A 55392-nucleotide genomic window follows, 5' to 3' on the forward strand; every position below is an offset into this window, starting at 1 on the left:
CGATGTAGTGCCGGTCGGGGTTGAGGCGCCGTTCCAGCGTGCGGCCGTCCTTCTCGACCGAGGCCGTCAGAGTGCCCTTCATCAGGCCGAGCCAGTTGCGGTAGACGACGACCTTGTCCTCGGCATCGACGGTCGCCACGGAATCCTCGAGATCCATGATCGTCGAGACAGCCGATTCCAGCAGGATGTCGGCGACGCCGGACGCATCGAAGCGGCCGATCCGATGCGTCCGGTCGAGGACGACCTCGACGTGCAGCCCGTTGTGCCGCAGGAGCAGGGAGGCGGGCATGCTGGCCCGGCCGCGGTAGCCCACGAACAGGTCCGGTCGCGCGAGCGGCACGGTCTCGCCGGTGTTCATGTTGCCGACCAGCCCCCCGTGCTCCACCGCATAAGTGACCACGTCGGCATGGCGGCCACCGGCCAGAGGCACGAAGCGATCGAGATAGCTGCGGGCGCGGGTGACGACCCGGGCGCCGCGGGTGCGGTTGTAGCCGCCGCTGCGGATCGCGCCGCCTTCCTCCGAGATCACGTCGGTGCCGTAGAGGGCATCGTAGAGCGAGCCCCAGCGGGCATTGGCGGCATTGAGGGCGTAGCGGGCGTTCGAGACCGGCACGACGAGCTGCGGCCCGGCGATGCGGGCGATCTCGTCATCGACGTTCTCCGTCCGCACCGCCACCGGGCCCGGATCGGGCAGGAGATACCCGATCTCCCGCAGGTACGCCTTGTAGGCCGCGGGATCGTACGGCTTGCCGGCGCGCTCCCGGTGCCAGGCGTCGAGCTGCCCCTGGAACGCATCGCGCTTGGCGAGCAGGGCCCGGTTCCTCGGCGTCAGGTCGCGCACGATCGCACCGAGGCCGCCCCAGAACACCTCGGGCGAAATGCCGGTGCCGGGCAGCGCCTCGTCGGCAACGAAGTCGTAGAGCACGCGGGCGACCGCGAGGCCGCCGATATCCATTCGATCCATCTTCAATCCATTCCAGGAAGGCGTGCGGCGGAATACCATCTGGGGTGCTCATGCCAACCGCCGATGGCGATCAACCGGTCCGAGGACAAAACGCGCGGTCGCGCGCTGCACGGGAGCCGCCCAAGCAACGGCAGGACCACCGTCTCACCGAGAGCCGCGAGACACCGAGGCCCCGCGAAGATCTACCTAGGGCGGACGATGCCGTCTGGCCCGTGCGTCGAGCCCTCCAGCACCCGAGCGAAAGGCATCACCCCGGCTGTCGTATCCGTATCGACCAGGGCGTCTCGAACGTGAATTCCTCCAGATTCGTGCCGGGGCCTCCGCGATCGACCACGAGGAAGTCCTGGGGGGCGCCGAACGGGGTCAGCACGCCGTGCCACGTCCCGATCGCGTAGCAGATTCCCTGCCCCGGTGCGGTGACGAAGGCGCGCGGCCGGCCGGGGCGGCCGTCCGCGTCGGGGCAGACCACCACGAGGAACGGCGCGGCGTTCAGGGGCAGGAAGGCCTGCGCGCCCAGCGGATGGCGCTCCACGAGGCTCACCGCGAGGGGCAGGCCATAGGGCTCGGCCTCGACGTAGCCGATCACCACGTGCCCGTCCTCGCCCGCCACCCGCACCTGCGCGAGGTCGTGAAAGCGGCGGGCTTTGCCGGCATTCATCGGGCGCGGCGCGACGGCGTCCTTGTCGATCACCGTGCCGAACGGGGCGAAGGCCTCCGGCGTCAGCGGCTCGGCGACGATCAGGCGCTCGCTCATCGGGCGGCCCGGAACGGCGCGAGCGCGGCGTGCCGATTGACGTCCTTGTAGAGCAGGTAGCGGAAGGGGCCGGGGCCGCCGGCGTAGCAGGCCTGCGGGCAGTAGGCGCGCAGCCACATGAAGTCGCCGGCCTCCACCTCGACCCAGTCGCGGTTGAGCCGGTAGACCGCCTTGCCCTCCAGCACGAACAGGCCGTGCTCCATCACATGCGTCTCCTCGAACGGGATCGAGGCGCCCGGGCGCATGGCGACGATGTTGACGTGCATGTCGTGGCGCACGTCGTCGGAGGCGACGAAGCGGGTCGTGGCCCAGGCTCCGTCGGTGCCGGGCATCGGCGTCGGCGTGACCGCGGATTCATGGGTGACGAAGGCCGGCGGCAGCTCGATGCCCGGCACCCGCGCGTAGGCCTTGCGGATCCAGTGGAAGCGGGCGGGGCCCGTCCCGTCGTTGCGAAGGCTCCAGGCGGTGCCCGGCGGCAGATAGGCGTAGCTGCCGGGGACGAGGTCGTGCGCCCGACCGTCGAGGACGAGGCGGACCTGTCCCTCCACCACGAACAGCACGCCCTCCGCCTCCGGATCGGGCTCCGGCCGGTCGCTGCCGCCGCCGGGCGCGACCGCCATCAGGGATTGCGCGAAGGTCTCGGAGAAGCCCGAGAGGGGCCGCGCCAGCATCCAGGCCTGCGTGCCTTCCCAGAACGGCAGCACGGAGGTGACGATGTCGCTCATCACGCCCCTGGGGATGACCGCATAGGCCTCGGTGAACACGGCTCGGCCGGTCATCAGCGCGGTCTGGGGCGGCAGGCCGCCGCAGGGCGGGTTGTAGGGCGATGAGGTCATCGAGCGTCTCCGGTGATCCGGCTTGTACCGCGGAACCCGGGCGGGGCAGCCGCGGAACCGCATCGGTCAGGTTTCGAGTGCAGAGTTCGGGGGCAGGTTTCGGGCCAGATGCCGGTCCGTGTGGCGAAGCGCCCCCGTCAGGCGGAGCGCGGTGCCGCGATCGGCCCTTCGAGGATCGCGGCCGTATCCGTCGTGACCTCGCCATCGAGGACGCGCCGAGCCTGCGCGTGATCGATGTCGCCTTCCCAGGTCGCGATCACCACCGTCGCCACGCAGTTGCCGATCAGGTTGCCGAGGGCACGGGCGATGCCGACGAACCAATCGATCGACAGCACCAGCACGAGGCCGATCACCGGGATTTCGGGGACGGCCGACAGGGTGGCGGCCAGCACGACGATGGCCGAGCCGGGCACGCCGTGCGCGCCCTTCGAGGTCAGGAGCGCGATGCCGAGGATCAGCATCAGGTGCCCGAAGGAGAGATCCGTGTTGGTGGCCTGGGCGATGAAGACCGTGGCGAGGGTCAGGTACAGCGAGAAGGCATCGAGGTTGAACGAGTATCCGGTCGGGATCACGAGGCCGACGGTCGAGTCCTTGATGCCGAGCCGCTCCAGCTTGCGCATGACCTGCGGCAGCACGCAGTCCGAGGAGGCGGTGCCGGCCACGACGGTCAATTCCTCGCGCAGGTAGGCGAGCAGCTTGAAGATGCTGAAGCCGGCCAGCCTCAGGATGCCGCCGAGCACCACGAAGACGAAGAACGCGACGCCCGCGTAGAAAAGCACCACCAGCATGCCGAGCTGCTTCAGCGAGCCGACGCCGTACTTGCCCACCGTGAAGGCGACGGCGCCGAGGACGCCGAGCGGCGCGAGCCTGACGATGAAGCCGATGATCTTGAACAGGACCTCGGTGATGCGCCCGATGCTGTCGGCCAGGGGCTTGCCGCTCTCGCCCAGGAGCGAGAGACCGGCGCCGAACAGGATCGCGATGATGAGGACCTGAAGGATTTCACCCTTGGCGAAGGCGTCCACCAGCGTGGTCGGGATGAGCTTCATCAGGAAGTCGACCGTCCCGGTGACCTGACCGACCCGGTCGGTGTAGCCGGCGATCGATTTCGCGTCCAAGCTCGCCACGTCGACGTTCATGCCGTGGCCCGGTGCGAAGACGTAGGCCAGAACCAGACCGAGCACGAGGGCGAGGGTCGTGACCGCCTCGAAGTAGATCAGGGACTTGAGGCCGACGCGACCGACCTTTCGCAGATCGCCGGCGCCGACGATGCCATGGACGACGACGCCGAAGACGAGCGGCGCGATCGCCATCTTGATGAGCTTGATGAACCCGTCGCCCAGCGGCTTCAGCATCACCGCCACGTTCGGCCAGAGCATGCCCACGACGATGCCGAGGACGAGGGCGGCGACCACCTGCCCGAACAACGAACCGAAGAACCGCTTCATCACACACCCGTCCGTCGTTGCGCCGTTCCGTGCCGGGATCAGCCGGTTCACCGCGGGCAGGACCCGCGCCGCAGGCGCCGCGCAGGGGCGGCGTTATCCTGCAGGTCGTCGCATGCCTTCAACACGCGGTGGCACCATGTTGCGTGACAATCTAGACGTCAAATATTTCATATATCTCGTTTGAGACGTTTTCGATATTAGTTGGTCTATGGAACTCCGACATCTCCGCTATTTCGTGGCTGTCGCCCGGCATCTCAGCTTCACCGCGGCCGCCGAGAGCCTCGGTGTCGCCCAACCCCCACTGAGCCAGCAGATCCGCGATCTCGAGATTAAGGTCGGGACTGCGTTGTTCGAACGGACGACGCGTCGGGTGTCGTTGACGCGGGCGGGGGTCGACTTCCTGGCGCAGGCGCTCGACATCCTGGAAAAGTCCGGCGAGGCCGTCGCGCGGGCGCGCGCCATCGGCGCCGGTGCGGCCGGGATCGTGAATGTCGGCCTGACGGGATCGATGCTGGCCGGACCTCTCGGAAGTGCCATCCGGAACTTCTCGATCACCTATCCGGGTGTCGATCTGCGCATCCACGAGATGTCGCCGGATCGCCAGATCTCGATGCTGAAGGCCGGACAGACCGACATCAGCTTCCTGCGCAGCCCACCACAGGATCTCGATCTCGTCAGCGAACGTGCCTGGTGCGAGACCGTCACCCTCGTTTTGCCGAAAGGCCATCGCCTGTCGCGAATGGCGGCGATCGACCTCGCCGATCTGAGCCAGGAACGGTTCGTGTTCCTGCGGCTCTCCGATTCGCTGTTCGCCAAATACCTGTGGGATTGCTGCGTCGGTGCCGGGTTCGTCCCGACCATCACGCATCAGGTCGTGGAGGCCGCGTCGTTGACGAGCCTCGTCGCGGCGGGGCTCGGGATCGCCATCATTCCGGAATTCGTTGCCCGGCTGGCGCATGCGGATGTGGTCTACAAGCCCCTTAAGGGGAAACCGATCCACGCCGACGTCTATGCTCTGTGGTCCAAAGAGAAGGCCGGGCCGTTGATCGGCAACTTCCTGACCTTTTTCGCCCCGGGAGAAGCGCGGACGCAGCACGGCTTCTAACCGGGATCTGGCCATCGGCCGGCTTCGCAGGAGGCATCAATCCGAGCAACGCGTTGGACCGTTCGCGCGCGCTGCCTGGGGCGATTTGGCGAATATCCGCTCGATGTACCCTGTAGTTGTACGCGACGCAGCAAAAGAAATTTTGCATGCCAGCGAAGTCCGCTTAACGTTTTTCTGCGATCTTCAGTCCGACGCCGGCTCTATCTGCTTGCATGACCGGACTGAGGACTCATCGTGTCGACGCGAAACCTATCCATCCGCGCAAGGCTCGTCGCGGCTTTCTCGATCCTGACGCTCCTCGCCCTCGGATTAGGCCTGCTGGGCCTCATCGGAACACAGCGGATGCGGGACCAGGCTCTCAACATCGAGACCAACTGGCTGCCGAGCATGCGTGTTCTCGGCGAGATCGATACGCTGACCGCACGGACGAGCGCCCTCGTCCTCCGGCACACACAGGCCACCGATCCGGCGCTCGTCGCCAGCATCGAGAAGGACATGGGTCGCTTCGGTCAAACGCTCGCGGCGAAGAAGACGACCTACGAACCGATGATTGCCTCTCCGGAGGAGCGCACGCTCTACGAGACGTTCACGCGTGAAGCCGGGAACTTCGAAACGGTACGCCAATCCATTCTCGAACTCTCGCGCGCCGGTCAGAAAACCCAGGCCTACGAGCTTTATGAGCAGAAGGGTATCGTCCCGCGCCGTGCGGCCTCTGCGGCCCTCGATAAGCTCATTGCCATGAACAACGACGGGGCTGCAGAGGCGCAGGCCCGCAGCAAGGCCGTCTTCGAGGACACCCGCACGTGGGACCTAGCTGCCATGGGCTTCGCGGTCGCCCTGTCGGCGATCTCCGCGATCCTCATCATTCGCGGCATCACGCAGGGCATCGGCGCCGTCGTGCAACCCATGCAGGCACTAGCCGGGGGCGACCTCTCCGTGACCATCCCGCATCAGGGCGCCCGCACCGAGATCGGCACCATCGCGGACGCCGTGCAGGTGTTCAAGGACAGCCTGATCCGGATGAAGGGGCTGGAAGAGGAGACCGTGCTGGCGCGGGCGGGTGCCGAGACGCAGCGCAAGGCCGCGATGCGGGCCATGGCCGACAGCTTCGAGGACGCGGTGGGCGGCATCATCAGCATGGTGACGAGCTCGGCCACCGAGCTGCAGGCCACGGCCCAGAGCATGGCCGGAACCGCGACCCAGACCGCCAACCAGACCGCCAGCGTTGCGGCGGCCGCTGAAGAAGCCGCTTGCAACGTCAACACCGTCGCGGCGGCCGCCGAGGAACTCGGCTCCTCCGTGCAGGAGATCGGCCGCCAGGTGAGCACGTCGGCCACGATGGCGCACGGCGCCGTCCAGGAAGCGGCCGAGACGGCTGAGTTGGTGCAGCAGCTGAGCACGGCGGTCGCCCGCATCGACGACGTGGTCGCGATGATCACCTCGATCGCCGGCCAGACCAACCTCCTGGCGCTCAACGCCACCATCGAGGCGGCGCGCGCCGGCGAAGCCGGACGCGGCTTCGCCGTGGTCGCCGCGGAGGTCAAGGAACTCGCCAACCAGACCGCCCGGGCCACGCAGGAGATCGGGGGGCACATCAGCCAGATCCAGGGCTCCACCGCCCGCGCCGTCTCATCGATCGGAAGCATCACCGCGCGTATCCAGGACATCAGCGGTGTGGCGACGACGATCGCGGCCGCCGTCGAGCAACAAGGGGCGGCCACCCAGGAGATCGTCCGCAACGTGGCTCAGGCCGCGACGGGGACGAGCGAGGTCACGAGCAACATCTCGGGCGTGGCGGGAGCGGCCGAAGAGACCGGCGCCGCAGCGAGCCAGGTGCTCGGCGCGGCCTCGGAACTGTCGCGGCAATCGGAGCACCTCAACGCCGAAGTGGACCGTTTCCTGGCGACGGTTCGTGCGGCCTGAAACCGCCAGAGTGTGCGGGCGGGGCTCATCCCCTGGGCTCCCGCGACCGTTCAGACCCGCGCCGTCTCCCCTCTTCGCGATGGATCGCTCGGCCGGGAGACGGTAGGATCGGGTGACCGGGCCGGGTTCGTCGGCCCGGGTGCCGAGCGGGTCTTTTTCGGTCCATGACCATGATGTCCGTCGATCTGAACTCCGACCTCGGCGAAGGATACGGCAGCTATCGCATCGGGGACGACGACGGCATGCTGGCCCTCGTCACCTCCGCGAACGTCGCCTGCGGCTTCCATGCGGGCGACCCGGAGATCATGGCGCGGACCTTCGCCGCCGCGCGCGGACGCGGCGTCGCCGTCGGCGCACATCCAGGGTATCCGGATCTCTGGGGCTTCGGCCGCCGGCGGATCCCGTACCGGGCCGACGAGATCGAGCGGATCGTCGCCTATCAGGTCGGCGCGGCCCAGGCGCTCGCGCGCTATGCCGGGCACCCCATCACCTACGTCAAGCCACACGGCGCGCTGGCCAACGTGGCCTGCCGGGAAGCCGATGTCGCGGATGCGATCGCGCGGGCCGTGCGGGCGGTCGATCCCGACCTGTCCCTCCTCGCCATCGCCCGGACGGAGCAGGTCCGCGCCGGCGAGCGCTGCGGGCTGCGGGTCTACCAGGAGGTCTTCGCCGATCGCGGCTACGACGACGAGGGACTGCTCATCGAGCGCGGTCTTCCCGGTGCCCTGCTGGAGGATGCGGAGGAGGCCGCCCGTCGCGCCGTCGCCATGGTCGGCGAGGGGGCCATCCTGTGCGCCTCGGGGCGGCGGCTGCGCACGCCGATCCACTCCCTCTGCGTGCACGGCGATACCCCCCATGCCGTCGACCTCGCCCGACGCGTGCGGGCCGGGCTCGAACGGGCCGGGATCGCGCTGTCGTCCTTCGGGGCGGGGGCATGAACCCGCCGCCGACGCGTGCCCCGCGCCTGCTCGACGTCGGCGAAGCCGCCCTCGTGGTGGAGTTCGGGAGCACGGTCGACCCGGCTACGAACGACCGGGTCGTGGCCCTCGACACCGCCCTCCGTGACGCCGGGGTCGCCGGTCTGCGGGAATGCGTCCCGACCTACCGCTCGCTGATGATCCACTACGATCCCCTGGTCATCGACCGGGCGCGACTCGGTGACGTCGTCACGGATCTCCTGGCCCGGGTGGGACCCTGCGCGCGGGCCGGGCGGCTCTGGACGCTGCCCTGCTGCTACGATCCGGCCCTGGCCGAGGATCTCGCGGCCGTCGCCGCCTGGGCCGGTGTTCCGGCGGCGGAAGTGGCCGCCCGTCACGCCGGATCGGATTACCGCGTCTACATGTACGGCTTCGCGCCGGGCTTTGCCTATCTCGGCGGTCTCGCCGCCGATCTCGGCATCCCGCGACGCGACAGCCCGCGCGCGCCGCATCCGGCCAATGCCCTCCTGATCGGCGGTGGCTTGGCCGCCGTGGCGACCGTCCCGATGCCGACGGGCTGGTACGTGATCGGCCGGACTCCCGAGCGGCTCTATTCCGCGAGCCGCGAGCGGACCTTCCTGGTCGAGACCGGGGACACCCTGCGCTTCGAGGCGATCGACGCCGCGACCTTCGCGGCCCTCGACGGGCGGGCCGCCGGCGGCGAGACCGTCGCGCGGGTGGACGGCTGATGGCGGGGGCGACGCTGCGCATCCACGCCGCCGGTGCGGGCAGCACGCTCCAGGATGCCGGGCGCCACGGCTACCTGCGCTACGGCATCACGCCGGCGGGCCCGATGGACCCGCACGCCTTCGCCGCCGCCAACCGGGCCCTGGACAATCCGGACGGTGCGACCGCGATCGAGGTCTCACTGGGAGGCCTCTCGCTGAGCGTGGCGGAGGCCGCCGTCGATGTCAGCCTGGTCGGCGGCGGCTTTCGCATCGATTGCGACGGCCGGCCGCTGCCCGCTGCGACGGCCCTGACCCTGAGACCCGAGGCGCGCCTGACGATCCGGGCCGGCTCCGCCGGCGCCTGGTGCTACCTCGCGGTCGCGGGCCACATCGACGTGGCGCCAGTCCTCGGTTCGACCGCGACCCATACCCGCTCCGGGCTCGGCGGCCTCGACGGGCGCGCCCTCCGAGCCGGGGACACCCTGCCGATCGCACGGCCCCGCGCCACGATCGGTGAACCCTTGGCCCTGTCCATGCCCTGTCTCGACCGCGCGTCGGATCCGATCCGCGTCGTCCTCGGCCCGCAGGACGATGCCTTCGATGTGGCGGCCCTCGCCGCCTTCCTCGCGCAGTCCTGGCGCATCGGGGCCCGGGGCGACCGCATGGCCTGCTTCCTGGACGGGGAGCCGATCCGTGCGCGCAGCCACGACATCGTCTCCGACGGCATCGCCATGGGTGCGATCCAGGTGCCGGGCACGGGCCTGCCCCTCGTCCTGATGGCCGACCGGCAGCCGACCGGGGGATACCCGAAGATCGCCACCGTGATCGGCGCCGATCTCGGCCGCCTCGCTCAAGCTCGGGCCGGGGACAGCGTGCGCTTCGCCGCCGTCTCCGTCACGGAGGCCGTCGCCGCGCGGCGCAACGCCCACGCGGCGCTGATCGGACCCATCGCGCGCCAGCCCCTGGTACGGACCGACTTCACCTCGGAGTTCCTGCTGTCGCGAAACCTCGTCGGGGGGGTCGTAGGGTAGGCCTGCCACCGCGATCGTGCCCGTCCCGTGAAGGGTGCGCCAATCGGGTGGCCGGAGCGCCAACGCTTCGTGATCCGCCGTGAGCGCGTCTCCCGGGCCAGAATCACGGCGACGCGCGCCGTCGCTCCCGCGTCAGGTGTTGGAGGCGGGAATCGCCAGGGGCGGGGTCTGCTGATGCTGGATCACGCGCCAGACCTCGTGCGAGAGGCGCCGGTAGGTCGAGGTGCAGTTCGCTTCGTAGGATTCGTCCTCGCGCGCGGCCTTCGCATGGTAGGCGATCACGATCAGACCCTCCTGAGGGCGCGAGATCTGCTCCTGCGAGATCTCGACGCTCGACCAGCGCGGCGTGCCGGCAACGGCTTCGATCGCCTGCGTACCGCTCAGGACGAACGGCGGAAGCGGCAGGACCATCAGGCATTCCTCGTCCACCAACTCGCGGTAGTGGTCGGCATCGCCGGTCCATAGGCTCTTCTCGAACGACCAAACGCGCTCATCGTCCATCGGTGTCTCCCGGGTTGCATCAGGCTCGATGGATGACGCTTTCCGGAGCGGCTTCGTTCCGCCCCCCGTCGCGCCCGCCAAGTCCGGGGACCAGCGACGCCGACGCCCTCGGTCACGTCCGGGCGCGGCGGTTGCCGCCGTGCCCGTCGCGGAGGCCCGCCGCGGTCGCGACCGGGCGGGCAGGGGCGGCTACTTCTTCGGGGTGAGCACCTCGTAGCCCATCCGCTTCTCGCCGTTGAAGGCCCAGACGCTCTTGTAGCCGCCCGCGTCGTCCTCCACGATCAAGGCGGTTCCGCTGGAGCCATCGCTGGTGAAGCTCGCGGCCATGATGCGGGCATCGCCGACGGCGTACCCGGTGTACTTGTCGCCTCCGATGTTCCAGCTCAGCTTGAACGTGTCCTTGCTGGTCTGAACGATCGACAGGGAGCCGGTATAGTTCGTGCCCGGCTCACCGTTGCTGCCCTGCACGTTGTAAGTCCCCGCGCCTCCCGCGAGAACGGCCGTGTTCAGGCATAGGCCCAGTCCGAAAAGCCCAGCTGCGAACGCTTTCACCATCGTCATCCCCCCAAAACTGATTGATTCAACGCATCCGAAAGATCGGATACGGCGTCGTACAGCAATCCTGCTAACGAACGTTTGCGCTGTGCAGAACTGGCGCGCGGCGGCCGCAGGATCGGCGATCTGGGCGTCCGGGGGGCTACGGACCATCGAGCCCGCGATCCCACGCCCAAAAGAACGGGGAAAGCGTCGCGGAGCGGGCGATCGATGCCGAGGGTGCATCGATCCATTCACGAATTGAGTTGGACCCCGCTCGGAGGCGACCCGTAGGTTCGATCCTGCAATGGGCCACCACGGTTTCGCTCAGGAACCAGAGAATGGCCCATGTTCGCCACGGTCAGAGCCGGGCGGTACGCCATCAGGGAGAGACGCCATGAGCGCCGGTCTGGTCATGACCGCGGCGAAGCGGAGTCGTGTTCGGCTCCTCATCGTCACGATGCTGTTTTTTGCCACCACCATCAACTATGCCGACCGCGCGACGCTCTCCATCGCCGGTCCGTCGCTCGCCAAGGATCTCGGTCTCGACGCCGTCTCCATGGGCTACGTGTTCTCGGCCTTCGCCTGGTCCTACGTCCTGGCGCAGCTGCCGGGCGGATGGCTGCTCGATCGCTACGGGGCGAAATGGGTCTACGCCGCCGCGATCTTCCTGTGGTCGGCCTTCACGCTGCTGCAGGGGGCGGTCGGCTTCTTCACCGGGTTCACGGCGGTCGCCGTCCTCTTCAGCCTCCGGCTCCTGGTGGGGCTCTCCGAAGCCCCGGTCTTCCCGGCCAATGCGCGCATCACCGCCGCCTGGTTCCCGACCTCCGAGCGCGGCACCGCCTCGGCCTTCTTCAACTCCTCGCAATACTTCGCCACGGTGCTGTTCACCCCGATCATGGGCTACGTCGTGCACCATTACGGCTGGCACCACGTCTTCACCCTGATGGGCGTGCTCGGCATCGCCTTCGCGCTCCTCTGGACGCAGGTGATGTACGGACCCAAGGAGCACCCGGCGATCAACAAGGCCGAGCGGGACTACATCGAGGAAGGCGGCGCCCTCCTCGACATGGACGGGCGGGGCGCGGCGGCGCCGGTGAATGCCGGCCGCACGATCCGCCAGCTTCTGTCGAACCGCATGCTGCTCGGCATCTATATCGGGCAGTACTGCATCACGACGCTGACCTACTTCTTCCTGACCTGGTTTCCGGTCTACCTCGTCAAGGAGCGGGGCCTGTCGATCCTGCAGGCCGGCTTCGCGGCGGTGCTGCCGGCGCTCTGCGGTTTCATCGGCGGCATCCTCGGCGGCTGGATCTCGGACATGCTGCTCAAGCGCGGCTACTCGCTGACGGCCTCGCGAAAGATCCCGATCGTGGGCGGCATGCTGCTCTCGATGAGCATCATCGGCTGCAACTACGTCCAGGCCGATGCCCTCGTGGTCGGGCTGATGGCGCTGGCCTTCTTCGGCAAGGGCATCGGGGCGCTGGGCTGGGCCGTCGTTTCCGACACCTCGCCCCGCGCCACCGGCGGGCTGAACGGCGGCCTGTTCAACACCTTCGGCAACACCGCCGGCATCACCACCCCGATCGTGATCGGCTACATCGTCCAGCAGACCGGCTCCTTCAACGGCGCCCTCGTCTTCGTCGGCCTCAACGCGCTGGTGGCGGTGTTCTGCTATCTCGTCATCGTCGGTGAGATCAAACGGGTGGAGCTGCACTGATCGCGGCGCACGCCCGCTGGACCGTGGCCGTGGGCATCCGCCCGCGGCCATCGCTGTGCGAGGCGTGATGCTCGATTTCGGTCAACTCCGCTGCTTTGCCGCCGTCGCGGAGGAACTGCATTTCGGGCGTGCCGCCGCCCGGCTGAACATGACGCAGCCGCCGCTCTCGCGGCAGATCCAGGTGCTGGAACGCGTCCTCGACGTCCAGCTCCTCGACCGGACCAGCCGCTCGGTCCGCCTCACCGCCGCCGGGCGCAGTTTCCTGCCCGAGGCCCTGCGAATCCTGCGGCTGGCGGAGACCGCCACCCATGTCACCCGTCAGGTCGCGGCCGGGCGTGCGGGGGTACTGAAGCTCGGCTTCACGGCCGCCTCCGCCTATGACTTCCTGCCCCGCCTCGTCATCGCCTGCCGGACCGCGATGCCGGACGTGACCCTGTCCCTGCGCGAGATGGTGACGCGGGACCAGGTGGAGGCGATCCTTTCGGGCCAGATCGATGCCGGGTTCATCCGGCTCCCGGTGAACTACCCCGAACTGCAGACCGAGCGGGCCCTGGCCGAGCCCCTGGTGGTCGCGCTGCCCGAGGCGCATCCCCTGGTCGCGCGCAGTGTCCTGCGTCTCGCGGACCTGAACGACGAAGCGGTCATCGGCTACGCCCCGCACGAGGCGAGCTACTTCCACGACCTGATGATCGGGTTGTTCTCCGGCGCCGGAGCCCGGCCCCGCATCGTCCAGCAACTCACGCAGATCCACTCGATCCTGGCGCTGGTGCGGGCCGGCATCGGCCTCGCGCTGGTTCCGGCGGCGGCCGAGAGCCTGCGCTTCGTGGGGGTCGCGTTCCGCCCCCTCGACCTGGCGCAACCGCGTCCGGCGGAACTGCACCTGGCCTGGCGGCGCGGGAGCGACGTGCCGCTCCTGGCCAGCCTGCGCGGGCTTCTGCGGGAAATGCCCTGACGTCCGCAGCGATCGATGCGCGGCGCGCATCGATCAATCCAGCCTTTGGCTTGGACCGGCATCGGCGTGGTTTCTAGAAAGGGGGCAAGCAAGACGGCGCGCCAGACGCCGCTGCCCTCGATCCGGGAGAACGCCCATGGCCTTCGATACCACCACCCCGCCGCGCGGTGCGTCGCGGACCCCCACCGTCACGGCCCTGAAGGTCGTCCCCGTCGCGGGGCGCGACAGCATGCTGCTCAACCTCAGCGGCGCCCACGGCCCCTTCTTCACCCGCAACCTCGTGATCCTCACCGATTCCACCGGCGCCACCGGCCTCGGTGAAGTCCCCGGCGGCGAGCGCATCCGCGCCACCCTGGAGGAGGCCGGCGACCTCGTCATCGGCCGTCCCATCGGGGACTGGCAGGCAGTGCTCAACGCCATGCGCACGCGCTTCGCCGACCGCGATGCCGGGGGGCGGGGCCTCCAGACCTTCGACCTGCGGGTGACCATCCATGCCGTCACGGCGATGGAATCCGCCTTCCTCGACCTGCTCGGCCAGTTCCTCGACGTGCCGGTGGCGGCCCTCCTCGGCGAGGGCCAGCAACGCGACGCCGTCGAGATGCTCGGCTACCTGTTCTATGTGGGCGACCGCCGCCGCACCGATCTGCCCTACCGCGCACCGGAGGCCCGCGACGGCTGGTTCCGCCTGCGCGACGAGGAAGCCCTGACGCCCGACGCGGTCGCCCGCCTGGCGGAAGCGGCCTACGAGACCTACGGCTTCAACGACTTCAAGCTGAAGGGCGGCGTCCTCGCCGGCGAGGACGAGATCGCGGCGGTCACCGCGATCCACGCGCGCTTCCCCGATGCCCGCGTCACCCTCGACCCGAACGGGGCGTGGTCGTTGCAGGAGGCGATCCGCCTCTGCAAGGGCCGGGGCGACGTGCTGGCCTATGCGGAGGATCCGTGCGGGGCCGAAGACGGCTTCTCCGGCCGCGAGATCATGGCCGAGTTCCGCCGCGCCACCGGCCTGCCCACCGCCACCAACATGATCGCCACCGATTGGCGCCAGATGAACCACGCGATCCAGCTCGGTTCGGTCGATATCCCGCTCGCCGATCCGCATTTCTGGACGATGGCCGGCTCGGTGCGGGTGGCGCAGCTCTGCCGCGATCACGGCCTGACCTGGGGCTCGCATTCCAACAACCACTTCGACGTCTCGCTGGCGATGTTCACCCACGTGGCCGCCGCCGCGCCGGGCCGCGTCACCGCCATCGACACGCACTGGATCTGGCAGGACGGCCAGCGCCTGACGCGCGAGCCCCTGCGGATCCGGGGCGGACTCGTGGCGGTGCCCGAGCGTCCCGGCCTCGGCATCGAGCTCGACTGGGCCGAAGTCGAGGCGGCCCACGCCCTCTACCGAAGCCACGGCCTCGGTGCCCGCGACGACGCCTCCGCCATGCAGTTCCTGATCCCGGACTGGACCTTCGACAACAAGCGCCCGTGCCTGGTGCGCTGAACCCGACAGCCTCGGAGACGCGACGATGACCGACATCCTCACCAACCGCTTCAAGGCGGCCCTGAACGCCGGCCAGCAGCAGATCGGCCTGTGGTGCAGCCTCGCCAGCCCGATCTCCACCGAGGTCGTGGCCGGCTCCGGCTTCGACTGGCTGCTCCTCGACATGGAGCACTCCGCCAACGACCTGCGCGACGTCTACGCCCAGGTCCAGTCCATGATGGAAGGCAGCGCCAACGCGATGGTGCGGATGCCGAGCGACGAGCCGATCGCCATCAAGCGCATCCTCGACACCGGCGTGCAGTCGCTGATGATCCCGAACATCGACGATGCCGACCAGGCCAGCCGCGCGGTTGCGGCGACCCGCTACGCCCCGCGCGGGGTGCGCGGCTTCTCGCAGGCGCCCCGCGCCGCCCGCTTCGGCCGCATCCCGAACTATCACGCCCGCTGCGAGGCGGAGATCTTCGTGGCGGTCCAGATCGAATCGCGCCGCGCCCTGGACAACCTGGAGGAGATCGCCGGCGTCGAGGGCGTCGACGGCGTCTTCATCGGACCCGGCGACCTCTCCACCAGCCTCGGCTTCCTCGGCCAGCAGAACCACCCGGACGTGGTCAAGGTCGTCGAGGAGACGATTGCCCGCATCCGCCGCACCGGCAAGCACGCGGGCATCCTCACGGCCAACGAGGAACTCGCCCATCGCTACATCGAGGCGGGCACCCGCTTCACGGCGGTCGGCTCCGACATGGGCCTCCTCGCGCGCACCTCCGAGGCGCTCGCCGCCCGCTTCCGCTGACGCCGCGATAAGACCCGGGAGACAGACATGAACGTTGGATTCGTCGGCCTCGGCATCATGGGCGCCCCCATGGCCGGACATCTCATCGCGGGCGGACACAGCCTCGCCCTCAAGACCCGCCGGCAGGTGCCGGAGAGTCTCGTCGCGGCGGGTGGGCGTGCCTGCGCCACCGCCGCCGCGGTGGCGGAGTGCTCGGACGTCATCATCCTGATGCTGCCCGATACGCCGGACGTCGAGGCCGTGCTGTTCGGCGCCGACGGCGTCGCGGAGGGCGCCCGGCGCGGTGCGGTGGTGGTCGACATGAGCTCGATCTCGCCCATCGCCACCCGCGACTTCGCCGCCCGCCTGAGCGAGCGCGGCGTGGACTACCTCGATGCGCCGGTCTCCGGCGGCGAGGTCGGTGCCAAGAACGCCGCCCTGTCGATCATGGTCGGGGGGCGCGCGGATGTCTTCGCCCGGGTGAAGCCGCTCCTCGACCTCATGGGCAAGACCGTGACCCATGTGGGCGAGACCGGTGCCGGTCAGGTCGCCAAGGTCGCCAACCAGATCATCGTCGCGCTCACCATCGAGGCGGTGGCGGAAGGGCTGCTCTTAGCCTCGAAGGCCGGAGCCGATCCGGCCAAGGTCCGGCAGGCGATCACCGGGGGGCTCGCCACCTCGCGCATCCTCGAGCTTCACGGCGCGCGCATGATCAAGCGCACCTTCGACCCGGGCTTCCGCATCGCCCTGCACCAGAAGGACCTCAACCTCGCGCTGGACGGCGCGAAGTCGCTCGGGCTCGCGCTGCCGGGCACGGCGCTGGCGCAGCAGCTCTTCTCGGTCTGCGCCGCCAACGGCGCAGGCGACGCGGACCATTCGGCCCTCGTGCGCGCCCTGGAGATCATGGGCAACCACGCCGTCGCCGAGGCCTGAGGCCGGTACCGGCTTCCCGCGCCGGTCCGGCGGGGAGCCGTCGTGGGGTCAGACGCGGGAGCCGGAGCGAGCGGGGGCGGGCTCGATGTCGTCCCGCGAGGGCTCGTAGGTGCACCAGTTGCAATAGCCCTTGTCCGCCACCTTGGGCTCATTCTTCTGCGAGCAGCGCGGGCAGATCAGCAGGGACAGTCGTGTTCCCTGCAGCCGGGCGAAGCCACGGCCCCGGAATGTGACGCCGTTCGGTTCCGTGGAACGCGGATGGGCGGTCTGGGTCATGCAAGGGTCCTCGTTACGCGGCACGGGGACCAACAGACGAAGCGGCCGGAGGTTCGGCCACGGGCCGATCAATCTTGGCCTTAACGCCAAATCTTGGCCTCGGCGCAAAACCGTGGCCTTGGCGCGAAACAATGGATGAAAGATCTGGCTTGGGCCGTCTATTGTGGACCTCCTGAAGCTTGGAGGCCGTCACCTTGACCGCCCGGCTCCGGCCGTGGCGGTTTTTTGGTCGGTCCGGCGGGCAGTCACTGGGCCCGGTCGGTATCCAGTTGCTGAAGGAGTTCGGCCAGACGCGGATCCAGCGGCTCGTCGATGACGGGCTCGTAGAGGGCCTGCAACTGCCGTCCGAGCCGCAGGCGTGTCGCCTCGTTCAGGATCGGCCCGATGGACTCCTCGGGGAACGCTTGGGGATCGTGCGGGTGATCGCTGGCCATGGGACCTAAGTGGCGGACGATCGGCTGTTGGCAATGGGCACCCCCCGGCCGCCTCCGGTCGCGTCCACGGCGTCCTGACCACCGGGCATTCGAAGAATATCACAGGTCAATCGAGCCGAGGAAAGTCTTCCGGCCGGAAAGATGAAGATCCGCGCGATTAAGGTATTTTCCTGAAGGACGGGCTTGGTCAGGGAACATGGGATTTCGAGGCGTTGTTCTGGTCAGAGCGCTCTGTGCTGAGGCTCGTCCGCCGGGTGCGCTCCTTCTGATCCCGGAGTACTTCGATGCATCGTCGTGATTTCGTTTTCGGTATGCTCACCGCGACCGCCGCTCTGGCGGTCACCCGCACGGCGGTCGCCCAGCCCACCCCGGCGGGCGCGCTGCCGACGCCCGTCTATCTCAACATGGCGACCAAGGGCGGCCTGTTCCTCGAGAACACCGCGCGCGACGCCTACGACAAGACCCGCAATGCCCGGGTAAAGACCTTCGCCCGCGCGGAGGTCGTCGAGCAGGTCAACCTGTCGACGAAGCTGGCGCCCTATGCCACCGCGATGGCGCAGGGGGTCGCCTCCGGCGGCGCTCCGGGCCCCGGGGGCCTCATCGGCGGGCTCGTGGCCGCGCCCCTGGCCGTCGCGGGTGGCGTGGCGGGTGCCACCGTGGGGGCGGTCGGTGGTGTCCTCGGCGCACCGCAGGGCGCGGGCGGCATGACCACCGACGAGCAGAAGGCGCAGGTGCTGCAGCAACTCTCCGGAATGCCGCCGAGCCCGCAATACGACGCGACCTTCGTGGCGGCCTCCCTGCAGGGTCACCAGGAAGCCTACGCGATTCACGGTTCCTACGCCGAGACGGGCGAGGATCCGGCCCTGCGCAGCATCGCGCGCGGCGCGCTGCCGCTCATACGCCTCCACATCTCCCAGCTCACCCGCATGCAGGGCATGATGGGCGGCCGGAACGGCTGAGGTTTCTTCGGGTTCGGCGGAAGGGCGGCTCCGTCAGGTGCGGGGCCGCCCGTCTGGTGAGCAGGGAACGAAGGCCTCCGCCGCTGCATTGGTCGAGGGCGTATCGATCGGAGTATCCGGATGAAGCTCTTCCAGGTCAGGCAGCGTTCGACGGGGGCGGTCCTCTGGGTCGGTCGGGCGACGGACGGCGACAACGCCCTCGATGCGATGGCCCGCGAGGCCGGATACCGGGACGCCGCCCACCTGCCCGCCCATGTCCGCAACGGCGGCTTCCGGACCGCGCCCCTCGGTCTCTGAACGCCGCCAGCGCCGGCAAGTCGGGGAACCCGTGGCCGGACGACTGGAAATCGAGGCCTCTTGCGCGCACAAGGCGGACAGCCTTCCTGTCACCGCCTGAGCCGCATGGAGCGTCCCGGATGGACATCGCCGACCTCACCCCGCATGCCCATCAGGTCCTGCGCGACGCGACGCTTCCCGAACTCCCCAACCATTACCGCGGCAAGGTCCGGGACAATTACGATCTGCCGGACTACCGGCGCATCCTCATCACCTCGGATCGGATCAGCGCCTTCGACGTCGCGCTGGCCGCCATTCCGTTCAAGGGGCAGGTGCTGACCCAGACCGCCCGGTTCTGGTTCGAGCGCACCGCCGATCTCTGCCCCAATCACGTTCTGGCCTATCCCGACCCCAACGTCGTGGTCGGGCGTCGCCTCACCATCCTGCCCGTCGAGATCGTGGTGCGGGGCTATCTCGCGGGGACGACCTCGACGTCGATCCTGACGCGCTACAAGGCCGGCGAACGGGCGATGTACGGCCACGTCTTCCCGGAGGGGATGCGCCCCAACCAGCGCCTGGATCGGGCGATCATCACGCCGACCACCAAGGCGTTCGACGGCGGGCACGACGCACCGCTCACCGAGGCCGACATCCTGGCCCAGGGGCTCCTCACCCCGGAGCAGTGGCGCACCGTCTCGGAGGCGGCGCTCGCTCTGTTCGCGCGCGGCCAGGAGGTCGCGGCGGCCCGGGGCCTGATCCTGGCCGACACCAAGTACGAGTTCGGCACCGACGCGCAGGGCCGCATCGTGCTCGCCGACGAGATCCACACCCCCGACAGCAGCCGCTACTGGTTCGCCGAGAGCTACGACGCGCGGTTTGCTGCCGGCGCGGCGCCGGAGAGCTTCGACAAGGATTTCGTGCGCAACTGGGTGGTCGCCCGCTGCGATCCCTACCGGGATCCGATCCCGGAGATTCCGGCCGAAATCGTGCTGGAGACGGCTGCCGTCTATATCCGGGCCTACGAGACCATCACGGGCGAACGCTTCGTGCTGCCCGACCCGAACGAGGTGCCGCTCGAGCGCATCCGGCGCAACCTCGCGGCCTATCTCGGCACCCCCGCATAGGGCGCGGTGCTTCGTCGCCTCGCGCGCGAGGCGCGATCCGCTAACCTCATGGTGCCGACATGAGGATGTGAGCATGATCGCGGCCCAACTTCTCGGTCTGACGGCGCTGGCCTTCCTCGCGCCCGTTCCGGCCACGCGCTACGAGCCGCCGGACCCGCCGCGCGGGGTCGGCTGGGCGGTCAGCGCGGTATTCGCGCTCCTGCTGGTGGTGACGGTGGTGCCGCTCAGCCTCGCGCTCGCCGACAAGTGGGCGATGGACGCGCACGCGGCCGATTGCCGGGCGTCGGGCGGCCGCTTCGTGCCGATCCCCTCCGCGACGGGGCGCGGCGGCTATCGCTGCGAGACGCCGCGTCCATAGTGCCGGGCCGCCTGCAGGGAGATCGCCTCAGAAGTCGGCGTGGAGGCGCGTTCCGAAGAAATTGGCCGGTCCGCGATCCCGGTTATAGGCCGGGTTCACGATGTGCTGGTAGTTGAAGGACACGGTCAGCGCCTTGCTCAGGCTCAGGGCGTAGTAGGTCTCGAAGGCCTGCTCGGGCGCATAGTTCAGGCGCCCGTCGCCGATGAGGAGGCCGACGCCTCCGTTGGCGAAGAAGGCGCGGTGGCTCGCCGAGATGCCGTTGCGCGAGGTGCCGAGGCCCACCGTGTCGCCGGGGCGGCCCCAGGCGGAGCCCTTCAGCGAGACGCCCCCCGAGACGGAGTTGTCGATGTCGGTGAAGGACAGGCTCTCGGTGCGCCCGTCATTGGCGCTCACCCGCGCGAACACCCCGAGATCCGGCGTCACCGCCTGTTCGAGGTTCAGGTAGAAGCCGGTCTTGCGTCGGGACGCCCGCGTCGCGGCGGCCGCGTCGTTGATGTCGGCGAACACGCCCGCCTGCGTCAGGGCGACGACCTCCCGGAAATCCGCGGTGTTGCCCACGTTCGTGAAGAAGCCGATGCGCAGCTTGCCGGGCTGGTCGAGGATGGGCAGTATGTGCCGCTCCTCGAACTCGATCGTCGTGCCGGCGCGCCGGAACACGCGCGGGTCGAGCACGTCGCTGGAGGGCTCCTTCGGCACCTGCGTGTAGGCTGCGCGGATGGCGAATTCGGCGCGGTTGTACTCGACCATCACGCCCTGGGTGAAGCCGGGCAGGTTGGCGGGGAAGTCGTAGGCGCCCGACGCCCAGATGCCCCAGTTCATGAAGTCGACGCGGGGATCGTGAGCGTAGACGTTCCCGTCGAAGAAGTCGCCGAGCGCGAACTTGCCCGCCACCACGGTGATGCGCTCGATATCGCGCCGGGTCGCCACCTGGTTGGGGCCGTCGGGCACGTCCTCGGTCTCGCCGCCGAGGCCGAAGGTCTGGCGTACGAAGTAGCGGTTGGAGCGCAGCTTCGGGAAGGGCGCGCCGGCCTTCTGGGCCTCGCCGTTGACGAAGCCGGCCACGCCCAGCGTCCGGCTCAGGCCGAAGCCCTGGCTGAATTCCGGGTTGTAGTAGAGTTCCGTGCCCTCCAGGAGCTTGAGCCCGAGGAAGGCGGTCGCGGTGGTGGTGGCCTGGACCTGGCGGCCGATCAGGCTCGCGGGGCCGGTATAGGGCGCCCGGAACCCCGGCACACCCTGCGCCACGACGGTGGTTTGCCCGTGGAGCGAGAACCGTTCGTCGAGATTGGCTCCGGGAGCGTCCTCCGCCTCCGGCGGCAGGACGAGGCCGCCCGGGTGCCAGGACAGGCGCGCCATCATCTGATGCGCGCTGGCGGCAACCTGTGTCGCGACCGGGCCGCCCGCCGCACCCGGCACCGTGCCGAGGTCGAAGCGGCGGCTGCCCCCAAGATCGAGGTAGCGGTAATCGATTCCGAGGGCGATGTGCTCGCTCACCGCGAACTGCACGCCGGCCCCGAGGGTGAAGCCGAGATACGAGAGGTCCCGGCGCGCCAGCGCCACCGCGCCGGTGTCGCGATCCGGGTAGGTCGCCAGGACGCGGGCGTTGGCGCCGCCGAGGCCGAACGTGGCGTAGACGAGCGCCCGGTCGAAGGCGTAGCCGAAGCGGCCGCGCAAGGTCCCGTAGAGGTCGGTCTTGACGCGGATCAGGCCGAGGTCCGAACCCGTGGTGTCGTCGCCGAATGCGCCCAAGGCCACCGGACGCTTGAGATTGGCCGCCGAGAGGTCGGCCTCGATGCCGTAGAGCCAGGGGCCATCCTGCCAGTTGTAGCCCCCGAACAGGCCGCCGACCGCTGTGGTCGCGTTGCGGCTGAGGTCGGCCCGCCCGGTGGCGTCCCCGGTCCGGAATGACGGCAGCGAGCGTCCGCCGATGCTCGTGTTGCTGAAGTCGTAGGCGCCGTAGGCGTTGCCGGCGCTGCCCTGGATGCCGAGATAGCCTCCGGACCAGTCGACGAAGGCGGGGACGACGGCGCGTGGGGTGGCGAGGTCCGCGCTCCAGGCGCCGGTGCTGACGCAGAGGCTCGCCAGGGTCAGCATCGCGGGCGCGACGGGGCCGCGGCGTGCGCGCTCGCCGCGATGCCTGCGTGTCATCGTAAAGCCCCCCTTGGCCGGTGCGCCGATATAAACGACGTTCGCTGAGAGGCAATTTGTCCGCATCCGGCGCATGCGGAAATCGAGGCGGATGTTGCCAAAACGACGCATCTCGGCCGCGCGTCGGCGCGTGCGGTCGGGCCTTCGCGAAGGCGGGCAGCCGCCATCCCCCAAAAAGGGGATGTGACCGGCCTTTCCGGCGGTTAGCGTCGGGGGCTCCAAGGTTTCGAAACACCTCTGCCCGCGCGACATCCGTCGGCGCGGGCTCATTTTATCGGGCTCGGACGATTCGCCCGACAGGCCACGCCCCCTTCACGGGCTTCGACGCTCAGGCGTCCCCGCTCTCGATCTGCTCGATCAGGCCCGTGAGCTCGCGGATGCGCAGGCGCAGGCCCTCCATCGTGCTCGCGGTGGTGTCCCGCAGCGCGTAGCCATCCGCGAACTGCCGCTCCTCCGGATGCGGCTCGCTGCGAAGGGCCTCGAGTTCCCGGATCAGCCGGTCGCGCTCGCTGACGTACTGGCTCTTGCGGTCGTCCATCGCCGGCATCGGTGTTCTCCTGGGGGCCGTCGCAGCCCCGTGACGGTGGGCATCGGCCGCCCAACCCAACCGGCGAGGCCGCCTGCCGGTTCACCGCGTGACGGGCAGCCCCGTCGAAGCGGGATGCGCGGGAACCCGGCGGCCGCGAGCCCGTTGACCCGGCGACCCAAGCTCGAAGACCTGATCACCCGCCCGGCTCACGCCGAGGCGGGTTTTTTTGATCGGTGCCCCGTTTTCAGGACCTGCAGCCGGTCGGACCCATATCCGTTGCGCCCGATTTTCGATCACATTCGCGGGATTGGCTCCACGTCTGGTCAAGACATCCCGGACAGTGGCCGCGTATTCGTCCGGAAATATCGCTCCGATTCCCGTCCTGCAGAGCTGATATCACGTGGCGATGAAGGTGATATCCTGCATTGGCCTGGACGTTACGACGAGAGCATGGGGAAAACTAAGATCTTAGCTCGAATTTAAAGCATGCCTGCCAGAGAGGCATGACAGATCTTTCGGAGAACGGTTTTGCGCCTCCTCTCGCGATTCAGCATCCTCACCAAGCTGACCAGCGTCGTCGTCCTCATCGGCGTCATCGTCGGTGGGTGCCTGTGGTACGCCACGTCCCGCATGGCGGCGATCGACAGCGCCTATGCCCACTTCCTCAACCACGACACCAAGGCGATCGCGGACCTGCGGACGGTCAATCGGCTGATCTTCACGCTGAGCTACTTCAACGTCCGCAACATCGTGGAGACGACGCCGGCCGGCATGCAGAGGACCGACAAGGGCTTCGAGGAGGCCAGCGAGCGGCTGAACACGGTCCTGGCCTCCCTGCGGGACGAGGCTCCGAGCTTCGCGCCGCGCATCGATGCGCTCAAGCAGAAGGTCAACGGCTTCGTCGCCGACAGTTCGGAGGCCCGCACCCTGGCGAGCAGCGGCCTGAAGACGGAGGCCCTCGACCTGCTGCACCGGAACGTGGACCCGACCTTCGACGCCATGGTGGCGGAAGGGACGTCCATGGGCCGGGACATCCGCACCTTCGTCGACGAAGGCGCGCGCGACCTCGCGGAGATGACGGACCAGACCCGGCTCAACACCCTGCTCCTCGGGGGCTTCGGCCTGCTCGCGGGCTTCCTCGCCGCCGGCATCGTCGCGGTCTTCGGGATCACCCGGCCGATCCGCCGCTTGGTGGATGCCCTGCGGCGCATGGCGAGCGGGGACGCCGACGCCACCATCGCGGGGCGCGAACGGCGCGACGAGGTCGGGGCGGTGGGACGCGCGGTCGAGGATATCCGGGCCCTCGTCTCCCGCAAGGCGACCGAGGAGGCCGAGCGCCAGCAGATCGCCGAGGCCGCTGCCGCGTCCGAGCGCCAGCGGACCCTGCACGAACTCGCAGACGGCTTCGAATCGGCCGTGGGCTCGATCATCGCCACCGTCTCGGCCTCGGCGGGCGCGCTGCAGGTGACGGCCGAGACCATGAACGCGACCGCGTCCCGCACCACCGAGCAATCCGTGGCCGTGGCGGCGGCGGCGGAAGAGGCGGCCTCCAACGTCGGCACCGTGGCGGCGGCGGCCGAGGAACTTGGTTCCTCCGTGCAGGAGATCGGACGCCAGATCGACGGTTCCGCCAGCCTCGCCCGGCGCGCGGTGGAGGAGGCAGCCCAGACCGCCGGCCTCGTGCAGGATCTCAGCACGGCGGCCACCCGGATCGGCGACGTCGTGGCGCTGATCACCACGATCGCCGGCCAGACGAACCTGCTGGCGCTCAACGCGACCATCGAGGCGGCCCGCGCCGGCGAGGCGGGCCGTGGCTTCGCGGTGGTGGCCGCGGAGGTCAAGGAACTCGCCAACCAGACCACGCGGGCCACCCACGAGATCGAGGAGCAGATCGGGCGCATCCAGGCCTCGACCGGTCACGCGGTGGGGGCGATCCGCACCATCTCCGACCGCATCGGGGAGATCAGCCAGGTCACCACGAGCATCGCGGCGGCGGTGGAGGAGCAAGGGGCCGCCACCCAGGAGATCGTGCGCAACGTCGCGCAGGCCGCCTGCGGAACCAGCGAAGTCACCCAGAACATCACGGGCGTCGCCCACGCGGCCGAGCAGACCGGCGGCGCCACCGCCCAGGTCCTGACCTCGGCCGCCGACCTCGCCGCCCAGTCCGACGCGCTCAACCGGCAGGTCGGCCGCTTCCTGGCGACCGTCCGGGCGGCGTGAGGCTGACCACCCCCGGCGTCGCATGGCGCGAGGGCGGGCGGCTCACCGCGCGGGAGCCCGCGAGCAGGAAGCGCCAGGGCGTCTCCACCCCGCGCGAAATGCCGATGCGCCGGTCGGCGATCCAGGCGGGGGCGAAGGCCGGACGCGTGAGCCGGAATGGCGGCGTGTCGAGGGGCGCACCGTCGAGCGCGCCGGTGATGCCCAGGGCCTGGCAGAGCCGCCCGGGGCCGGCGCAGAGCAGGCGGGGGTCCGGGGTGCCGCGCCGCTCCGCCATCGCCGCCGTCCCCGCGCGCGGCTCCAGGGCCCGGATCAGCACGGCGCCGCCCGGTTCGCAGACGAAGTTCAGGCACCAGTGCATGCCGTAGGAGCGATAGACGTAGGCATGGCCGGAAGGGCCGAACATGCTGGCGTTGCGCCGGGTCGGCCCGTTGGCGCTGTGCGAGGCCGGGTCGGAGGCGTCGTAGGCTTCCGTCTCGACGATGATCCCGCCGATACCCGTCACCTGGACCTCGCAGCCGATCAGGTCGACGGCCACCGCAGGCGCCGGGCGGGCGAAGAATCCGGCCGGGAGCCGCGCCCCGCTGTCCTCGCCCGGTTCGCTCATTCGGCGGCGCCGTTCCCTGTGGACTTCTTGGCCTCTGCAGACCCCTTGGCCTCCGCGCGGGCACGCTCGAACCCGTCCGCCCCGAGGTCGAGGGCCAGGCGCACCGCCCGCTCGACATAGGCCTGCGGGGTCAGGCCGGCGGCCTTGGCCGCCCGCGAGACGTCCAGTCCGAGGCCGAGGTCGAGGGGGATCGCACTCGTGCGTGCCGGAGCCGCCGGTTCGGCTTCGGCCGGGGCCGTCGCCAGGGCGGCGGGCGATGCCCCCTGGGAGGCCGCTGCCCGCAGGGCGGCCGTGCCCCGCAAGGCGGCCGTGCCGGTCGGTGGTGTCGGCCCACCCTCCGCGCGCGGGGGCAGGCCGAGGGTCTCGCGCCGCCCCTGGGCCGCGAGGCGGTCGGCGCGCTCGTTGCCGACCTCGCCGGTATGCCCCCGGACCCAGGTCCAGCGCACGTCGCGGCGGGCGGCGAGCCCGTCGAGTTCCTGCATCAGCTCGACGTTCTTCACCGGGCCGGTCGCGGTGCGCCAGCCCTTGGCCTTCCAGCCGCGCATCCACTCGGTCACCGACTTGATGACGTACTGGCTGTCGCAGCGCATCTCGATCTGCGCGCCCTCGGGGAAGTGGCGCAGGGCGTTGATCGCCGCCGTCAGTTCCATGCGGTTGTTGGTGGTGGCGCGCTCGCCCCCGCAGAGCTCGATCCGGCCGCTCTCGGCCTCGATCACGACACCCCAGCCACCGGGGCCGGGATTGGGGTCACATCCGCCGTCGGCATAGACGATGGTTCGCATGGGGCTCGCTTCGACCTGTTCACGACGCACCGCCCACAGGAATGGGCGGCACCGGGCTTCCGGGCGCCGCCCATAGCACGGGCGGGCGCCCCGGCGGCACCCGTCTCAGGCGCGGGCCGGGTCGATGCGGTAACGGATCGGCTTGAAGCTGTTGTTGTTGGATTGCAGCGCGGAGCAGGCGGTGAGCCCGATCACGAGGTCGCATTCCGCTTCGAAGGTGACGTGGTCGCCGGCCCGGCTCAACGGGGGCTCGACCTTCAGTTCGCCCGTGCCGCCATCCACCGTGACGTTCATGAACACGTTGAAGGCCACCGGGATCCGGTCGGGGGCGACGCCGTAGGGCGCGAGCGCCGCCGCGAGGTTGCCGAAGCAGCCCCGATGCGGATGCGTATCGCCATAGATGATCCGGAAGGTGTCGGCCGAGCAGGGGGTGAGCAGGAAGTCGTGGCGCCCCACCGTGTCCGCGACGATGCGCAGCAGCACGTTCGAGCGGTTGGAGTAGATCGGGTCGCCCATGGTCAGGTAGATCCGGCTGGCGTAGTCGAGGGTCCGCCCCGACGAGATCACCTCGTCGAGGTCGCCGCGCACGAAGGCCAGGAGGTCGGCCACCTGCTCACCCTGCGGGTCGATCACGGTCAGGCGCTGACCCTTGTCGAGGGTGAAGGCGACGCCGGAACGCGGTGCGATCTCGTGGGTGACGGCGATCTCGTGGGTGACGGCGATCTCGTGGGTGACGGGGGTCTCGTGGGTGACGGGGATCTCGGGCTCAGGCGGCATCGCGGCTCTCCGTGCTGCGGCCCCGGAAGGGGCAGACCCAGTCCTCGGCCACGGCGCGGCCGCTGTACTGGCGCGCCTCCGAGGCGTCGCCGTGCCGGGCCAGCATGGGGTTGACGGAGCCCGCCAGCGCCTCGTCGCGGGAGAGGATCGCGGCGCGCAGCTTCTCGTAGCGTCCCTCCGCCCGCAGCTGCTCGAACTGGGCGCGCAGGTTGAATACGAGGACCGGGTGCGCGAAGCGCCGGGCCGGGCGGCTCGCGCCCGGATGCATGCCGACGACGAAGAAGGCCTCGCCGCCGAAGGACAGCGAGAAGTGCGGATCGTTCGGGTCCGGCGCCACGCGCGCATCGTAGCGCTGCCCCAGGAACGCGTCCTTGTCCGACAGGGATTGCAGACGGTCCCAGAGATACCGCTCGAAGGCCTCCTCGCCGATCTCGGTGGGACCCTCGAAGACCACGGCGAAACTCTGGAACAGCTCGGGCTTGGCGCGGTAGCGGCAGATGAAGGCGAGGAGCGCGGGGTAGAGGCGTAGATCGTCCCAGCCCGACGCGATGCTGCGCGCCACCACGATCTTCATCTGGCCCTTCGAAAGGGCGGATTTCGCGCCGACGCACGGGAAGGGCTGGCTGCGGATGAAGTCCTGGAACGCCAGAGCCAGCGGATGTCCGCTGTCGTCGGTGGGGAGGTGCATGGAAACTCAACGCTGTGGCCCACCCCGGAACGCAGGGTGCCGGCGTGAACCGGGGAGCGGGGGCCGGGTTCCGTCCGCGCGACGGCTTGGCGCGCCCGGTCCACAGCTCCGTGATCGTCCTGTCGTCCGGTGGCGCGACGGGCCGAACCTTCGTCGGCCCCGAGCATTGAACCCGCACGAGCGAGGCCGCAACCGATGACGACGAACCGATGACCACGCGACGGGGAACCGCCCGCCTCGCCAAGGGCGCCCTGCGTGCCCTGCGGCTCCTCGCCAAGCCCGTACGCCGGTCCCAGGGCAAGGCCGGAACGGTGGTCGAGACCTATCGCGGCTACGGCTCGCGCGACGAGGTCTTCCTGATCGGCCGGGTGTTCCGTCAGTCGCAGCGGGCCGCCACCGGGGCGGACGAAGGCTGGGCGGCGGAACTGCGCGACATCCGGCGGCGCATCACCCGCCGCTCGGTGGCGGGCGCGGTGCTCACCGCGCGGTTCTTCGGTTGCACCGAGGAGGTCGTGACCGACCGGGACGGCTACTTCCGGGTCCACCTCCACCCCCGCCTGCCCAGCCCTCCCGAGGCCTCCTGGCACACGATGGAACTCGACCTCGCCGGGCCGGAGCCCGTGCGTGCGAAGGGCCGGGTCTTCATCCCCTCCGCGCAGTGCCGGCGGGTGATCATCAGCGACATCGACGACACGATCATGCACACGGGCGTCGCCAACAAGCTCAAGATGCTCTGGCGCCTATTCGTGGAAGATGCCGAAAATCGCGTCGCCTTCCCGGGCGCCGCGGCCCTGTACCGGGCGCTCTATGCCGGCCCGTGCGGCGCGGAGGGCAACCCGATGCTCTACGTCTCGCGCGCGCCGTGGGGCCTCTACGACATGCTGAGCGAATTCTTCGCCATGCACCGGATCCCGGTGGGGCCGGTCATGTTCCTGCGCGAATGGGGTCTCTCCTGGACGCGCCCGCTGCCGCGCCGGGCCGAGGACCACAAGCGCGAGCTGATCGAGCGCATGCTGACGCTCTACCACGACCTGCCCTTCATCCTCATCGGCGACAGCGGACAGCACGATCCCGAGGTCTACGGCCAGATCGTCGCCGCCCATCCCGGCCGGGTCGCGGCGGTCTACATCCGCAACGTCTCGCGCGGGGCGGATCGGGTCCACGAGATTGCGCTCCTGGCCGAAGCCGTGGAGGCCGCCGGCAGCAGCTTGGTCCTCGCCGCGGACAGCCTCGCCATGGCCGAGCACGCCGCCGACCACGGCTTCATCGACCGCGCCGCCGTGGCCGAGGTCGCCCGCGAGTGGAACGCGGACGGCACGGTCCGCGAGGCGCGGGCTCGCCCCGACCGCCTGCCGGCGCAGGCCCTGCGCGACGTCCTCGGCGGAGCGGGGGCGACGCCGCCGACCGTGATCGTGGAACCGGCGCGACCGGATCCGCCGGCCTGAGGCTCGCCGGATGACCGTCGCCAACCTGCTCGCCGATCTTCCCGACGCCTCGGCCGGTGAGGTTTTTACCGAACTCCTGGCGCGTTCCGGATGCCGGATCGAGCGCATCGTCTCACACGGGCAGACCACGCCCGCCGAGCAGCCCTACCGGCAGGACCATGACGAGTGGGTGCTGCTGCTCGCGGGCGCGGCGCGCGTGGCGATGCAGGGCACCGAAACCGTGCTGGGAGCGGGCGACCACCTGTTCATCCCGGCCGGCACCGTTCACCGCGTGACCTTCACCGCTCCCGATCGACCCACGATCTGGCTCGCGGTCCATCTCGGCGAGGGGGCGGCCGCGACGGAACCCTAGGGGCCCGTCGCGCCGGTCTTCAGATCGCCGCCGCCGGGTCGCCGCCGAGCGGGTTGCCCGCATCCTCGTTGCGAGTGTCCTCCGGGGGGCGCCCTCGGCGCGAGCGGTTGCCGCGCTCCAGCAGCGAGCGGCCGAGCGCCAGGAACGGAGCAGTCAGGCGGCGGGCATCGTCGGCGCGCTCCATGAAGCGCTCGCCGTTGCGGATTTCCTTGTCGAGGCGGGCCATGGTGCGGGCGAGCGCCGGGTCGTCGTCGTCGAGCCAGACCTCCACCGTGCGGGCGAAGGCGATGACCACACCCTGCAGCTTCAGGCGGCCGAGCGGCCCCTCGGTGTTGATGCCGGCGGCCGCGAGCATGAAGCGATGCGAGTTCAGGGCGACGCCGTTCAGCGCCAGCATCGAGAGCGGATCGCCGCGCAGGGCGTAGGAGATCCGGCGCAGGGCGTCCTTGTAGGGCGTCATCGCGTCGAGGCGGCGCATCAGCACGTCGAACAGGCGCTCGCGGCTGGGCTCGTCAGCCAGATCCGAGGTGTCGCCCTCCAGCACGGCCCGGTCGATGATGCGGGACAGGCCCCCGAGCACCGCGCCCTTCGAAGGGAAGAGCTCGCGGAACTCGGCCAGGCTGAGGCCCGCCTCACGGGCGATGTCACCGATCTCGATGTCGTTCCAGGGCTGTTCGGCGGCGAGCCGCATCAGCGCCTCGACGGCGGCCTCGCGCGGCGGAATTGTCTTGGCGGTGGCGGCGGGCGCCTCCGTGGGCGGGGTCTCGGAGGTGGTCGCGTCGGGCATGTCGGTGCCGGGGCGTTTGGCCATGGTCGTTCGATCCTCGTCCAATCTGGCCCCCATGTAGGGTCGGGGGACCGCATCGGTTAGGTCCGGCCTAGCCAGACAGCGCGCCGGCGCGGCGTCGGGCCGCGTCCACGGCCTCGCGCATCAGGTCGGGCAGGCCGCCCGCGCGCATCAGCACCGCCAGGGCCTCGGCGGTGGTGCCGCCCGGCGAGGTGACGTCCTGGCGCAGCAGGCCGGCGTCGCGGGGATTGGCCTCGAGGAGCGCGCCGGCGCCCGCGACCGTGGAGCGGGCAAGCCGCGCCGCCATCTCGGGCGGCAGCCCGGCCGCGACGCCGGCCTGCGCCATGACTTCGGCCAGCAGGAAGACGTAGGCCGGGCCGGAGCCCGAGACGGCGGTGAGCGCGTCGATCAGCCCCTCGTCGTCAAGCCATTCCACGAGGCCGACGCTGGCGAGCAGGGCGTCGGCCTGCGCCCGCTGTCGCGGGGCCACCTCCGCGCTCGCCACGGCGCCGGTGGCGCCCCGGCCGATGCTGGCGGGCAGGTTGGGCATCGCCCGGACGATGGCGCGGGCGCCGGGCAGGCGCTCGCGCAGGTTGGCCACGGTCTTGCCCGCCAGGATCGAGATCACCAGGGTGTCGGGGCCGACGAGGGGGGCGAGGGCGGGGGCTGCCGCCTCGAGGCCCTGCGGCTTCATGGCCAGCACCAGGACCTCCGTCACCGGGGGGGCGTCGGGATTGAGGGCGAGGCCGCGTTCGGCGCAGAGCCCCCGCATCTCAGGCGAGGCCTGCGGGTCGAGGATCGTGGTGCGGCTCGCGTCGAGCCCGCCCGCGAGCCAGCCGGCGAGCATGGCGCCGCCCATCTTGCCGGCGCCCACGAGGGTGAGGGAGGCGGGGAGGGCGGCGGTGCTCACGCCTCGCCTTCGGTCTCGAACAGCACGGCGTCCAGAGCCTCGCGGGCCGGCTTGCCCGCCCAGAGCACGAACTGGAACGCCTGATAGTAGCGCTCGCAGGCATCGACGGCGGATTTCAGCATCATCGTGCATTGCCCCTGCGTCGGGGCCGCGCCGCCGGTCAGCAGCAGGGAGTGGCGGAACATCACCACGTTGTCCGTCGACCAGAGGTCGAAATGCCCGACCCACAGCTGCTCGTTGACGAGCGAGACCAGCTTGAGGATCTCGGTGCGGCGGCGCTCCGGGACCTTGAGGTCGAAGGCGGAGGCGACGTGCAGCGCCTCCACATCCTCGATCCAGGTGAAGGCGACGTGGTAATCGGCCCAGCGCCCGGCGACCGAGACCGACATCTCGTCCGTCTCGGCCCGGTCGAAGATCCAGTCGCGCAGCGACGCGAGGCGCTCGACGATGTCGAGGGGGTGCTCGTGCCGGTCGTGATCTTCGATGTGGAGTTGGGTCATGGCGGTCCAATGTGTCGATCCGGGCAGGATCGGCGAAGTCGTTGTGAACGTCGGTCGATCGACCGGGACGCCATGTTCCGAACCCGACCCAAGCACATCCGGGACCGGACGCGTCGAGCGGCGATTCTGTTCGGTCCAGGGCGGTTCGGGTCGAGGGCGAATCAGGTCATGACCCACTATAGACCGCGCCGGACTCGCGTTTCAAAGCGAACCGCGAACCCGGTGAACAGGAAAGCGACCGTCCACCGTTCCTTCCTGTGTACAAGAGCCCCGCCCCTGGTGCCGCGCGAATCGCCCTTGAATCAGATGGCCTCGCTCGTTCCGGCCGCCGGCTCGGAGCCGAGCTTCGCCTCCAGCGCCGTGATCCGGGCCGCCAGCGCATCGTTCTGGCTGCGCAGGGCGGTGACGAGGTCGCGCAGCACGTCCAGCTCCTCGCGGGACGCGATGTCCATGTCGCGGATCAGCCGCTCGATCTGGGCCTTGAACACCGTCTCCGCCTCGCGGCGCACGCCCTGCGCCGCTCCGGCGGCGTCGGTCATCAGGCGGGCGAAATCGTCGAACAGCCGGTTCGAGCCTTGCATCGTCGTCTCCCGCAGCAGTGAGGCCGCCATCCGTCCGTGACGGCCACGGGGCCGGCGCCTTGCGACCCGACATAGGAATCCGTGCGCGCGCCGGCAATCCATGATGCCGTGGTGTTTCCGGTATTCTCGGGGGCGGCGCCGCGAAACAGGCGGTTACAAATTCCGGTCGCGGCGGCTCTACGAAGAACCCGCCGGGCGGGTCATAGTCACGGCCATGACGACCACCCCCCACCCCCACATCCTCCTCGTGGAGGATGACCGCGAGATCAGTGCCCTCATCGCCCGCTACCTCAGGGCCAACGAGTGCCGCGTCAGTCTCGCGGGCGACGGCGTCGCCATGGACAAGGTCCTCGCCGATGCCCGCGTCGACCTCCTGGTCCTGGATCTGATGCTCCCGGGCGAGGACGGCCTGAGCCTGTGTCGGCGCCTGCGCGCCACATCTCGCATCCCGATCCTGATGCTGACCGCCAAGGCCGAGGAGATCGATCGGATCGTCGGCCTCGAGATCGGAGCGGACGATTATCTCGGCAAGCCCTTCAACCCCCGCGAGCTCCTCGCGCGCATCCGCGCCATCCTGCGGCGGGGGGGCGGGACGGAGGCCGAGACGGAGGAAGGCGTGCGCCGCCTGCACTTCCTCGGCTGGACCCTCGACGTCTCCCTGCGCCAGCTCCTCAGCCCGGAGGAGGCCCGCATCGCCATCACGGGGGCGGAGTTCGATCTGCTCCACGCGCTCTGCCTGCGCCCGGGCCGGGTGCTCTCGCGCGACCAGCTCCTCGACCTGACGCAGGGGCGGGCCGCCGGGCCGTTCGAGCGCAGCATCGACGTCCTGATCAGCCGCATCCGGCAGAAGATCGAGCCGGATTCGCGCAACCCCGAGATCATCCGTACCATCCGTTCGGGGGGCTACCTCTTCACGCCTGAGGTCACGCGCACATGACGGTCACGCGGACATGAAGTCCCGCCTGCGCGCCTTGAAGCCGTCGAGCGTCGGCGGCCAGATCGCCCTGCTCATCGTCGCTGCGGTGGTGCTCACCCACGCCCTCGCGACCCTGGCCTTCTTCACCCTTCGCGAGCCCTGGCGGCCGGACGACCATCCGGGTGTGGCCGCGACCCGTCTCGCCACGGTCGCCCGGCTCCTCGACGCCGCCGCCGCGGCCGACCGTCCGACGCTGCTCGCCAACGCCGCCCGGATGCTGCCGACCCTGCGCCTCCAGGCCTGGGACGGCAGCCTTCCCGAGGCCGGCGGCGCCGGCACCGCCGGCGGCGACCGGATCGGCGACCATCCCATGGTCCAGCGCCTGCGCGACGGGTTCGGGCGGCCGCTCGCCGTCACCGACCTGTGGTCGGCCGGACGGCCCGCGGACGCGGCCTCGGGGGTTCGGGTCGGCATGACGACGCCGGGCGGCGCGCGGCTCTCGGCCCTGGTGCCGGACGACGACCGGCCCCCGATGCGCCAGGGCGCCGTCATCTTCACCTTCGTGTTCCTGGCCGTGGCCGTCTCGCTGATCTCGCTCTGGGCCACCCGGGCGCTGACCGCCCCCCTGGCGCGCCTCGTGGAGGCCGCGGACGAGTTCGGCACCCGCATGAACCTCGTGGACCTGCCCCAGAACGGGCCGCGCGAGGTGGTGGCCCTGTCCCGCGCCCTCGACCGGATGCGCGCCCGCGTGCGCCGCCTCGTCGATGACCGCACGCAGATGCTGGCCGCCATCAGCCACGACCTGCGCACGCCCATCACCCGCCTGCGCCTGCGCGCCGAGTTCATCGAGGACGACCACGCCCGCGCCATGACCCTGCGCGACCTCGACCAGATGAACGGCCTGGTGGAGGCGGCCCTGTCCTTCGTGCGGGACGGCCAGAGCCCGGAGGCGGGCAGGACGGCGACCCGGACGCTGATCGACCTCGCCTCCGTGGTGCAGACCGTCGCCGACGCCTTTGCGGATATCGGGGCCGACGTCCGGGTCGCCGAGACCCGCCACGTGCTGGTCCAGGGCCGGCCGGAGGAGCTGCAGCGCGCGATCATGAACCTCGTCGACAACGCGGTGAAGTACGGCGGTCTCGCCCGCCTCGCGGTGCTGCAGACCGAGCAGGGCGTGGCCGTCGAGGTCAGCGACGACGGACCCGGCATTCCTGAGGCGGAGCGGGAGATGATGCTCCAGCCCTTCGTGCGCGGCGACCGGGCGCGCAACCTCGACACGGCGAGCGGGTTCGGCCTCGGCCTCTCCATCGTGTCGGCCATCGTCGATGCGCATGGGGGCCGCTTCACCCTGCGCAACCGGAGCCCGCGCGGCCTGACGGCCCGGATCGACCTGCCGCGTGCGGCCGCCCACCCGGCCGCCCCCCAGGATTCGGCGGCGAACGCCGCCCACCGCCCCGCCGCCGCCTGATCCCGCCGCTCGGACGTGCGCGGAGGTCGCGCGGGGAAGCCGGTGGGGCGGATCAGAACTCCATGTCGAGTTCCTCGATCTCGTCGGGCTCACGCGCGGCGTCGGACGCCCATTCCTGCATCGGCGGCCAGGCCAGCATGGTGTCGCGGTAGAGCGCCGTCTTGCGCGACAGGGCGACGTCGTAGGTGCGGAAGCGCGAACAGACGGGCGCGAACATCGCGTCGGCGAGGCTCGGCGTCGCGCCGAACAGGAACGGCCCGTCGTACCGGGTCAGGCACTCGTCCACGATGGTGATGACCCGCTCGATGTCGCCGCGCGCGCCGTTGAAGATCTTGAAGTTGGTGTGGCGCGCCTTGAGGTTCATCGGCAGGGCCGAGCGCAGGTTGATGAAGCCGCCATGCATCTCCCCCGAGATCGAGCGGCAATGGGCACGGGCCACGGCGTCGCGCGGCAGGAACCCCGCCTCGGGCCGGATCTCGTTGAGGTACTGGGCAATGGCCAGGGTGTCCCAGACGATGATCTCGCCGTGGACGAGGCGCGGGACGAGGAACGAGGGCGAGAGGTGTAGGAGCTCGGCCCGGGTGGAGGCGTCGTTGCCGGAGAGGAGCTCGGTCTCGAAATCCAGGCCCGCCATCCGGCAGACCAGCCAGCCCCGCAGCGACCAGGACGAGTAGTTGCGACTTGAGATGGTGAGCGTCGCCGCAGGCATGTTCCCCTCCCTGAGGTCTTCACGTTCGAGTGAGTGAGACCTGCCTTGATGATCGAAGCGCGCGCCGCGCGATCCGAGACTCGTCATCCGAGATCTTTGATCCAGGACTCACCGTGATCCAAGACTCATGCCGTCGCCGCGGGAGGATACGCAGGATGTTTCCGGTTGGCGACGCCCGCACCGGCGCGGAAGGGACCTTTTCTCCGGACCTGGCGATTAACGTTTCCCCACCCCGGGCCGCCGCGCGTCCGCCGGCCCGGTTCCTCTCACCCAGAAGCGCGTTCCTTTTCCGGTGATGTATACGCACAACAGCCGCAGGATATCACACGTTAAGCCCGTTGCGTCCCAGAGCCACCTGCCGCAGCGTAGCGCCCCGTCGTCGGCCCCCGGCCGGTGCACCCGTCCATCGCGGGCGTTTCCTTGGTCTGACCGTTCGCGCAGGAGTTCGGGTTGCATGCTGTATCGCGCATTCGATGCCCAGTCGGATCTGGCTGAGCAGACGCGGGCCTGGGGGCGGGTCGTCCACGACGCGATCTCGCCCTGGACCGCCGCCGGCTTCCGGGAACCGCTGAGCTGGTGGTCCGCCGGTGCCCGGATGATGATGCGTGCCGGCCTCACCTTCACGCGCCCGGCCTACGGCATCGACAGCGTCACCGTGGGCAACCGCGAGGTGCCGGTGACCGAGGAGGCCGCCTTCGCCACGCCCTTCGGCACCTTGCTGCGATTCAAGAAGGACATCGAGACCGAGCAGCCGCGCGTCCTCGTGGTGGCGCCGCTCTCGGGGCACTTCGCCACCCTGCTGCGTGGCACGGTGCGGACCCTGCTGCCGGACCACGACGTCTACATCACGGACTGGCACAATGCCCGTGACGTGCCGCTGAGCGCCGGGGCCTTCGGGTTCGACGATTACGTGAACCACCTCGTGCAGTTCCTCGGCGCGATCGGGGAGGGGGCCCACCTCGTCGCCGTCTGCCAGCCGGCGGTCCAGGCCCTCGCCGCTGCCGCCGTCATGGCCGAGTCGAAGGACGTCGCCCATCCGCGCAGCATGACGCTGATGGCGGGACCGGTGGATTGCCGGGTCAGCCCGACCTCGGTGAACCACCTCGCCACCTCGAAGCCGATCGCGTGGTTCGAGAAGAACCTCATCGCCACCGTTCCGGACCGCCACAAGGGCGCCGGCCGGCGGGTCTATCCCGGCTTCATGCAGGTCTCGGCCTTCGTCTCGATGAACGCCAAGCGCCACGTGCAGGGCCATGCCGATCTGTTCTGGCACCTTGCCAACGGAGAGGCCGAGAAGGCACGCCAGATCGAGGGATTCTACGATGAGTATTTCGCCGTGCTCGACCTGGCGGCGGAGTTCTACATCGAGACGGTCAAGACCGTGTTTCAGGATTATACGCTCGCCAAGAACGAACTGACCTATCGCGGCGACCCGATCGACATGCGGGCGATCCGCAAGACGGCACTGATGACGGTCGAGGGCGAGCGCGACGACATCTGCGCGGTCGGGCAGACCATGGCGGCCCACGACCTCTGCACCAGCCTGCCCCACCACATGAAGAGCCACCATCTCCAGGCCGGCGTAGGCCATTACGGCGTGTTCTCGGGCCGGAAGTGGGAGAGCCAGACCTACCCGCTGGTCCGCAACTTCATCCAGTCGCACAACTGATACGGCGTCCGGTTGATGGGTTCACAGGGTCGAGACGGCTGACGCGGGTCCCCGCTCTTTCACGAGAGGGAGCACGTTGCAGGCGCGGCCCCGAAGCGACGAGCCGGAGGTATGGGGACGTCCCTCGTCCCGGCACCGGCGCGCAGTCTCATCGCCGCGGTTGACGGATGGGTCGTCCGCCTCGCCCGCGCGATAAATGCGCCGACGACGTCGGGTCCTGCGCGACTCACGGTTCCAGGTTCCGGCTTCACCGGAGCACGCCGGTCCGTCGACCTGTCCTCATACGCTTCATCGATTCTTCGCCGTGAATGGATGACGTGTCTGGATAATTCAGAGAACAACAGTCGGTCGGAACAGAAATTCAATATCCGTCTCCTAATGCGAGGTTCTGGTCAGCGCCTCTGCGTGACCGGTTTCCCGGATGAGACTCGACCATGAAGTGTGGACTGCTGACTTTCGCCCTGCTGGCCTCCTTCGCCATACCCGCAGACGCCAAGGACTATGCGCTTCCCGTAAAGAGTCCGGCCGTAACACTGACGCTGCCCGACAACTGGAACGTCAGTGCGGAAGGAAACGAGATCAATTCTGTCGCCTCTGACGGCTACTTGGTCTTCAACATCGCTTACGGGGATCGGTCCGACGTCGAAACCCTGCTGAAGGACAGCAAGGCCTACCTGAAGAAGGCAAAGGTCAACCTGAACATCAAGCCGGTCGCGGTGACGCTGGATGTCGCCGGCAGCCCGGCCCGGGTCCAGCGCTACGTCACCACCGCCGGCTCCGAGAAGACCATCGTGGATTTCGTGACCGTTGACGCCAGCCGCGACCGAATCGTGCTGATCACCATCTGGGGCACGAAGGACGAGCGCGAGGCGAACGAGGCCGCCCTCTCGGCGGTCATGGGCAGCATCAAGGTTCCGGCGGATACGGGTTCGGCCAAGTCCAGTTTCTGGTCGGGCGGCGCCGCACCGGTGGCCGAGGCCCCGAAGACGGTTGCGAGCGACAAGATTGCGGCAGCCGAGAAGGCGCCGGCGAGCGAGGCCCCGGTTGCCCCGGCGCAAGCCCCGACGCCGCTGCGCGTGCCGAGGAACCTGTTCGTCACCGAAAAGGCGGACGGCTTCGGATCGTACACGACGCGCGCCTCGAACACGTTCGGAAAGAACGAGCGGATCCTGACCTATCTCGAGGCCACCGGCGCGACGCTGGTTCCCGTCGAGGGCGGCAAGCTGCGCTTCGGCTATGCCATCGACGTCGATGTCCGGAGCCCGCAGGGCGAGATCCTGTGGGGCAAGAAGGGCGTCATCGACCAGGATCTCGTGGTCGATGCGAGCGACCTCCTGAACGGCCAGCCGAAGTTCTTCATGAACTACGATCTGGCGGTCTCGGATATTCCGGCGGGCACTTACGTCCTCGGCTTCTCGGCTCGGGACAAGCGCTCGGACCGCTCCATCTCCACCGAGCAGACCTTCGTCGTCTCACCCTGAACCGCGCACGCGGCGGATCGGCGTCCGAGGAACGCCCGTTCCCTCGGGTGCCGAGGCCTTCGGGAGGATCACGCACGCACCCTGACGCGCCCCGGTGCGTGGGGCGGCGTCGTCTCGAAGGCCCGCGACGGCCCCAGACCAGCGCCCGGTTTCCGTATCGGCGGGATCAGGCGGCGGCCAGCGCCATCGACATCGATTCCTTCTTCATCAACTCGCGGTAGAAGCCGTCGAGATGGGTCAGCTTGTCCGGGGAGCCGTCCTGGATGATGCGTCCGCCCTCCAGCACCACGATCCGATCGAAATCCCTGAGGGTCGAGAGGCGGTGTGCGATCGCGATGACGGTGCGGCCCTTCATCAGGTTGGCGAGCGCGTGGCGGATCGCCTCCTCGGATTCCGCGTCGAGGGCCGAGGTGGCCTCGTCGAGGAGCAGGATCGGCGAATCCTTCAGGATGGCGCGCGCGATGGCGATGCGCTGGCGCTGCCCGCCCGAGAGCTTCACGCCCCGGTCGCCCACGATGGTGTCGAAGCCTTCCGGCAGCGCCTCGATAAAATCGGTGCAATGGGCGGCGGCGGCGGCCTTCCAGACATCCTCGTCGGACGCGTCGGGCCGGCCGTAGCGGATGTTCTCCCGCAGGGTGCGGTGGAACATCGAGACATCCTGCGGAACCACCGTGATGGCCTCCCGCAACGATTCCTGCGTCACGCGCTGGATGTCCTGGCCGTTGATGAGAATGCGGCCGCCCTGGGCGTCGTAGAAGCGCTGGAGCAGGGAGAACAGGGTCGACTTGCCGCCCCCCGACTTGCCCACGAGACCCACCCGCTGGCCGGGCTTGAGGACGAGGTCGAAGTCGGTGAATACGCTGCGCCCGTCCGGGTAGGCGAAGGCGACGTGGTCGAACGTGATCTCGGCGCCGGTGCCCGAGAGCGGCTCCGCCTCCGGGTGGTCGATGAGGTCGTGCGGCTGCAGCAGAGTGTGGAGCGCCTCCGAGAGGCGGGCGGTGTGCTGGGTCGCATCGACCAGGGCGACCGCGAGGTCGCGGGTGGCGGCCAGGATGCGGATGCCGAGGGTGCAGACGAGGACCACCTGGCCGTTCGTCGCCTGCCCCGCCTCCCACATGGTGATGGCCCAGTAGAGCAGGCCGAGCACCGCGAACACGGTGAGGATGGCGTGCACGATGCGCAGCTTCTCGAGGTAGAGCAGCGAGGAGCGGCGCGAGCGCATTTCCCGCCCGATCGTGCCGTCGAACCGGGTATATTCGCGCTTGAAGGCCGAGAAGGCGCGCACCAGGGGCATGTTGCCCACGAGGTCGACCATCTCGCCGTCGACCGAGGCCGCCTTCGCGGCGAAGTCGTGGTGGAGCGGCTTGCCGGCTGCCGCCATCTTGAACATCAGCACCACGACGGCGGCGAAGATGCCGGCGAGCACCAGCGCCATCGTGAGGTTGACGGTACCGATATAGAGGATCGAGCCGAAGGCCGCGACGCAGGGCGGCATCACGTTGAACACGAACATGTTCTCGACCGTGAAGATCGCGTTCGAGGTCGCGGTGATGCGCGAGGCCAGGGTGCCGGGCTGGCGGTCGGCGAAGAACGAGGGCGAGTGCCCGGTCATGTGGCGGAACAGGTCGCGGCGGATGTCGCCCGTGACCCCAACGAAGGTGAAGGAGCCCACCAGGCTCGCCACGCGCCAGAGCATGTTGTCGGCGGCGATGAAGGCGATGAGGACCGCGAGCGCACCCCAGATCAGGCCGGCATCCGGCCCCTTGCTCAGGGCATCGACCACGCCCTTGAGCGCGTAGTCCGTGCTCACGGAGAAGCCGACGGCGCCGAGCACCGCACACAGGATCACGGCATGCGGCAGGGCGCGCCGGCGCAGATAGCGTCCTACGAAGGCGAACGGCCGATCGGCATAGGCGCAGAGGTCTTCCATCTCGGTGACCGTCCCGGTTTCGCGTATCCACCCGCTGGCGGGCGAACAGACCTCTAATAAAGAGTCCTCGCGGACCCTGGTTTCCCGTGCGCGTCAGCGACGGAAGCTCGAGCCCCCCGGAAGCGCAACGCGACGGGCGGCCAAGCGTTGCAGTGTCCGGCGCAGGTTTGCGCGTTATAGCCGCCGAACCTGAACGCAGCTTGAGCGGTAAGCGAATTCGGTGCCGCGGAGGCTGCGTCCCATGCGGTTCACGCCGTCGGAGGGCGGCGCGTTTCCGGCATGATCAGGGCCACGAGCGCGAAGGCGGCAAAGCCCACGATGGCGAGTCCGAGGAACGCCGTGTGGCTGCCGAGGCGGTCGGCCATGACCCCGGCCAGGGAGGTCGACAGGGCTGCCCCGATGCCCATCGCGGTGCCGACGGCGCCGAGCGCGAGGTTGAAGTGGCCCGTCCTGCGGGTGGCGTCCGAGACCACGAGGGGCACCATCACGCCGAACACCGCCGCCGAGACGCCGTCGAAGACCTGCACCGCCACCAGCAGTTCGGGGCTGTCCACGTAGGCGAAGAGCAGCCCCCGGATGGGCAGGGCGGCGAACCCGACGAGCAGCAGCGGCCGCCGTCCCCAGCGCTCGGCGGCCCGCCCGACGGCGGGGGCCGAGACGGCGAGCACCACCTGAGGCACCACGATGCAGGCGGCGATCAGCGCCGTCGCGGTCTCGCTCGCCCGCAGGGTGAGCATGCTGCCCACCAGCGGCAGCATCGCCGCGTTGGCGAGGAAGAACAGGGTCATGCAGGCGGCAAAGCAGAGCAGCGCCCGGTTCGTGAGCAGCGCGCGCAGACCGCTGCCGGCCTGCGGCGCGGGCACCTCCGGATCGGCCTTCGTCCGGGCCGGCCCCTCGATCTCGTCGGCCCGAATCCGGGACAGGGCGATCAGGGTGGGCACCATCAGGGCGGCGGTGAGGTAGAACACCGCGTCGTTGGAGAGATAGTAGCCGCAGGCCCCCATGCCGGCGGCGGCCACCGCGTTGCCCAGGGCCGAGAAGCTCGCGTTGCGCCCGAGGCGCTCGCCCGCCCGGGCGTGCCCGACGAGGCCGATGCTGATCGCCGCGATGGCGGGCGTCAGGATGCAACTCGCCGCCGAATGCGCGGCCATGGCCAGCAGCACCACGAGGAAGTTCGGCCACATCGCGAGCGCGAAGGCGCTCAACGCGATGGCGACCACGGAGAAGCCGGCCGCGAACCGGCGGGAGCGCACCGCGTCCACGAAGGCGCCGCCCGGCACCTGGCCGAGCAGGCTGACGAGGCTGCCGACCGTAAGGGCGAAGCCGATATCCGATTGCGTCCACTGCGCCTGGGTGAAGTACACCGCCAGGAAGGGGCCGAAGCCGGTCTGGAGATTGGCCACGAAGAACGCGAAGCCGTCGAGGCCCCGGCTGCTCGCGCGGGAAATGACCTTCATGTCGCCCGGAGCCTCCGCTGCCGTCGCGGACGGGGCGTCGTCCGTCAGAGTGTCGCGACGGGGGAGCGGACGCGCCCGGAAGTCCGGACGCGGCGCCTCGCGGGGTTTCAAGGCCCGACGATTCTTCGGGAGCGGTGCCGTCATCGATCCGGCGACCTCTCCGCCGGCTTGTCGGCTGGTGTGGCGGGGGAGGCCGGTGCGACGGCGGCCGGCGTTTGGGGTGAGGCCGCGGGTGCTTGCGGAGCTGCCGCAGGCGTCTGGGTAGCTGCCGCAGGCGCTTGCGGTGCTACGGGCCCTTGGACGGTTGCCGCAGGCGTCTGGGGCGGTGCGACCGGCCCTTGGACGGGTGCCGCCGGAGCCTGAACGTTCGGGGTGGCCTGATCGCCGTCCGCCGGGGCTGCCGGGCTCGCGGGACCGAGGACCACGATCGGGTCGCCGGGCTTGTACTCGGGGGAGACGCGGACCTGGTTGCGGCTGAGTTGGAGCACGAGGCGGCTCGGCTTGGCGTCCTGGGAGAAGCGCATCGCCCGCCAGTCCACCGCGATCTTGCGCGAGCCGACGCCGAGGAAGCCCCCGAAATCGATGATCGCGGCACGCGGCCGGCCATCCTTGTCGAGGATGATGTCGATGATCCGGCCCATATCCTCGCCGGTGGAACTGCGCACGGCCTTGCCGAGCACGCCCTCGTAATCCTGGGTGTCGAGCACGGTGGCGGGCGTGCCGGCGACCCCGGGCTGGGCCGGCGCGGGTGGGCCGGCGGGCGGTGCCACAGGCGACGCGACGGGCGGCACGGCGGCCGGGGGGACCGGCGCCGGGGGCGCGGCCGGAACCGGCGCGACCTGCGGCAGGGCGGGCGCTGGCGAGCCCGTCGTCACCTCACCGGTGCCCGGCACCGGTTCCTTGCCCGGGGTCGCCGGGCCTTCGGCGGCCGCAGCTGCGGCCCACAGGGTGATCGTCGCGGTGGCGATCATCCGGACAGTTCTGAACACGCGCGTTCCCCGAGTGATGCGGCTCGCCGGCCTCACACAATGACAACCTTGAGCGGCAGGTTCCACCCGAGGGCGGTGCCGGACTCATTGCGCGGGGACCAAGGCGAAGTTGTGGATGAGCCAAGAATGGGACGGGACGGAACGGCGATCGAGCCCCGCCCGCCGGAACGGAAGATCAGGGCGCGGTCGCCGTGGACGACGGGACGAGGCGGGCAAGAAATGGACCGGCCATCGACCCGCCCCGACTCGGCGGCGGCACTCTCGCATCACCCGAAGCGTGGCCGCAATGCTCTTGTGCACGGCAACATCCCTGGTTTTCGCCAAAACTGCGTCGTAGAGAGGCAATGAGATGCGTCGCGTGCCCTGCCGCGGGCAAAGCCGTTATGATCGAGGACCAGACCCGATGTCCCTTCCGTCCCATGCCTGCGCCGTCGCGCTCATCGCCGCCCTGGCCGGAGGGTGCCAGGCGCTCGGCGGCGGCGGCGGTGTGATGCCCGAGACCGACATCGGCCCGCCGCCCTCGATGCGCGGCGCCGTGCCGGGTCCGCAGCGCGGGCGCGCCGCCCAGGTCGACGCCGACGAGCCGGTGGCGCAGACCGCCCCGACGCGGCGCCTCAACCTGCCCAACAGCGGGGGCGGCCAGACGCGTGCGGCAGCGAATGAGGAGCGCCGTATCCGCCGGGAGGATATCGAGGGCGAGACCACGAGCCGGACGAGCTCCGGCGGCCTCGCGCCCCAGATGAGCCAGGGCGGTGGCGTCGGCCTGGGCGGCAAGTTCTAAGGCCAGCCGTTTCCGAGGGCGGGGGTTCGCGGCGGGCTCCCGTTCCGCGCAGGGCGATTGCAGACGGCACCGCGCCGTCATTCCGGGGCGCCGTCGGCGAGCCCGGACCCGAGGGGGGGCTGAAAGTCGGTTTTCAACGCGCAGGTCCGTCTCTGCGATCGCCCTGCCTTCCGCGCGCGCGTCCCGCCGGCTGCAAGTCGCAGCATTCAAGTCGCAGCATTCAAGTCGCAGCATTCAAGTCACCGCCTTCAAGCCACCGGCTGCAGGCCAGCCGTGTCGGCCCCGGCGGTTCCGAGCCGCGGGGAATGGTTCTAGATCGTGGGTGCGGCGCACACAGGATGCGCCGCGGAGTCCCCCCGTGCCGCGATGCCTTCTCCGCCCGTCGAGCCCAGACCGGCGCCTCCGCCCATGACGGGCACCGGTCCGCACCGGGGACGGCGCGCGGCAGCCTTCCTGCGGGGACGGGGCACGCCGGCCGATCCCGGGCGCGACCTCACCCGCCTGCCCATCGGCCTCGATCCACGCGGCCTCAGCCTCATCGACGGCGTGCGGGCGGCGCTCGCCTTCGGCCTCGTCATCCTGTTGCACGAATGGGTGCCCTGGCCTCCGCTCCTCACCCTGGCGCTCGCCGCGAACCTCGCGTGCTTTGCCGATGCCGGGGGCCCGATGCGGGCCCGCCTCCTCGTGCTCACCGTGTTCTCGCTGCTCAGCGGGGTGATCTGGGGGCTGTTCGGGCTGATACAGCCGCTGGGGCCGGTCCTCGTCGTGCCGCTGGCCGGGCTCGTCATCTTCGCCTGCACCTACGCGCGGGTCTGGGGCGTCCCGGCGCAGACCGCCGGCAACGTCCTCATCCTCGTGCTGTGCTTCGCCCTCGACCGGCCGCTCGCGCCCGGCGGGGCCCTGGAGGCCGGGCTCGTCTTCGCGGCCGGCGGGCTGTGGGCGACGCTGCTCGCGCTCGTCCTCTGGCGGCTGCACCCCTACCGGCCGACCCAGCGCGCGGTGGCCGAAGTCTGGCGTCGCCTGACGCGCCTCTGCGACGACCTCGAAGACCTCGCCTCCCTGACCCGGCCGGCCGGGCTGCAGTCCGGGCACCGCCAGATCTTCGACCGGCACGCCTTCGAGGTGCAGGCGTTCGACCGGCACGCCCGGGCGCACCGGCGCGGCGTGCGCGAGGCCATCGAGCAGGCGCGCTTCGTCATCGTCGACCTCGCCCGCAGCCGGTCACGCATCTCCGACCGCACCGCCCAGGCGCTGATCCGCCTGGAGGCCGCCGAACAGATCTTCGCCGCCCTGATCGCCCTGTCCGACCTCATCGAGGACGAGCCCGACCCGCGCCGCCGCCGCATGGCGCGCCGCTTCCTGCGCCGGCTCCGCCCCCTGCTCGGCGTCATCGCCCGGGCGATCCGCGACGACAGCGTGCTCGACCTGCCCCGCCTGGAGCGGGCGATCGCGCGGGGCGCGCGGCGCCTCGCCCATGATCGCGGGCTCAACGACCTGGCCACACGCATCCTCGACCGCGTCCGGATCGGGGCCAAGCTCTCGACGCCCGGCGGCGAACGCCCCGGCGGCGCCCTGATGGGTCGGGAGAGCCTGCCGCTGACGACCCGCCTCCTCGGGCCGCTCGCCACCCACTTCACCCTGGCCTCGGCCAACCTGCGCCACGCCGTGCGGGCCACCGCGGTGGCGGCCCCGGCCCTGTGGGCGACCCTGGTCTGGTCCGGTCCCTTCGCGCACTGGCTCACCATCACGGTGGTGCTGACCATGCAGCCGTTCTACGCCGCGACCTGGCAGCGGGCCCTGGAGCGGATCGGCGGCACGGTGCTGGGCGGCCTGATCGGTGCCGCCCTGGCGGGCCTCGCCACCACGCCGCTCGCCCTGGCCGCCCTGATCCTCCCCTTGAGCATCATCGGCTTTGCCGCGCGCGGGATCAGCTACGGCGTCTTCATCGCCTGCCTCACGCCCCTGATCGTGCTCCTCGTGGAGGTGGTCGAACCCGGCCACGGCTCCTGGGAGGTCGCCGGGATGCGCGCCCTCCTGACCCTGCTCGGCGGCCTCATCGCCGTGGGGAGCGCCCTCGTGCTATGGCCGATCTGGGAGCCCGATCAGGTGCGCCTGGAACTGCGCAAGGCGATCCGAGCCCACGCGGCCTTCGCCCGCGCGGTCCTCTGCGCGGGGCACGAGGCGGAGACATCGGGCGCCCGCGCGCAGGCCGCCCGCGCCGCCGGCCTCGCGCTGAACGACCTCGAGGCCGCCCTGGCCCGGGCCCTGCAGCAGCCGCGCGCCGGGCGGCATCCGCAGGTGGAAACCGCGATGGTGGCCGACGCCACCCTGCGCCGCATCTCGGCGCGGCTGACGGCTCTGCGCTACGCCGTCGAGACGGCGGAGCCGGAGGCGCTGGCGGCCTGGAGCGGCTGGATCACCGCGACCCTGGCGAACCTCGGCGGCGAGGGCGCGCCGCCGCCGATGCCCGCGGCACCGCACAGCGATGGCCTGCGCCGCCTCGTCGGTCAGGTCGAACTCCTCGCCGAGACGCTGGCTCCGACCCCCGCACGTGCCCGCCCGGCCTGAGGCGCGGCGTGGCGCGTTTGCAACAGGGGCGCGCCCCGAAGGCGTTCGACGGGTCGGAGTCCCCCCGAAGCCAGCCCGGGATCACAGGATGCCAGGAGGGTTAAAGCAAAATTAACCATTTCCGCAAAGAAACATTGTTAACGCAAATCAACGGGTGGCGGCGCCCGGAGCGACTGAAAAAGCTCCGGTGCCGCACAGTAACGATCAAACAAAACCAGGATCCCAAGGGCGAACATCGAAGTCGCTCCGTGTCCAAGGTGATCGCCCGGCGAGATTGCGACAACATTCGGTTTCGGCGGGGCGCTGGGATGTATATCGTTGTCGATGAGCGGCAGGCGGTCGCTGCCGAGTACGTGGCGGGTTTCGGTGCGCAGGACGTTCCCGCGCGCAGCCTGGAGGCCGATGCCTTCCTGGCTTGGCTGGTCGGTAAGCCGGTCGATGCCGTGACCGGCATCGTGCTCGGGGAATGCGCGGACCGCGCGACCCGCACCGCCGCGATCCGCAGCCTGTCCCCGGCGCCGATCATCGCCCTCAACGAGACCCGCTCCCTCGAGCAGACCCTCGACCTCTTCACCGCCGGCATCGACGACGTCGTGCGCCGCCCCGTCCATATCCGGGAGATCCTGGCCCGGGCCGAGGCGATCCGCCGACGCGGCATCCGGGGCGAGGCGCAGGCGCCCGCCACCCAGGACCGCAGCGGCCGCCTCACGGTGTTCAAGGACGGACGCGACCCCGAGATCGACGGGGAAAGCCTGATCCTGCCCCGGCGCGAGCGCCACATCCTGGAGGTCTTCGCGAGCCATCGCGGGCGCCAACTCAGCCGGACCCAGATCTTCAATGCGGTCTATGCCGACCACGGCAGCGACGTGGAGGAGAGCGTCGTCGAGGGCCATATCAGCAAGCTGCGCAAGAAGCTGCGCCTGCGCCTCGGCTACGATCCCATCGAGGCCAAGCGCCTGGCCGGCTACACCTTCGTCGGCTGATCCGACCCGCGCGTCCGACGCCGACCACTCCCTCCCGGAATCGAAAAAGGCCACGCCTCCTCGCGGAGCCGTGGCCTTTTTCTTCGTGGCTCGCCCCCGGGTGGCCGGGGGCGAGGTCGCGCTTAGCGGAAGAGCGAGAGGACGTTCTGGCTCGCGCCGTTGGCGATGCTGAGCGCCTGGACGGCCAGCTGCTGCTGGGTCTGGAGCGCCTTCAGCTTGGTGGATTCCTCCTCGATGTCGGCATCGACGAGGATGCCGATGGTGCGGTCGTTGGCCTTCATCAGCGTGTCCACGAAGGACTTCTGGCCGTCGATCTGGGTCTTGCCGGCGCCGAGCTTGGTGCCCGCATCGGTGACCTTGGCGATGGCCTTGTCCACCGCGGTGATGATCGCGGACAGATCCGTGTCGCCGCTCGTGCCGACGAGCTTGGAGATGTCGACGTTGGCGATCGAGTAGCTGCCCGCGCCCGCCGTCGAGTATGCGCCAACCGAGGAGTCCAGGATGCCCTGTCCGGTCGTGGTGCCGGAATTCGTTCCGAACCCGTTGAACGCTTGGGTCGCTGCTTGACCGGTCGCCGATTTGCTGGCGGTCAGGCCCAAGGACGCCAGGTCCGTGCCGCCCAAGGTCACGGTGGCGCTTGTTCCAGCCGCGGTCGAGCTGAAGGTCAGCCTGCTCGCCGTGGTCGTGCCGTAGTCCACGGTCGCGTTGACACCCGCGGCTTGCAGCTTCTGGTTGATGAGAGCCGCCATGTCGGCCCCATTCACCGCACGGCTCCCGCTGGCCCCCGAGGACTTCGTCGTCAGGGCTGCGTAATCCGCAGCGCCCAGCGAAATCGTCTTGTCGCCGGTGCCGTCGTTGATCGTGAAGGTCTTGGTACCGGCCGTCGCGGAGGCCGAGACTGCGGTGGAGAAGCCCATGGAAGCGAGCGCCGGCGCCAGCCCGTTGATGGCCACCGAGCCACCCGTGCTCTGGAACACCAGCTTGCCGCCGACATTCGATGCAATCGCGGTGCTGACCGTGGCCAGCTTCGCATTCACGAGGCTGACAAAGTCGTCGACACTCACCGCTCCAGCCGTACCCGTCGGTGCTGTGAGCCCGACGAAATCCGCGTTGTTCAGCGTGATCGGGTCCGCGCCGGCGCCATCATTGACATCGAACGTGAAGGTGTTGGTATTGGAAAGGTCGATCGCAGAGTAATTGGCTCCAGCCTGGACCTTGGGACTGCCCGACAGGTCGACCGCCGCGAAGTTGTTGTCCGCGGTCACCTTGGCGGCGGTTGCCGCTGTTCCCGTGGCTGTACCGAAGCCGATATCAGCGAGCGTGTAGGCGGGGGGGGCCGTGAAGGTGCCAAGGGTGGGCGCGGTGCCGGTGGACGCGGCGGAAACCGTCAGCGCGCCGCCATCCGTCTTCGTGAAGACGAGCTTGTTCGTGCTGTCGTAAGCGGCTGTCGTGCCAGATGCTGCGATCGCTGTGTTGATCGCGGAAAGCAGCTTGGCCCGATCGCCGGTTCCGGTCGGCGTGATGGCCGTGTTTGCGACGTTGTAAACCGTCGAGTTGATCGTCAGTGCGATGTTGCCGGTACCCGTGAAGCTCGACAGATTGTCCGCTACGGCATTGGCGCTCGTCAGGTCACTGGTGCTCAGCGGAGCGGCCACGTTCTGAACCGTCAGCCGTGAGGCGGCACCGGTCGACGCCGTCTGGAAGGTCAGGCGACCGGACGTGTCGAGGCCGGCGCTTACCTTGTCTTTGAGGGCGGACGCGCTGATCTGATTGTTGATGGCGCTCAGCATCTCGTCGGAGGTGACCTTCGTGAGGTCCTTTGCCGTAGACGCGAGCGTGGTCTTGTCGAGCTTGATCGTCGCGCTGGTTCCGTCGCCGAGAACGAGGCTGAGATTAATCTGCTTCGGCTTAGGCGGCGTGCCGGACGTACCGACGAAATCCACGGTGCCGTTGGTGAAGGCCGACGTCCCCGTGAGCGCCGTCGAACCGACGACCTTCGCCTCGGTGGCATCGGTGGTGATGTTGGTGGCGTTCACGTCGTAGAGCTTGATGCTGTTCACATCGATGGCCACCTTCGAGAAGGTGATCGTGCCCTGCGGATCGCGCGCGAAGCCGGCGACCACGCTCTGCGTGCCCTGGAACGACGTGTTCGCCGAGGACGAATTCACGGACAGCCAGTTCTGGCCGCTCGAGTTGGACGAATCGGCGGTGGCCTTCATCTTGTTCTGGATGGCGGCGATCTCGGTCTGGACCTTCGAGCGGTCGACGCCCGGCTGCAGCGCCGTCTGGAGCTTGGCGCGCATGTTCTGCAGGTCGGACAGAACGCTGTTGAGGCCGTTATAGGCGGTGTCGACCGACGACGAACCCAGGCCGAGCGAGTCCTTCACGGCGGAGAGCGAAGCGTTGTCGGTGCGCACCGTGGTGGCGATCGACCAGTAGGCGGCGTTGTCGGCGGCGCTCGAGACGCGCTGGCCGGTCGAGACCCGGTTGCTGGTCGCGTCGAGCTGAGTGTTGATGCTCTTCAGGGTCGTCAGCGCCGTCATTGCGGCGTTGTTGGTCAGCAGGCTGGTCATTGCGAGGATGTCCGGTTGACAGGAATTACAAGGAATTCGTGCGTGTGGCCGCGCAGCAGGCTCGAAGGCTGACGAGATTTATGGATGAAGACTCGTCGTCTGCTGACTACATCCCGGATTTTCACCGGACCGGTGGGGCGACATCATGTCTATAGGTTCACGAAACCTATCCACCGCGTTCGCATCGAGGAACGTTTGTTCTGTTTCAGAACCCTCGCTCGTCGATGGAGCGACTATGCACGGCGCGCCTTATCAGGAGCTTAAGGTGGGCCGCCGGGCCCTGTTTCCGAATGCGCCGCGCGGCTGCGAATGCCCGGCGCTCCGGAGCCGGTCCCGATCCGGGTACGCCGGGACGCCGTCCCGAGCCTCCGCAGGCACGCGCTCCCCGATACCGGACCGGCCTGCGCGTCGGCGTGCGCTATCCCTCGGAATCGAAGGTGACGCCGACGAAATCGGCGCGCTGCCAGCGCAGGCGGACGCGCAGCGTGCGGATCTCGTGGCCCGCGATGATGAGGTCGAACCGCTCGGGAAGCGGCCTCGGGCGCGGCAGGCGCAGGCTCGCGCCCAGGGGGGAGAGGTCGCGCACGATGCAGGGCAGGAGGCTCTCGGGGCCGAGGACGATGCGGCCCTGCTGCATCACGCGGTGGCGCTTCGGCACCGGCCTGCGCGCGGGACGATCCCCGCGGGAGACCGCCTCCTGCCAATCCGCCATCGCCGCCCCGTCCGCCTCCGATGAAGGCCGAGGCTTACCAGCGCGGGTCCGGCCTGTCGACGCGGGGCCGGGCTCCGGCCCGGCCCGACGGATCCCGACCCGAGCTCCGGAGGCGTCGGGATCGGCGGACGACCGCCGCCGGGGGAGGGGACCCCGATGGGTCGGGTCCCGCGAGGTCCGGGATTAACCCTTCGGTAACCATGTTGTGGAAGGGTTCGGACTCATCTGCCGGCTTTCTCACGCGATGGCCATGATCCCGCTTTCTCCTCGACATCTCACGGCGCCCACCGTCTCGCGGCGGCCCGGCTACGCTCGCCCCTCCACGGGGGCCGAGATCCTGCGTCGCACCCGGGCCGCCGCCCTGGAGCGGATGGTGGTGGGCCTCTGCCTGGGGCTCGCCATGGTGTCGGGGAGCTTCGCCGCCTATTCCATCCTGGGGGCGTCGAACGCCTATTCGGTCCAACCCTTCCTGCCGGCCCTGAGCGGCGGGTTCGCCTGGAGGCGCAACGCCGCGCCCGCGCGGGAGGCCGCCCTCGACCTCGATCCGACCACCACGGGCTCGCTCCCCGACCCCGTCGCGAAGCCGGCGGCGCGCACGGAGCCGGCGCCGGGCGCGCGCGGCTACGTGCTGCGCCGGGTCAGCGACGGAGCCGCCCTCGTGGAAGGCCCCGAGGGCCTGCGCCAGGTGGTGCTCGGCGCCGTCCTCCCGGGGGCCGGCCGGGTTCTCTCCATCCGCGCCACCGGGTCGGGCTGGGTCGTGATCACCTCCGAGACCATCATCGGGCCCACCCCGCTGTGACCGCGCCGGCCGCGCACCAGCCCGCCGCAAGCCACCCCGGCTAGACCGCGCCGGCCAGACAGCGCGGGCCCCGCGCCGAGCCCCGCCCGAGCCGAAGGGACCCGGCCATGCCCCAGCGCCCCAGGAGCGATCGCCCCCGCCGATGACGACCACCTTCACTAGCTACAGTCTGATCGCCCGGGACCTCGGCGCCTCCCTGGCGCGCAAGGGCGCGCAGCCCGACGTCGCCCGCGAGACCGCCTATTACGAGGCCAAGATCGGCTCGGTGAAATCCATCGACGATCTCCTCGGAGACCGGCGCCTCTTCGCCTACGCGATGAAGGCGCACGGCCTGGAGGACATGACCTACGCCAAGGCCTTCATGCGCAAGGTCCTCACCGAGGGCGTGAGCGATCGCACGGCCTTCGCCAACCGCCTCGCCGACGACCGCTACGTCGCCTTCGCCAAGGCCTTCGACTTCAAGACCTACGGTGCGGAGACGACGACCCTGGCGGCCGCCACCGCGGACACCACCGCCGCCTACCTGCACCAGAGCCTCGAGGCCGATGCGGGAAGCGAGGACACCGGCGTGCGCCTGGCCCTGTACTTCGCCCGGATCGCGCCCACCGTCTCGTCCGGTTACGGCGTGCTGGGGGATCCGGCCCTGTCGCAGGTGGTCAAGACCGTCCTCGGCCTGCCCGACGTCTCCTCCTCGGAGGGCATCGCCCGGCAGGCGTCGCTCATCGAGGAGCGGGTCGAGCTGGCGAGCTTCAAGGATCCGGTCAAGCTGAATCGCTTCGTGCAGCGCTTCACCGCGATCTGGGATGCGCAGAACAACGCCGCCTCGGCGCCGGTCCTGAACCTGTTCGCGGATTCCACCACGCAGGGCCTCGACGCGAGCCTGCTCCTCAGCCTCCAGCGCATCCGTTCGGGGAGCTAGGGGCCATGCAGAACGGACTCTACGTGGCGCTCTCGGCGCAGATCGCCATGGAAAAGCGCCTCAACGCCGTCGCCAACAACGTCGCAAACCTTTCCACCAGCGGCTACCGCGCCGAGGATACGAAGTTCACCGCGCTCCTCGCCCAGGCGAGCAAGGGCGCGGTCGCCTTCGCCTCCGCGGGCGACACCTACATCTCGCAGCGCGCCGGAGCGACGATCAAGACGGACAGCCCCCTCGACGTGGCGGTGCAGGGCGATGCCTGGTTCGCGGTGCGCGGCGCCAAGGGGCCCGTCTATACCCGCGACGGCCGCATGACGATGGATGCACTCGGGCAGCTCCGCAGCGTCACCGGGCAGCCGATGCTCGACCCCGGCGGCGCGCCGATCCTCCTCGACCCCCAGGCCGGTCCGCCGACCATCGGGCGCGACGGCAGCGTCGCGCAGGGCGCCAACCAGGTCGGCGCCATCGGGCTGTTCACCCTCGACCCGAAGAGCACGCTCGCCCGGGCCGAGCCGAACGGCGTCAGCACGAGCCTGCCCGCGATCCCGGTCCAGGATTTCACCCGCATCGGCATGGTGCAGGGCTACGTCGAAGGGGCGAACGTCAACCCCGTCCTGGAGATGACGAAGCTCATCACCATCCAGCGCGCCTTCGAGAGCGCCGCGACGCTGACCTCCGAGACCGAGAATGCTTTTTCCGGGGCGATCCGCTCCCTGAGCCCGCAGGGCTGAGCCGATGCCCGACGTCCTCGACCGTCTCGGCGCGGCCCTCGCCACGGGCCGCGAGTCCCTGCCCCTGGTGCGCGTCGGCGGTCCGATCCAGGAGGTCACCGCCAGCGCCGCCCGGGTGGCGGGGGTCTCCCCCTTCCTGACCCTCGGCGACCGGATGGGCTTCATGGCCCAGGGTCGCGAGCAGATCGGCGAGGTCGTGCGCGTGGACGCGCAGGGCGTCACCCTGAAACCCTTCGACAGCCGGATCGAGGCCGGGATCGGCACCCGCGCCTACCGCCTCGGCCCCCCGACCCTGCGCCCGGCGCCGAGCTGGAAGGGCCGGGTGATCGATGCCCTCGGTCGGCCCATCGACGGGCTCGGCCCCCTGATGCCGGGACCGCGCGCCGTGCCGCTGGACGCCGATCCGCCCCCGGCCCTGGAGCGGGCGCGGGTCACGAAGCCCCTGCGCACCGGGGTGCGCGCCCTCGACCTGTTCACGCCGCTCTGCCTCGGCCAGCGCATCGGCATCTTCGCGGGCTCCGGCGTCGGCAAGTCGACGCTGCTCGCCATGCTCGCCGGGGCCGCCGGCTTCGACAGCGTCGTGGTGGCGCTGGTGGGCGAGCGCGGGCGGGAGGTCCGGGAATTCCTGGAGGGCGCGATGGCGGCGAGCCGGTCCCGCGCCGTCATCGTGGTCTCCACCGGCGACGAGAGCCCGATGATGCGCCGGCAGGCCCCGAAGCTCGCCATGGGCATCGCGGAATCGTTCCGGGATTCCGGCGACTCCGTCCTGCTCATCGTGGATTCCGTGACCCGCTACGCCCATGCGGCCCGCGACGTGGCGCTGGCGGCCGGCGAGCCGGCGGTGGCCCGGGGCTATCCGCCGAGCGTGTTCTCGGACCTGCCGCGCCTCCTCGAGCGGGCCGGGCCCGGCCTCGACGGCGCCGGCAGCATCACGGGCGTGTTCTCGGTGCTGGTGGACGGGGACGACCACAACGATCCCGTGGCCGATTCCATTCGCGGCACCCTCGACGGGCACGTGGTCCTCGACCGGGCCATCGCCGAGCAGGGCCGCTACCCGGCGGTGCATCTCCTCGGCTCGATCTCGCGCCTGGCCGGCGAGGTCTGGACGCCCGAGCAGCGCGAACTGGTGCGTCGCCTGAAGGCGATGATGGCGCGGTTCGAGGAGACCCGCGACCTGCGCCTGATGGGGGGCTACCGCGCCGGCGAGGATGCCGAGCTCGACCAGGCCATCCTCCTCGTGCCCCGCATCTACGAGGCCCTGCGCCAGGAGCCCGGCATGGCGGCGAGCGAGGACGCGTTCCTCGAACTCGCCCAATCCCTGCGGGGCTGAGGGACCGATGCGGACCACCCTTCCTGCCCGCCCGGGGCACCGGCCGCTCCGGCCCCAGCCCCGCGCAAGCCTGTCTTCCTCTACTAGCCCCCATCGTTCGCGCCGCGCCGCGCGCCATCCCTCCGAGGTGACCTCATGAGTCTCATCAGCGTCCTGCGCACCGGCGTGTCCGGCATGAACGCGCAATCGAACCGCATCTCGACCGTCGCCGAGAACGTGCAGAATTCCAGCACCACCGGCTACAAGCGCACCTCGGCCGAGTTCTCGTCGCTGCTCATCGAGAACAACTCCACGACGAACTACACGTCCGGCGCCGTCGAGACCAAGGTCCGCCGCGCGATCGGGGCCGAGGGCCCGATCACCTTCACGACCTCGAAGACCGACCTCGCGATCCAGGGCAACGGGTTCTTCGTGGTGCAGGACGAGAACCAGGCGCCCTACCTCACCCGCGCCGGCAACTTCGTCGTGGACGGCCCGACGGGCAACCTCATCAATTCCGGGGGCTTCTCCCTCATGGGCTACAGCCTCGTCGACGGCGCGGAGCCCAACCCCGCCCTGAACAGCACCGACGGGATGGTGCCGGTCAACATGGCGAGCCTCGGCCTGCGGGCGACGCCCTCGACCAAGGCGACGGTGACGGGCAACCTGTCGGCCGACACCACGCCCCTGTCCGGGATCGTCTCGCCCGAAAACTTCTCGAAGAAGAGCTCGATCGTCACCTACGACAAGCTCGGCAACAGCGTCACCCTCGACATCTACCTCAAGCGCTCCGTCCCGACCGCCGGCGACGCGACCGCGGACCCGGTCATCCCCGCCGTTCTGGACAACACCTGGACCGCCGCGGTCTATGATCCGGACGACGTCGCCCTGACCGGGCCGGTGACCTTCGTGTTCGGCGCGGACGGCAAGCTCAGCGGCACCACCAAGGCGAACCTGACGATCCCGGGGGGCGAAGCCTTCAGCCTCGACCTGAGCAGCATGACCCAGCTCGCCGGCGCCTACGACCTCAAGGGCACCGCC

53 protein-coding genes (2 of these 53 cut by a window edge) are annotated in these 55392 nt (G+C 69.9%); 29 read left to right on the forward strand and 24 right to left on the reverse strand.

The genetic code is table 11. The annotated features are described in order from the left end of the window. The 4 genes from OF380_RS10445 to OF380_RS10460 form a co-directional block, all read right to left on the reverse strand. Nucleotides 1-964: the beginning of a malate synthase G gene (locus OF380_RS10445; RefSeq protein WP_264050686.1), read on the reverse strand. It extends 1199 nt beyond the left edge of the window; the window shows 964 of its 2163 coding nt (coding positions 1-964); its start codon is at nucleotides 962-964; the stop codon falls past the left edge of the window. 247 nt (nucleotides 965-1211) lie between these two features. After that, nucleotides 1212-1718, reverse strand: coding sequence for an ureidoglycolate lyase (locus OF380_RS10450; RefSeq protein ID WP_264050687.1), 507 nt, complete (start codon nucleotides 1716-1718; stop codon nucleotides 1212-1214). Further along, nucleotides 1715-2554, reverse strand: coding sequence for a bifunctional allantoicase/(S)-ureidoglycine aminohydrolase (locus tag OF380_RS10455; RefSeq protein ID WP_264050688.1), 840 nt, complete (start codon nucleotides 2552-2554; stop codon nucleotides 1715-1717). The genes OF380_RS10450 and OF380_RS10455 overlap by 4 nt, the downstream gene beginning before the upstream one ends. Nucleotides 2555-2691: 137 nt before the next feature. Next, complete coding sequence (locus tag OF380_RS10460; protein ID WP_264050689.1) at nucleotides 2692-4002, reverse strand: dicarboxylate/amino acid:cation symporter; 1311 nt, start codon at nucleotides 4000-4002, stop codon at nucleotides 2692-2694. A 208-nt stretch (nucleotides 4003-4210) separates the two neighbouring features. Here OF380_RS10460 and OF380_RS10465 point away from each other — a divergent pair, with 208 nt between their 5' ends. The 5 genes from OF380_RS10465 to OF380_RS10485 all read left to right on the forward strand — a co-directional run bounded on the left by OF380_RS10465 (nucleotide 4211) and on the right by OF380_RS10485 (nucleotide 9706). Continuing rightward, complete coding sequence (locus tag OF380_RS10465) at nucleotides 4211-5107, forward strand: LysR family transcriptional regulator (protein WP_264050690.1); 897 nt, start codon at nucleotides 4211-4213, stop codon at nucleotides 5105-5107. A 234-nt stretch (nucleotides 5108-5341) separates the two neighbouring features. Beyond that, nucleotides 5342-7030, forward strand: coding sequence for a methyl-accepting chemotaxis protein (locus tag OF380_RS10470; RefSeq protein ID WP_264050691.1), 1689 nt, complete (start codon nucleotides 5342-5344; stop codon nucleotides 7028-7030). Nucleotides 7031-7200: 170 nt separating this feature from the next. After that, nucleotides 7201-7968: a LamB/YcsF family protein gene (locus tag OF380_RS10475; RefSeq protein ID WP_264051282.1), complete on the forward strand. Its 768-nt coding sequence runs from the start codon at nucleotides 7201-7203 to the stop codon at nucleotides 7966-7968. Then, nucleotides 7965-8696: a 5-oxoprolinase subunit B family protein gene (locus OF380_RS10480; RefSeq protein WP_264050692.1), complete on the forward strand. Its 732-nt coding sequence runs from the start codon at nucleotides 7965-7967 to the stop codon at nucleotides 8694-8696. Before OF380_RS10475 ends, OF380_RS10480 begins: the two co-directional genes overlap by 4 nt. Continuing rightward, the gene (locus tag OF380_RS10485; RefSeq protein WP_264050693.1) at nucleotides 8696-9706 is read left to right on the forward strand and encodes a 5-oxoprolinase subunit C family protein; all 1011 of its coding nucleotides are present in this window, start codon (nucleotides 8696-8698) and stop codon (nucleotides 9704-9706) included. Before OF380_RS10480 ends, OF380_RS10485 begins: the two co-directional genes overlap by 1 nt. 132 nt (nucleotides 9707-9838) lie before the next feature. Here the strand turns inward: OF380_RS10485 and OF380_RS10490 are convergent, their stop codons facing one another. Together OF380_RS10490 and OF380_RS10495 are read right to left on the reverse strand one after the other, a co-directional pair. After that, the gene (locus tag OF380_RS10490; protein WP_264050694.1) at nucleotides 9839-10207 is read right to left on the reverse strand and encodes a DUF4440 domain-containing protein; all 369 of its coding nucleotides are present in this window, start codon (nucleotides 10205-10207) and stop codon (nucleotides 9839-9841) included. A gap of 189 nt (nucleotides 10208-10396) precedes the next feature. Next, on the reverse strand, nucleotides 10397-10675 hold the full coding sequence (locus tag OF380_RS10495) for a hypothetical protein (protein ID WP_264050695.1): 279 nt from the start codon (nucleotides 10673-10675) through the stop codon (nucleotides 10397-10399). A gap of 463 nt (nucleotides 10676-11138) precedes the next feature. Between OF380_RS10495 and OF380_RS10500 the strand changes: the two genes are divergently transcribed. The 5 genes from OF380_RS10500 (at nucleotide 11139) to OF380_RS10520 (ending at nucleotide 16610) form a co-directional block, all read left to right on the forward strand. Continuing rightward, a complete protein-coding gene (locus tag OF380_RS10500; protein ID WP_264050696.1) occupies nucleotides 11139-12461 on the forward strand; it encodes an MFS transporter in 1323 nt (440 codons plus the stop codon). A gap of 67 nt (nucleotides 12462-12528) precedes the next feature. Beyond that, nucleotides 12529-13413: a LysR family transcriptional regulator gene (locus tag OF380_RS10505; RefSeq protein ID WP_264050697.1), complete on the forward strand. Its 885-nt coding sequence runs from the start codon at nucleotides 12529-12531 to the stop codon at nucleotides 13411-13413. A 136-nt stretch (nucleotides 13414-13549) separates the two neighbouring features. Then, nucleotides 13550-14908, forward strand: coding sequence for a glucarate dehydratase (gene gudD / locus OF380_RS10510; protein WP_264050698.1), 1359 nt, complete (start codon nucleotides 13550-13552; stop codon nucleotides 14906-14908). Nucleotides 14909-14933: 25 nt separating this feature from the next. After that, nucleotides 14934-15698, forward strand: a complete 765-nt coding sequence (locus tag OF380_RS10515; protein ID WP_264050699.1) for an HpcH/HpaI aldolase family protein — start codon at nucleotides 14934-14936, stop codon at nucleotides 15696-15698. A gap of 27 nt (nucleotides 15699-15725) precedes the next feature. Then, nucleotides 15726-16610, forward strand: a complete 885-nt coding sequence (locus OF380_RS10520) for a 2-hydroxy-3-oxopropionate reductase (RefSeq protein WP_264050700.1) — start codon at nucleotides 15726-15728, stop codon at nucleotides 16608-16610. Between the two features lie 48 nt (nucleotides 16611-16658). Here OF380_RS10520 and OF380_RS10525 read toward each other — a convergent pair whose 3' ends face one another. Continuing rightward, on the reverse strand, nucleotides 16659-16886 hold the full coding sequence (locus tag OF380_RS10525; RefSeq protein ID WP_264050701.1) for a hypothetical protein: 228 nt from the start codon (nucleotides 16884-16886) through the stop codon (nucleotides 16659-16661). Between the two features lie 245 nt (nucleotides 16887-17131). Next, nucleotides 17132-17320, reverse strand: a complete 189-nt coding sequence (locus OF380_RS10530) for a hypothetical protein (RefSeq protein ID WP_264050702.1) — start codon at nucleotides 17318-17320, stop codon at nucleotides 17132-17134. Between the two features lie 284 nt (nucleotides 17321-17604). On the opposite strand from OF380_RS10530, the gene OF380_RS10535 reads away from it, so the two are divergent. From OF380_RS10535 to OF380_RS10550, 4 genes are all read left to right on the forward strand, one after another. Next, the gene (locus OF380_RS10535; protein WP_264050703.1) at nucleotides 17605-18279 is read left to right on the forward strand and encodes a DUF4142 domain-containing protein; all 675 of its coding nucleotides are present in this window, start codon (nucleotides 17605-17607) and stop codon (nucleotides 18277-18279) included. Nucleotides 18280-18399: 120 nt separating this feature from the next. Continuing rightward, nucleotides 18400-18576 (forward strand): hypothetical protein, encoded by a 177-nt coding sequence (locus OF380_RS10540; RefSeq protein ID WP_264050704.1) that lies wholly within the window; start codon nucleotides 18400-18402, stop codon nucleotides 18574-18576. A 119-nt stretch (nucleotides 18577-18695) separates the two neighbouring features. Further along, a complete protein-coding gene (locus tag OF380_RS10545) occupies nucleotides 18696-19679 on the forward strand; it encodes a phosphoribosylaminoimidazolesuccinocarboxamide synthase (protein WP_264050705.1) in 984 nt (327 codons plus the stop codon). 73 nt (nucleotides 19680-19752) lie between these two features. Next, the gene (locus OF380_RS10550) at nucleotides 19753-20037 is read left to right on the forward strand and encodes a hypothetical protein (protein ID WP_264050706.1); all 285 of its coding nucleotides are present in this window, start codon (nucleotides 19753-19755) and stop codon (nucleotides 20035-20037) included. A gap of 27 nt (nucleotides 20038-20064) precedes the next feature. On the opposite strand, the gene OF380_RS10555 is transcribed toward OF380_RS10550, so the two are convergent. Together OF380_RS10555 and OF380_RS10560 are read right to left on the reverse strand one after the other, a co-directional pair. Continuing rightward, nucleotides 20065-22128, reverse strand: coding sequence for a carbohydrate porin (locus tag OF380_RS10555; RefSeq protein ID WP_404810610.1), 2064 nt, complete (start codon nucleotides 22126-22128; stop codon nucleotides 20065-20067). A 382-nt stretch (nucleotides 22129-22510) separates the two neighbouring features. Next, entirely contained in the window at nucleotides 22511-22729 is a 219-nt protein-coding gene (locus OF380_RS10560) for a hypothetical protein (RefSeq protein ID WP_264050708.1), read from the reverse strand. A gap of 510 nt (nucleotides 22730-23239) precedes the next feature. Here OF380_RS10560 and OF380_RS10565 point away from each other — a divergent pair. Continuing rightward, nucleotides 23240-24931 (forward strand): methyl-accepting chemotaxis protein, encoded by a 1692-nt coding sequence (locus OF380_RS10565; RefSeq protein ID WP_264050709.1) that lies wholly within the window; start codon nucleotides 23240-23242, stop codon nucleotides 24929-24931. Here the strand turns inward: OF380_RS10565 and OF380_RS10570 are convergent. The 4 genes from OF380_RS10570 to gntA form a co-directional block, all read right to left on the reverse strand. Continuing rightward, a complete protein-coding gene (locus tag OF380_RS10570) occupies nucleotides 24885-25535 on the reverse strand; it encodes a DNA-3-methyladenine glycosylase (protein WP_264050710.1) in 651 nt (216 codons plus the stop codon). The two genes, OF380_RS10565 and OF380_RS10570, sit on opposite strands and share 47 nt — an antisense overlap. After that, nucleotides 25532-26317, reverse strand: a complete 786-nt coding sequence (gene rnhA / locus OF380_RS10575; protein WP_264050711.1) for a ribonuclease HI — start codon at nucleotides 26315-26317, stop codon at nucleotides 25532-25534. Before rnhA ends, OF380_RS10570 begins: the two co-directional genes overlap by 4 nt. A gap of 105 nt (nucleotides 26318-26422) precedes the next feature. Continuing rightward, nucleotides 26423-27094, reverse strand: a complete 672-nt coding sequence (locus OF380_RS10580; RefSeq protein WP_264050712.1) for an urea carboxylase-associated family protein — start codon at nucleotides 27092-27094, stop codon at nucleotides 26423-26425. Then, a complete protein-coding gene (gene gntA, locus OF380_RS10585; RefSeq protein ID WP_264050713.1) occupies nucleotides 27084-27782 on the reverse strand; it encodes a guanitoxin biosynthesis heme-dependent pre-guanitoxin N-hydroxylase GntA in 699 nt (232 codons plus the stop codon). The genes OF380_RS10580 and gntA overlap by 11 nt, the downstream gene beginning before the upstream one ends. A gap of 209 nt (nucleotides 27783-27991) precedes the next feature. Between gntA and OF380_RS10590 the strand changes: the two genes are divergently transcribed. Both OF380_RS10590 and OF380_RS10595 read left to right on the forward strand, forming a co-directional pair. Beyond that, nucleotides 27992-29227, forward strand: a complete 1236-nt coding sequence (locus OF380_RS10590; protein ID WP_264050714.1) for an App1 family protein — start codon at nucleotides 27992-27994, stop codon at nucleotides 29225-29227. Nucleotides 29228-29237: 10 nt separating this feature from the next. After that, complete coding sequence (locus tag OF380_RS10595; RefSeq protein WP_264050715.1) at nucleotides 29238-29579, forward strand: cupin domain-containing protein; 342 nt, start codon at nucleotides 29238-29240, stop codon at nucleotides 29577-29579. Between the two features lie 19 nt (nucleotides 29580-29598). Here OF380_RS10595 and OF380_RS10600 read toward each other — a convergent pair whose 3' ends face one another. From OF380_RS10600 to OF380_RS10615, 4 genes are all read right to left on the reverse strand, one after another. Further along, nucleotides 29599-30366, reverse strand: a complete 768-nt coding sequence (locus OF380_RS10600; RefSeq protein WP_404810611.1) for a TetR/AcrR family transcriptional regulator — start codon at nucleotides 30364-30366, stop codon at nucleotides 29599-29601. A 91-nt stretch (nucleotides 30367-30457) separates the two neighbouring features. Then, nucleotides 30458-31225 carry a pyrroline-5-carboxylate reductase gene (proC, locus tag OF380_RS10605; RefSeq protein ID WP_264051283.1) on the reverse strand — a complete coding sequence of 256 codons (768 nt, stop codon included), beginning with the start codon at nucleotides 31223-31225 and terminating at the stop codon, nucleotides 30458-30460. Nucleotides 31226-31272: 47 nt separating this feature from the next. Next, a complete protein-coding gene (locus tag OF380_RS10610) occupies nucleotides 31273-31776 on the reverse strand; it encodes a type III secretion system chaperone family protein (RefSeq protein WP_264050717.1) in 504 nt (167 codons plus the stop codon). A 302-nt stretch (nucleotides 31777-32078) separates the two neighbouring features. Beyond that, the gene (locus OF380_RS10615; protein ID WP_264050718.1) at nucleotides 32079-32357 is read right to left on the reverse strand and encodes an accessory factor UbiK family protein; all 279 of its coding nucleotides are present in this window, start codon (nucleotides 32355-32357) and stop codon (nucleotides 32079-32081) included. Nucleotides 32358-32571: 214 nt separating this feature from the next. Here OF380_RS10615 and OF380_RS10620 point away from each other — a divergent pair, with 214 nt between their 5' ends. Further along, nucleotides 32572-33294 carry a response regulator gene (locus OF380_RS10620; protein WP_264050719.1) on the forward strand — a complete coding sequence of 241 codons (723 nt, stop codon included), beginning with the start codon at nucleotides 32572-32574 and terminating at the stop codon, nucleotides 33292-33294. Between the two features lie 13 nt (nucleotides 33295-33307). Next, nucleotides 33308-34741, forward strand: coding sequence for an ATP-binding protein (locus OF380_RS10625; protein ID WP_264050720.1), 1434 nt, complete (start codon nucleotides 33308-33310; stop codon nucleotides 34739-34741). Nucleotides 34742-34793: 52 nt separating this feature from the next. Here the strand turns inward: OF380_RS10625 and OF380_RS10630 are convergent, their stop codons facing one another. Then, entirely contained in the window at nucleotides 34794-35450 is a 657-nt protein-coding gene (locus OF380_RS10630) for a glutathione S-transferase family protein (RefSeq protein WP_264050721.1), read from the reverse strand. Between the two features lie 454 nt (nucleotides 35451-35904). On the opposite strand from OF380_RS10630, the gene OF380_RS10635 reads away from it, so the two are divergent. Continuing rightward, on the forward strand, nucleotides 35905-37119 hold the full coding sequence (locus tag OF380_RS10635; RefSeq protein WP_264050722.1) for a polyhydroxyalkanoate depolymerase: 1215 nt from the start codon (nucleotides 35905-35907) through the stop codon (nucleotides 37117-37119). 434 nt (nucleotides 37120-37553) lie between these two features. Continuing rightward, nucleotides 37554-38600 carry a hypothetical protein gene (locus OF380_RS10640; RefSeq protein ID WP_264050723.1) on the forward strand — a complete coding sequence of 349 codons (1047 nt, stop codon included), beginning with the start codon at nucleotides 37554-37556 and terminating at the stop codon, nucleotides 38598-38600. Nucleotides 38601-38766: 166 nt separating this feature from the next. Here OF380_RS10640 and OF380_RS10645 read toward each other — a convergent pair whose 3' ends face one another. The 3 genes from OF380_RS10645 to OF380_RS10655 form a co-directional block, all read right to left on the reverse strand. Then, on the reverse strand, nucleotides 38767-40530 hold the full coding sequence (locus OF380_RS10645) for an ABC transporter ATP-binding protein (RefSeq protein WP_264050724.1): 1764 nt from the start codon (nucleotides 40528-40530) through the stop codon (nucleotides 38767-38769). Between the two features lie 248 nt (nucleotides 40531-40778). After that, complete coding sequence (locus OF380_RS10650; RefSeq protein ID WP_264050725.1) at nucleotides 40779-42131, reverse strand: MFS transporter; 1353 nt, start codon at nucleotides 42129-42131, stop codon at nucleotides 40779-40781. Then, nucleotides 42128-42976, reverse strand: a complete 849-nt coding sequence (locus OF380_RS10655) for a PRC-barrel domain-containing protein (protein ID WP_318784599.1) — start codon at nucleotides 42974-42976, stop codon at nucleotides 42128-42130. Before OF380_RS10655 ends, OF380_RS10650 begins: the two co-directional genes overlap by 4 nt. A gap of 403 nt (nucleotides 42977-43379) precedes the next feature. Between OF380_RS10655 and OF380_RS10660 the strand changes: the two genes are divergently transcribed. From OF380_RS10660 to OF380_RS10670, 3 genes are all read left to right on the forward strand, one after another. Continuing rightward, on the forward strand, nucleotides 43380-43757 hold the full coding sequence (locus OF380_RS10660) for a hypothetical protein (protein WP_264050726.1): 378 nt from the start codon (nucleotides 43380-43382) through the stop codon (nucleotides 43755-43757). A 408-nt stretch (nucleotides 43758-44165) separates the two neighbouring features. Next, nucleotides 44166-46325, forward strand: a complete 2160-nt coding sequence (locus OF380_RS10665) for an FUSC family protein (protein WP_264050727.1) — start codon at nucleotides 44166-44168, stop codon at nucleotides 46323-46325. Between the two features lie 308 nt (nucleotides 46326-46633). Continuing rightward, nucleotides 46634-47308, forward strand: a complete 675-nt coding sequence (locus OF380_RS10670; protein WP_264050728.1) for a response regulator transcription factor — start codon at nucleotides 46634-46636, stop codon at nucleotides 47306-47308. A gap of 122 nt (nucleotides 47309-47430) precedes the next feature. Here the strand turns inward: OF380_RS10670 and OF380_RS10675 are convergent, their stop codons facing one another. Together OF380_RS10675 and OF380_RS10680 are read right to left on the reverse strand one after the other, a co-directional pair. Next, nucleotides 47431-49881, reverse strand: coding sequence for a flagellin N-terminal helical domain-containing protein (locus OF380_RS10675; RefSeq protein ID WP_264050729.1), 2451 nt, complete (start codon nucleotides 49879-49881; stop codon nucleotides 47431-47433). Nucleotides 49882-50299: 418 nt separating this feature from the next. Beyond that, on the reverse strand, nucleotides 50300-50593 hold the full coding sequence (locus tag OF380_RS10680) for a PilZ domain-containing protein (RefSeq protein ID WP_264050730.1): 294 nt from the start codon (nucleotides 50591-50593) through the stop codon (nucleotides 50300-50302). Between the two features lie 250 nt (nucleotides 50594-50843). On the opposite strand from OF380_RS10680, the gene OF380_RS10685 reads away from it, so the two are divergent. From OF380_RS10685 to OF380_RS10705, 5 genes are all read left to right on the forward strand, one after another. Next, nucleotides 50844-51392 (forward strand): hypothetical protein, encoded by a 549-nt coding sequence (locus OF380_RS10685; RefSeq protein WP_264050731.1) that lies wholly within the window; start codon nucleotides 50844-50846, stop codon nucleotides 51390-51392. Nucleotides 51393-51534: 142 nt separating this feature from the next. Beyond that, nucleotides 51535-52311, forward strand: coding sequence for a DUF1217 domain-containing protein (locus OF380_RS10690; protein WP_264050732.1), 777 nt, complete (start codon nucleotides 51535-51537; stop codon nucleotides 52309-52311). A gap of 5 nt (nucleotides 52312-52316) precedes the next feature. Beyond that, on the forward strand, nucleotides 52317-53042 hold the full coding sequence (gene flgF / locus OF380_RS10695; RefSeq protein ID WP_264050733.1) for a flagellar basal-body rod protein FlgF: 726 nt from the start codon (nucleotides 52317-52319) through the stop codon (nucleotides 53040-53042). Nucleotides 53043-53046: 4 nt separating this feature from the next. Continuing rightward, entirely contained in the window at nucleotides 53047-54372 is a 1326-nt protein-coding gene (gene fliI / locus OF380_RS10700) for a flagellar protein export ATPase FliI (protein ID WP_264050734.1), read from the forward strand. A 135-nt stretch (nucleotides 54373-54507) separates the two neighbouring features. After that, nucleotides 54508-55392: the 5' portion of a flagellar hook protein FlgE gene (locus OF380_RS10705; protein WP_264050735.1), read on the forward strand. It continues 372 nt past the right edge of the window; the window shows 885 of its 1257 coding nt (coding positions 1-885); its start codon is at nucleotides 54508-54510; the stop codon falls past the right edge of the window.

The organism is Methylobacterium sp. FF17, from assembly GCF_025813715.1.
Lineage (GTDB): Bacteria > Pseudomonadota > Alphaproteobacteria > Rhizobiales > Beijerinckiaceae > Methylobacterium > Methylobacterium flocculans.

What these genes read in the sequence shown, in the direction of transcription:
- OF380_RS10450 (WP_264050687.1), bottom strand. Translation starts at nt 1,718, where the DNA reads ATGAGCGAGCGCCTGATCGTCGCCGAGCCGCTGACGCCGGAGGCCTTC.
- OF380_RS10455 (WP_264050688.1), bottom strand. Translation starts at nt 2,554, where the DNA reads ATGACCTCATCGCCCTACAACCCGCCCTGCGGCGGCCTGCCGCCCCAG.
- OF380_RS10460 (WP_264050689.1), bottom strand. Translation starts at nt 4,002, where the DNA reads ATGAAGCGGTTCTTCGGTTCGTTGTTCGGGCAGGTGGTCGCCGCCCTC.
- OF380_RS10465 (WP_264050690.1), top strand. Translation starts at nt 4,211, where the DNA reads ATGGAACTCCGACATCTCCGCTATTTCGTGGCTGTCGCCCGGCATCTC.
- OF380_RS10475 (WP_264051282.1), top strand. Translation starts at nt 7,201, where the DNA reads ATGATGTCCGTCGATCTGAACTCCGACCTCGGCGAAGGATACGGCAGC.
- OF380_RS10480 (WP_264050692.1), top strand. Translation starts at nt 7,965, where the DNA reads ATGAACCCGCCGCCGACGCGTGCCCCGCGCCTGCTCGACGTCGGCGAA.
- OF380_RS10485 (WP_264050693.1), top strand. Translation starts at nt 8,696, where the DNA reads ATGGCGGGGGCGACGCTGCGCATCCACGCCGCCGGTGCGGGCAGCACG.
- OF380_RS10490 (WP_264050694.1), bottom strand. Translation starts at nt 10,207, where the DNA reads ATGGACGATGAGCGCGTTTGGTCGTTCGAGAAGAGCCTATGGACCGGC.
- OF380_RS10500 (WP_264050696.1), top strand. Translation starts at nt 11,139, where the DNA reads ATGAGCGCCGGTCTGGTCATGACCGCGGCGAAGCGGAGTCGTGTTCGG.
- OF380_RS10505 (WP_264050697.1), top strand. Translation starts at nt 12,529, where the DNA reads ATGCTCGATTTCGGTCAACTCCGCTGCTTTGCCGCCGTCGCGGAGGAA.
- gudD (WP_264050698.1), top strand. Translation starts at nt 13,550, where the DNA reads ATGGCCTTCGATACCACCACCCCGCCGCGCGGTGCGTCGCGGACCCCC.
- OF380_RS10515 (WP_264050699.1), top strand. Translation starts at nt 14,934, where the DNA reads ATGACCGACATCCTCACCAACCGCTTCAAGGCGGCCCTGAACGCCGGC.
- OF380_RS10520 (WP_264050700.1), top strand. Translation starts at nt 15,726, where the DNA reads ATGAACGTTGGATTCGTCGGCCTCGGCATCATGGGCGCCCCCATGGCC.
- OF380_RS10525 (WP_264050701.1), bottom strand. Translation starts at nt 16,886, where the DNA reads ATGACCCAGACCGCCCATCCGCGTTCCACGGAACCGAACGGCGTCACA.
- OF380_RS10530 (WP_264050702.1), bottom strand. Translation starts at nt 17,320, where the DNA reads ATGGCCAGCGATCACCCGCACGATCCCCAAGCGTTCCCCGAGGAGTCC.
- OF380_RS10535 (WP_264050703.1), top strand. Translation starts at nt 17,605, where the DNA reads ATGCATCGTCGTGATTTCGTTTTCGGTATGCTCACCGCGACCGCCGCT.
- OF380_RS10540 (WP_264050704.1), top strand. Translation starts at nt 18,400, where the DNA reads ATGAAGCTCTTCCAGGTCAGGCAGCGTTCGACGGGGGCGGTCCTCTGG.
- OF380_RS10545 (WP_264050705.1), top strand. Translation starts at nt 18,696, where the DNA reads ATGGACATCGCCGACCTCACCCCGCATGCCCATCAGGTCCTGCGCGAC.
- OF380_RS10550 (WP_264050706.1), top strand. Translation starts at nt 19,753, where the DNA reads ATGATCGCGGCCCAACTTCTCGGTCTGACGGCGCTGGCCTTCCTCGCG.
- OF380_RS10555 (WP_404810610.1), bottom strand. Translation starts at nt 22,128, where the DNA reads ATGCTGACCCTGGCGAGCCTCTGCGTCAGCACCGGCGCCTGGAGCGCG.
- OF380_RS10560 (WP_264050708.1), bottom strand. Translation starts at nt 22,729, where the DNA reads ATGCCGGCGATGGACGACCGCAAGAGCCAGTACGTCAGCGAGCGCGAC.
- OF380_RS10570 (WP_264050710.1), bottom strand. Translation starts at nt 25,535, where the DNA reads ATGAGCGAACCGGGCGAGGACAGCGGGGCGCGGCTCCCGGCCGGATTC.
- rnhA (WP_264050711.1), bottom strand. Translation starts at nt 26,317, where the DNA reads ATGCGAACCATCGTCTATGCCGACGGCGGATGTGACCCCAATCCCGGC.
- OF380_RS10580 (WP_264050712.1), bottom strand. Translation starts at nt 27,094, where the DNA reads ATGCCGCCTGAGCCCGAGATCCCCGTCACCCACGAGACCCCCGTCACC.
- gntA (WP_264050713.1), bottom strand. Translation starts at nt 27,782, where the DNA reads ATGCACCTCCCCACCGACGACAGCGGACATCCGCTGGCTCTGGCGTTC.
- OF380_RS10590 (WP_264050714.1), top strand. Translation starts at nt 27,992, where the DNA reads ATGACCACGCGACGGGGAACCGCCCGCCTCGCCAAGGGCGCCCTGCGT.
- OF380_RS10595 (WP_264050715.1), top strand. Translation starts at nt 29,238, where the DNA reads ATGACCGTCGCCAACCTGCTCGCCGATCTTCCCGACGCCTCGGCCGGT.
- OF380_RS10600 (WP_404810611.1), bottom strand. Translation starts at nt 30,366, where the DNA reads ATGCCCGACGCGACCACCTCCGAGACCCCGCCCACGGAGGCGCCCGCC.
- proC (WP_264051283.1), bottom strand. Translation starts at nt 31,225, where the DNA reads ATGGGCGGCGCCATGCTCGCCGGCTGGCTCGCGGGCGGGCTCGACGCG.
- OF380_RS10610 (WP_264050717.1), bottom strand. Translation starts at nt 31,776, where the DNA reads ATGACCCAACTCCACATCGAAGATCACGACCGGCACGAGCACCCCCTC.
- OF380_RS10615 (WP_264050718.1), bottom strand. Translation starts at nt 32,357, where the DNA reads ATGCAAGGCTCGAACCGGCTGTTCGACGATTTCGCCCGCCTGATGACC.
- OF380_RS10620 (WP_264050719.1), top strand. Translation starts at nt 32,572, where the DNA reads ATGACGACCACCCCCCACCCCCACATCCTCCTCGTGGAGGATGACCGC.
- OF380_RS10625 (WP_264050720.1), top strand. Translation starts at nt 33,308, where the DNA reads ATGAAGTCCCGCCTGCGCGCCTTGAAGCCGTCGAGCGTCGGCGGCCAG.
- OF380_RS10630 (WP_264050721.1), bottom strand. Translation starts at nt 35,450, where the DNA reads ATGCCTGCGGCGACGCTCACCATCTCAAGTCGCAACTACTCGTCCTGG.
- OF380_RS10635 (WP_264050722.1), top strand. Translation starts at nt 35,905, where the DNA reads ATGCTGTATCGCGCATTCGATGCCCAGTCGGATCTGGCTGAGCAGACG.
- OF380_RS10640 (WP_264050723.1), top strand. Translation starts at nt 37,554, where the DNA reads ATGAAGTGTGGACTGCTGACTTTCGCCCTGCTGGCCTCCTTCGCCATA.
- OF380_RS10645 (WP_264050724.1), bottom strand. Translation starts at nt 40,530, where the DNA reads ATGGAAGACCTCTGCGCCTATGCCGATCGGCCGTTCGCCTTCGTAGGA.
- OF380_RS10650 (WP_264050725.1), bottom strand. Translation starts at nt 42,131, where the DNA reads ATGACGGCACCGCTCCCGAAGAATCGTCGGGCCTTGAAACCCCGCGAG.
- OF380_RS10660 (WP_264050726.1), top strand. Translation starts at nt 43,380, where the DNA reads ATGTCCCTTCCGTCCCATGCCTGCGCCGTCGCGCTCATCGCCGCCCTG.
- OF380_RS10665 (WP_264050727.1), top strand. Translation starts at nt 44,166, where the DNA reads ATGACGGGCACCGGTCCGCACCGGGGACGGCGCGCGGCAGCCTTCCTG.
- OF380_RS10670 (WP_264050728.1), top strand. Translation starts at nt 46,634, where the DNA reads ATGTATATCGTTGTCGATGAGCGGCAGGCGGTCGCTGCCGAGTACGTG.
- OF380_RS10675 (WP_264050729.1), bottom strand. Translation starts at nt 49,881, where the DNA reads ATGACCAGCCTGCTGACCAACAACGCCGCAATGACGGCGCTGACGACC.
- OF380_RS10680 (WP_264050730.1), bottom strand. Translation starts at nt 50,593, where the DNA reads ATGGCGGATTGGCAGGAGGCGGTCTCCCGCGGGGATCGTCCCGCGCGC.
- OF380_RS10685 (WP_264050731.1), top strand. Translation starts at nt 50,844, where the DNA reads ATGATCCCGCTTTCTCCTCGACATCTCACGGCGCCCACCGTCTCGCGG.
- OF380_RS10690 (WP_264050732.1), top strand. Translation starts at nt 51,535, where the DNA reads ATGACGACCACCTTCACTAGCTACAGTCTGATCGCCCGGGACCTCGGC.
- flgF (WP_264050733.1), top strand. Translation starts at nt 52,317, where the DNA reads ATGCAGAACGGACTCTACGTGGCGCTCTCGGCGCAGATCGCCATGGAA.
- fliI (WP_264050734.1), top strand. Translation starts at nt 53,047, where the DNA reads ATGCCCGACGTCCTCGACCGTCTCGGCGCGGCCCTCGCCACGGGCCGC.